Raw genomic sequence first — 55,069 nt, 5'->3', positions numbered from 1 at the left:
CTCGTGCGCTACCGCGAGGTACGGGAGAGGTACGCGGCGGTGACGGAGATTTCCACAACCGGCGGGTAGTCCACAGGCCCCGGCAGGATTTCCGCGCGCGTCCTCCTCCGGAGGAACGACGCACGATCCTACGGATCGTCAAGACAATAAAGCCCTACGGGCTTTATGCAATTCCTCCGGAATTGCATGGTGAATTTCCTCCGGAAATTCACGGGCCGCGTAGCCGGGCGCGTCCTCCGCTCCGCTCACGGACACACCCTCACCTGTCGGTGCGTCGCCTCCTACCGCGTTGTGGGGGCTTGGGTGTGCCCGCTATCGCGGGCTGCTGGCTACGGAAGGGTGGGGTCGGGTGCGATCTGCCGGAGCGTGGGGGTCAGGTCACCGAACCCGTGCATCACATCCGACTGTATCGGGGTAGAGATCGAGAATTCATCCCGCCCTCTGACGGACTGAATCAAGACTGTGCATCACGAAGCATTGAACGGGGTAGAGACTGGGATTTTACGGCACCACCGTCATTCCGATTCAGGGCAGGAGAAAGCGCCCAGGAAGGTGGCGCTCAAATTGACGGGAAACACATCCCACAGGAGCCGGATACCCCGAGCCGCTTACCATTTCCTGCCCCTCTAAAACACTCCGGAAATTTCGAGCATAAGCGGCGGAAATTGAATTCACTTACAGGCGATCAGAACCGCCGTACCACCGTCAGTGATGCCCGGCGCGCGGAGGCCCTGCCGACGCGCGAGAGGAACGTGAGAGGCCGCCAGCCTGCGGGGCCGGAACGGCGGCGCGCCCCCGCGACGGGGGTTTGCCCAGTTCGGCACCACCGTGGGCAGCCGGAGGAGGCCAGCACGCGGTTGACGCAGCCACGGCCGCGCCCCGAGCGGAATGGGTGACGGCGGAACCGCCCGGGCGGGCCGGAGCAACGGAGGCTGTCCGCAGGCGGTCCCGCTCCGTTCCTAGAAGAGCGTCAGGCAGCTGGCCTTATCGTTGATCCCTGTCGGGACGTTGATCGTGGGACCGTAGGCGCCGAACTGCCCGAGGAGGTTGGAACAACCACCAAAGACGCTGTAGGTGTCGAACAGCTGCATGGTGGCGCCGCTCCTGTTCCAGAGTGAGCTGATCTTGTTGTTCATGTCGTAGTTGGCGAGGTTGAAGGTGCCGACCGAGGGCACCACCCACAGATTCGGTGTGCCATTCGTGCTCTGGAACACGCATGCCTGGCCGTGCAGGCAGTTGTCCCACGCCTCCGTCCCGGTCGTACCGGTGATCTTGATCGGCTGGATCGACACCACAGCGTCGGCCGTCTTGCTCTCGGAGGGCGTTTCGGCTGCTGCAGCCGTGCCGGTCGCAGACGCGAGAACCATCGCGACCGCTGCCAGAGCAATACGCTTACGCATCAGATGAGCCTCCTGTCAGCACGTGCGGTGTGCACGCGAGTCCTCGTATCGTGATGCTCCGCGAGTTTGTGAGGTTGGGTGCCAGCGCACGGCAGGTAGGCAATCAGCGCGGAGACTACGCCTCCGGAGTTTGGTTGCGAAACTGCCCGAAAGTCGCGTCGTGGGCTCTCTTGAACACGCGGCGGAGCTCTGGCGGGCTGAAGGATCCGTTCCCGTGACGGAGCCGAGGGCGTCGGCTTCTCGTGTTCTGGTCGGGCCCTCGCCGCCCGTGGTAGCCGTGCAGCTGGTATTCGGACCGGTTCACCCCGGCAACGCCAGTGCCGGCGTGGACGGCGCCTTAATCCGCCCGAGGTCCATGGCCGCGAGCTTCGCGAGCGGGCCGTCGAGAGGGCGAGACCGCGCTGCACGGCGACGTGGTGACGGTCCAGCTGCTTGTAGAGGGTGTGCGAGCTCTCGAGGACGGCCGCAGCACGGAAGAGGCGGACGGCCTCCAGCAGTTCGGGCACCGGATCGATGGGAGGGGCCGTCTACCGGGACGCGGCACGGCGGCGGTACGCCTTCTGCCGACAGGCGGGGCGGCAGTACCGGGAATCGGCACGCCCAGCCGTAACGGGGCTGCCCGCACTTCTCGCACGGGCGGCCCGACCCGCGGTTGCCGTTACGGGTACGCGTGAGGAACGTCCGGCACGCCCGGGAGCACGTCACCCCCCGCAGCAGCGCCTCCGCCCCGCGGACCACGACCAGGCCGCATCCGGCGACGCACGCCTGGGGCGGGAGGGCCTCCCCGCGGCCGGCCAGGCCCCACCACTCCGAAGACGCCGCAGGCGGCTTCCCAAGCCCTCGTGGAACCTCAGCCCGACCTGGTAATTACTCCGCAGCGTTGATGCTGTTCGGGGGATTGAATACGCAGAACTCGTTGCCTTCCGGGTCGGCAACGACGATCCAGCGAAAGCCGTGTTCGCTGAGTTCTTCGGAGAGCCTCGCAGCGCCGAGCCGTTCAAGGCGACTGACCTCGGACACCAGGTCTGCGGTGCCAAAGTCGAGGTCAAGGTGCATGCGGTTCTTGCCCTGCTTGGGTTCTGGGACGTGCTGCAGGAGAAGGGTTGGTGCAGGAGCGGGACCGACCAGGCTCAGGTAGGGGGATCCCTGGAAGCCGCGCCGGTAGTCCAGCGGGGCGAGCGCGGCGAGCCAGAAGTTCGCTTGCGCTTCGGTGTCGACACAGTCCAGCGTCACAACGATCTGCATGGCGGAACGGTAGGAGGCTTGGTGCGTCCTGACGACCCATTTTCCCGGGGACCTGCGACGGGGCCATCTCCGCGCGCAGCGAGTGGCACAGGGCTTCCACGCCCGCCTTGGAGGCGCAGTACGCGCTCATCATCGGCGCGGCCCCGATGGAGGCCGGGGACGCGATCTGGAGGTAGTGCCCGTGGGCGTCCAGCAGGTGCGGCAGGAACACCCGGGCGGTGACCGCGCTGCCGACGAGGTTAACCTCGATCACGCCTCGCCATCTCTCGGGGACGGAGTCCGCGAACGGCCCGCCCTCGGCCACGCCCTCGTCGGCGACGACGATCGACGCGGGGCCCAGACGGCGGCGCACCTCGTCGGCGGCGCGCGCCATCGCCGCGTCGTCGGTGACGTCCACGTGCCAGTGCCCGGTGGGTGCGGGGAGCGTGCCAGCCACCCGGGCGAGCGCCTCCTCCTCCAGGCCGAGCAGTGCCACTCGGGCGCCCCGGGCGGCCAACTCCCGGGCGACGGCCTTGCCGAGGCCGCGTGCCCCGCCCGTCACCACGGCCGTACGGCCGCTCAGCGGGTGCTTCCGGTCGGTCACGGGACCCGGGGGTGGCGGATGTGCGCGGCGGGAGTGGCGGGAGGTGCGGCCGCGGGCAGGAGACCGGAGACCGCCGTTCGAGTCACCGCAGTCGCCGCGATCCGTGCCTGGGCCGGCCGCCCCGAACACACCCCCATTCCCACTCGCGGCGCCCTCGTCTCGGCAACCGGGTCGGGCAAGACCATCACCGCCGCCTGGGCAGCCCGAGACTGCTTCCCAACGGCCGGATCCTCGACCTCACAGCGGACAGCCCCCTCACCCAAAGTTCCCGGGTGGCCATCGGAGGGTGACGGCCCATCGTCGTACGCTGTCGCCCATGAGCACCTCCCTCTACTACAGTGCGCACCGCGCGACACCGCTGACCAACACCGAGCTGGCCTCCGTCGCGCAGATCGTCGCCGCGCACATGGCGTTGTTCCCCTACGAGGACGAGGAAAGCCTGTGCCTGTACGACGGGGACGTGGTCGGAGCGGGAGAAGTCCTTTCCGGGTCCACCAAAATGCCACACGACCCCGGTCGCCTGATGCCGGTGATCGCCCATGTGCTGGATTCCGTCACGGAGCTGCGCCGGGCCGTGCCGGGTGCCGAATGGCGCGTCCACATGGACGATCTCGACGTTCCGTGGGACGAAGCCGAAGGGTACGTTCTTCCCGGGATGCGTGACGCGGACCTGATCGCGGAACTCGCTGCGATCATGAACGAAGCGACGGAGTGAAATCTCTCAGAGTAGCCACTGCACCGAACCCGTGATCACGGGGTGGGACGCTCGCTCGCGGGTTCACCACCACGCTGCACCTGGCCGTCGAGCAGGGGCAGAAGCCCATGTCGGTCGTGGCGACGTCCCCGACCCGGACGGCGGTGTCGTCGTCCAGACCCTCGATCGCCTTGCGCACGTCGCCGACCGTCAGCGCCCAGTGCAGCAGGCCCTGCCGGTCACTCCATGCCGAACTCGAAGGTGTGGCGGCCGTCGTGGTCGTCGAACAGCAGGCACGGCGTCGGGTCGTCCGGGGGCGTGCTTGGTGTCGCGGGCGATGCAGGGCGGAAGATTGAACAGCTCACGGGCCCGGGGCCGCCAGTGCAACCACCAGTTGCCGTCGCTGACGGTCTGTCCGAGGGCGTAGTGCCACTCGCCCCGTGACCGGACTCCACCTAGCACCAGGTGAAGTCCTCCAGCGCGTTCGCGCCGAAGCGCAGGTTGGCAAGCTCGCGGTGTTCCTCCCAGTGGGCTCAGCCCGGCCCGGTTCATGTCACGGTGGATCAGCGAGCTCAGACCGGCGGACGCGTCGTGACGCCACCGCACCGCAAGGAGATGCATGAGCGCCAGTGCAAGACTCACGCCTCCCGCCGCTTCCGGTCGAGCACGGCATCGCCCACTTCAAGAACTGGCGGGCCCTGTCCCGACGCCTCGGCCGACGCGAGTACATAAGCGACGTGGCCCAGGCCGCCGACTTGCTCTCCCACAGCAGACCGCAGACCTGGGCCATCGACGGGGGCGTGAGCACCGGTGCCACAAAGCCCTCGGAGTCTCGTCGCTAACCGTGCACGAGCTCGCTCGCTAGAGGCGCCGCCGCCGTGCCGTCAGGGCGTAGCAGGCGAGGAGGGCGAGGGTGAAGGCGATGCCGATGACGGCCGCCTGCCGCATGTCCGGTACCTTCACCGCCGTCGCCGCGACCGCGAGGACGCCGAGCCCCGCGACGACCGCGAGCTTGTCGCCGCCCCGGACGGAGAAGCCGGTGAACTCCCCTGGGTGCGCCGCGCGGTGGCGCCGGAAGGCGACGTACGAGGCCAGGATCAGCAGCCATACCAGCATCACTGCGAAGATCGCGATCGACATCATGATGCCGAAGAGGCCGCTGACGTCGTAGAAGGCGAGCAGGGCCGCGGCCGCTATGCCCAGGGTGGATGAGGCGATCGCGACCGCTGGGACACCCCGGCGGTTGAGGCGTGCCAGCGGCTTCGGCGCGAGGCCGTCGTCGCCGAGCGAGTGGAGCAGCCGGGAGGCGCCGTAGAGGTGGGCGTTGGCGGCGGACATGGCGGCGATGAGCACGACCGCGTTGGTGACGGTCGCGGCGGCGGGCACGCCGATCTCGGAGAAGACGCGGACGAAGGGGCTCGCCTCGACGCTGCCGTCGCCGTCCGCCATCCGGCGCCATGGGATCAGGGCCAGCACCAGGGTGATGGAGAGCAGGTAGAAGAAGCTGAGTCGCCAGGCCAGTTGGCGCATCGCGGTGCGTATGGTGCGCTGCGGGTCGGCGGCCTCGGCGGAGGCGATGGCGACGACTTCGAAGCCGGCGTACGCGAACATCACCACGGACATCGCCAGCCAGATCGAGCTCATGCCGTGAGGGAGGAAGCCTCCGTCGTCGGTGAGGTGCGCGAAGCCGGTGGCCTCGGTGTCCGGTAGCCCGAAGAGGACCAGCAGGGCTGCACAGAGGATGAAGGCGCACAGGGCTGTCACCTTGACGCTGGAGAGCCAGAACTCGGTGGTGCCGAAGGACTTCACGCTGATCACGTTGACCGCGAGGACGATCGCCGCGACGGCGAGGATCGCCACCGACATCGGCACCGCCGGCCACCACCAGCGGATGTAGAGCGCGGAGGCGACGACCTCGGTGCCGATGACGACGACGGCGCTGAACCAGTACAGCCAGCTGCTGAGGAAGCCAGCCCAGGGGCCCAGGTAGCGGCGGGCGATGGTGCCGAACGAGCCCTGGACGGGGTGGGCGGCGGACATCTCGCCGAGCAGCACGGCGATGATCGCGACAAGGACCGCCCCGATCACGTACGAGACGATCACGGCGGGCCCGGCGACGGACATCGCAGAGCCGGAGCCAAGGAAGAGGCCGGTGCCGAGCGCGGAGCCCAGCCCGATCATGGTGGTCTGCCGGTGGGTGAGCGAGCGGACCAGCCCCTTACCGGAGCCGGAGTCGGGAGCGGGTCTGGCTCCGTCGGCGGCCGCCGGGGCGGGGGGTGCGGAGTCGCTGGGTGAGGCCATGGCGGTAGGGCCCTTCTGCACGGGGGTGGACAACGGGGGGAGGGTCAGAACTCGCTGTTGCGGAACGGCTTGACGGGGGCGTCGAGGTGGGGCTTGCCCAGGACCTTCGACGACAGGGCGTAGATGCCGTGGTTGGTCAGGACCCAGGCGATGTTCCGGTCCCACTCCACGTAGACCCCGTGGGTCTGGTTGCCGTACGCGTAGTCCGCCGTGTCGCGGCCGTACGCCTTCGGCACGAAGTACGCGGAGATCTTCGGATCGGCCGGGTTGGACACGTTGAAGAACTGCACGCCCGCGTTGTAGAAGCCATAGCCGAGGACGTCGGCATCGTGCTTGCCCGGGTTGGTGTAGTAGCCGGTCCGCTTGGGGCCGAAGCTGCCGCGCCGCTGGCAGTAATCCGTGATACCGGCCGACTTGGGCGGCACCGGGCGGGGGAGGGCGCCGACAACGCGGGGGTTCTTCGGGTTCTTGGCGTCGATCTGGTAGACGTCCTTGTAGGGCTCGTAGCAGTCCTCGGTGAGCGGGTAGCCGGAGTAGTAGATCATTCCGGTCTTCTCGTACTGGGAGACGTCGATGTTGTCACCCTCGGTGCCCGAGACCGACGCCGGGAGATCGAGGTGGCTCACGGTCCGCAGGTTCGACGGGTCGGAGACGTCGAGGACCGTCAGGCCGTAACCGCCCATCGCGGCGAAGGCGTAGCGCCCGCCCTTCTCCACGGGTTTGGGGAGGAAGAGCGGCATCCGGGCGCCCATCCAGCTGGTGCGGTTGCCGCAGCGGGGATTCTTTTGATAGGCCGTGTCCTCCCCGGTGCGCTGCCCCAGCAGGTGCCAGGTGTCGAGGAGTTTCGGGTGCGCCGGGTCGGTCATGTCCCAGGACTGGTAGCCGGCCGAGTGCAGGTTGGTGGGGTACTCGGTGCCGGAGTAGGTGTCGTCCGGCGCCGTGGCGATGAACATGTACTTCTCGCCCGTCCAGTACGGCACGTCGATCGAGCCGGAGCCCTGCTGCGCCGACGCCGGGTCGCTGCGCAGCGGGTCGGCCTGGGTGGAGTCGGTGGAGACGGTCGCCAGGAGCTTCCAGTCCTTCTTGCGCGGGCCGTCCAGGCGGTACACCTTGAAGCCCTTGAGCCCCGGCTTTTCCCGCAGCTTCCGAACGCCCTCGGGGTTGTTGTACTTGTCGAGCGGCGGGTGGTCGGAGAGTTCGGAGATCTGCCGCTTGCTCTCGAAGCTCTGCACCATGACGTACGCGTTCAGCTTCTTGTTCCACTGGATGGTGGAGGCGCCCCAGTAGTCGTGTGCCGCCCAGTCGCCGTTGGGCCGGCTCTCGTCGCCGCCGATGTCCTCGCGGCTCAGCTTCTCGACGACCCTCACCTTCCGCACGTCGGTGATGTCGTAGACGCGGCCCTCGGAGCGGTCGTACTGGAAGAGGTAGCGGCGGCCGTCGAAATCGACGACGTTCTGCCAGGTGTGGAAGTAGTCGGGGGTGAAGGCAGCTCCCTCGTAGGCCGCTTCGACTTTCATGTTCTTGATGTACGAGCGGGTGTCGTACTCTGCCCTGCGCCCTGGGAAGGGGTGCTCGGACTCCTCGTCGACTGGTGTGAGGGCGGGGTGCCGGAAGGTGCCGTCGAGCTGCATCCCGTACGCGCCGGGGTCGGCCTGCCCGGGTCGGCGGTCGGCGCACACCGCGAGGACGTTCGGGTCGGTGGCGGCGGTGGTCGCGCCGGACGCGCCGGGGACGAGCAGGCCGGCGGTGACGGCGGCCGCGGCGACGGTGGCGAGAGCCGTGTTCCTGCGGGTGAAGCGCATCGGACGGTCCTTTCGGGGGCGGGGAGGGAGGGAGGAGCAGGCGGCGAGGGCTTCAGGTGACGGTGGGCCGCTGCTGGAACGCGGGGGCGAGATGGGCCCCGGAGGTGACGATGTCGCGCAGCTCGACCACCGCGCGCAGGACGTCGGCGTGCGAGACGTACAGGGCGTTGAAGCCGAAGCGGAGCAGGTCGGGGGCGCGCATGTCGCCGATCACACCCCGCGCGGTGAGCGCGGCGACCAGTGGGTACGCCTCCGGGTGGCGCAGCGCGACCTGGCTCCCGCGGCACTCCGGCTCGCGCGGGGTGGCCGGGGCGAAGCCGAGGCCGTCCAGGAGGGCGTCGGCGCATTCCTGGAAGAAGCCGGTCAGGGAGAGGCTCTTCTTCCGTACGGCGGCCATCTCGACCCCGTCGAATGCGGTGAGCGCGGCCTCCAGGGCGATCAGGGAGAGCAGCGCGGGCGTGCCGATCCGGGCTCGGGTGATGTCCGTCGCCGGGGTGTACGTGCCTGCCATGGCGAACGGTTCGGCGTGTCCGTGCCAGCCGGTCAGCGGGTGGTCGAACGTCTCCTGGTGGCGGTGGGCGACGTATGCGAACGCCGGGGCGCCCGGCCCGCCCGACAGGTACTTGTAGCCGCAGCCGACCGCGAAGTCCGCGTTCACCGCGTCGAGTGCGACCGGTAGGGCGCCCGCCGCGTGGCACAGGTCCCAGTGCACCAGGGCCCCGGCGGCGTGCGTGGCGGCGGTGAGTGCGGCCATGTCGTACAGTTCGCCGGTGCGGTAGTCGACCGGCGCGTACGCGGCGACGGCGACGTTCCCCGCCTCGGTGGCGAGCACGGCGGCGGCGTCCCGGGCCGGCACCCGGCGGACGTCGAGACCGAGGAGCCGGCCCACCGAGTCGGCGATGTACTGGTCGGTGGGGAAGTGGTCCGGGTCGGTCAGCAGCAGTCGGCGGCCGGGGCGCAGCCGGGCGGCGGCCAGCAGGGTGTTGAAGAGCTGGACGCTGGTCGAGTCCCCGGCGACGACTTGCCCGGGGGCCGCGCCGACCAGCCGCCCGACGGCGTCGCCGGTCCGCACCGGCGCCTCCCACCAGCCGTTGGCGTTCCAGGAGCGGATCAGGTCGGTGCCCCACTGGCGGTGTACGGCGTCTTCGAGGGCGGCCGGGACGGCGGCGGGCAGGGCGCCGAGGGAGTTGCCATCGAGGTAGACGATGCCCTCGGGGAGGAGGAAGCGGTCCCGGACGGCGGCGAGCGGGTCGGCGGCGTCCAGTGCGGCGGCGCGGGTGGTGAGGTCGGTCAGCATGAGTGGGCTCCGTGGTCGGGACTGGCGGGGGTGGCGGGCCGGGTGAGGTCGAGGGCGATGTCGGTGAGCAGGTCCTCCTGCCCGCCGACCAGTTGTCGTCGGCCCGCCTCGACGAGCAGGTCCCGGGTGTCCAGGCCGTGGCGGGCGGCCGTCGTCTCCGCGTGCCGCAGGAAGCTGGAGTACACCTCCGCGTGGCCGAGCGTCAGCGCACGGGTCGGTCCTGGCTCGGCCGGACCAGCTCCTCGGCGGCGTCCATCAGGGGGAAGAGCGCGCAGCCGTGCTCCGGGCCCATTGATCATGGCGGCGGCGGTCACGAGCTCCGAGCCGCGGATCATCTTGATGAGGAGATCGGTGCCGATGTTGCCCGATCCGATGACGGCGGCCTTCACCGCACGGCTTCCTTCAGCAGGGGGGCAGTCCGAAGAAGCGGACGGCGTTGCCGCCGAGGATGGCCTCCCGCTCGGCGGGGGCCAGGCCGCTCTCCCGCACCAGTCGGCCGATGGACTCCTCGCCCAGGGGGAACGGGTGGTCGGAGCCGAGCAGCACCCGTTCCGCGCCCATCACGTCCACCAGGAGCCGCAGCGCCCCGGGGTCGAAGACGGCCGAGTCCACGGCGAAGCGCTCGGTGTAGTGCGACGGCGGGTGCGGGCTGTCGGCGCGCACGATGTCCCGCCGGTACCAGGCGTTGTCCGCCCGGCCCAGCAGATACGGGAAGCTGCCGCCACCGTGGGCGAATAGGAGCCGCAGCGACGCCGGGAGCCGCTCGAAAGCGCCGGAGAGGATCAGCGACAGGATCGTCAGGTGCGTCTCGCCTGCCATCCCCGCCAGCCAGGCCAGCATGTAGCGGGAGTGACGCGGTCCGGCCGGCAGGTCCCATGGATGGACCAGGACGGCCGCGTCCTCGTGCGCGCAGTGCGCGAGGAATTCGAGGAGGGCGCTGTCGTCGAGGTCGCGGTTGCCGAGGTGGTTGCCGATGTGGACGCCGTGGAAGCCCTCCCGCATCGCCTCGGTGACCATCGCGCAGGCCGCCTCGGTGTCCTGGAGCGGGACCTGGCACAGCGGGGCCAGTCGGTCGGGGGCGTGCGCGGCGTACCGCAGGAGGTGCCCGTTGACGGTCCGGCACCAGTCGGCGGCCCTTGCCGCCTCGAGGCCGTAGCCGAACAGCAGCGGCGTGCTGGACAGCACCTGCACGTCTACCCCGAGCCGGTCGAGGTCGGCGACGCGGGCGGCCGGGTCCCACAGGGTACGGCGCACCGGACGGTAGTCGGCGGCCCCGGCCATCATCATGCCGGCGTCGGGGCCGTCCGTGGTGCGCAGCCACGGGCCGTCCTCGGAGCCGGTGATCCGGCGCGACTCGGTGCGGCCGATCTCGGGGAAGACGTGTGCGTGGACGTCGACGGTGGTCATGCGCCGCCCGCCTCGTCGCGCCGGGTGCGGGGCCGCAGCTCCTCGGGCCAGTCCTTGCCCGGGTGGAGGGCGCCGCAGTGCCCGCAGGTGCGGGCGGCATCGTCGGCGTAGAAGGCGGAGAAGACCGGCGGCAGGTCGTCCACGATCGAGGTGAGCTGCATCTCGCTGCGGTGCACCAGGTGGTGGCACTCGACGCAGTACCACTCGAAGGCGTCGCGGTGGCCTTGCGGCCGCGCGAACTCGACGACCAGGCCGATGCTGTCCTCCTCCGGCCGCTGCGGGGAGTGCCGCAGGTGCGCCGGGGCGAGGAAGACGTCGCCCTCGCGGATGTGGAGGTCGCGCGGCGGCCTGCCCTCCTCTTCCACGACGCGGAGCACCATGTCGCCCTTGAGCTGGTAGAAGAACTCCTCGATGGGGTCGTCGTGGAAGTCGGTGCGGCGGTTGGGTCCGCCGACGACCGTCACCATCAGGTCGGCGTCCTGCCAGATCTGCACGTTGCCGACCGGTGGCTTCAGCAGGTGACGGTGCTCCTCGATCCACGTCTGGAGGTTGAACGGTCTCATCGTCATCGCTGCTGTTCCTTGCTGGGGTGCCGGGGGATGTGGGCCACCGCGCTGATCTCGATCAGCAGGTGGGGGTGGGGGAGCTGGTGGACGGCGACGGTGGTCCGGGTCGGCCCGGTCTCGTCGAAGTACTCGGCGTAGATCTCGTTGTAGCCGCCGAAGTCGTTCATGCTGACCAGGTACGCGGTCACCGACACCAGGTCGTCCAGACCGCCGCCGGCCGCGGCCAGGATGGCCGCGATGTTGTCGAGGACTGCCCGGGTCTGTGCCCGGATGTCGAGGTCGGTGACGCCCATCGGGTCGGCGCTCGCCCCGGTGAAGCCTCCGTCCGGGCGGCGGGAGCTTGTACCGGAGACGAAGACCAGGTCTCCTGCGCGCCGCAGGTGCGGGAAGCGGCCGCGCGGCGGGGCCGCGCCGGGGACGATCACGTCGCCTCCCCGGTGGTGAGGCCGATGGAGCCGAGCCGGGCCACTACGGCCCGCACGTGCGTGCCTGGCGGCAGCGGTACGGCGGCGGTCGCCGCCCCGGCGAGGACGACCGTCCCCGGGGCGAGAGGGCCGGCCAGCCGGGCGGCGGCGGCCAGCGCGCGCAGGGGGTCGCCGAGGATCGCGGCCGTCGAACCGGTCTCGATCGGGTGGCCGTCGACCTCCAGCACCACGCCCAGGTTGGCCAGGGTCCGCAGTCCGCCCAGCCCGGCCGCCGGGGTCCAGGGGCCGAGCGCGTACCCGGCGGCGGAGGTGTTGTCCGCGATCACCTCCGGCAGCGAGAAGCGGAAGCCGTCGTAGCGGGAGTCGATGACTTCCAGGGCCGGCGCCACCGCCGCGACCGCCGCCGCCGGATCGCCGCCGGGGGCGAGGACCGCGCCGAGCAGGAAGGCGATCTCGGGCTCCACCCGGGGGTGGATCAGGCCGGAGACGTCGCAGTGCCCCCCGTCCGGGATCTCCATCCGGTCCGTCAGCCGCCCGTGGATCAGGTCGGAGACGCCCATCTGCCGCATCTTCGCAGCGCTGGTGAAGCCCAGTTTCACCCCGGTGGGCCGCTCGCCCCGGGCGAACCGCCGTGCCAGCAGCGCTCCCTGCACGGCGTAGGCCTCCGCGGTGGTGGTGAGCCCGCTGCCGCCGCCGGGCAGCGGGCGCGCCTCCCGGGCGGCCTCGTCCAGCGCCTCCGCCAGCGCGACCGGGTCCACCTCTGCAGTCGGGTCTGTCAGGGTCATCGGGGGTCTCCTTCCTCGGGGGCGCGTCCGAAGGCCGCGCGCACCGAACCGAGCCCGTCGATACGGGCCTCCAGCACGTCGCCCGGCGCCACGGCCGTCATCGGCCCGAGCGCCCCCGTGAGCACGGTGTCCCCGGCCTGCAGCGGCCGGCCGAGCCGGACGAGGGTGTCGGCCAGCCAGACGGCGGCGTGCAGCGGGTGACCGAGGCAGGCGACTCCCGCGCCGGTGGAGACGGGCTCGCCCCGTCGCTCCAGGACCATCCCCGCGGTCCGCAGGTCCACGTCCCGCAGGAGCACCGGACGGGTGCCGAGGACGTACGCCCCGCTGGAGGCGTTGTCGGCGATCGTGTCCACGGCCGTGATGTCCCAGTCCCGGATCCGGCTGCCGGCCACCTCGACGGCGGGCAGCGCGAAGGCGGTTGCCCGGATCACGTCGGCCACCGTGTGCCGCTCGTGCCCGAGGTCCTGCTCCAGGACGAGCGCCACCTCGGCTTCGGCCTTCGGTTGGAGCACCGCCCCCCAGGGCAGCTCCGCGCCGTCCGGCACGGCGGTGTCGTCGAGGAGGGCGCCGAAGTCCGGGGTCTCGACGCCGAGCTGCTGCTGCACGGCGGGCGAGGTCAGACCGACCTTCCAACCGGTGATCCGGCGGCCCCCGGCCAGCCGACGCTCGGTCAGCAGGGACTGCACGGCGTAGGCCGCGTCCAGGTCGCCTGTCGGCAGCAGGTCCCGCACCGGGGCGCACGGCACGCCGGTGCGCCGGGCCCGGTCCAGTCGCTCGACGGCGGCCTCCACGACCGTGTTCTCGGGGCTCGTCACAGCTTCACGCACACATTCATCGGCTCGGAGAAGAAGTCCAGGGAGTGGTCGCCGCCCTCACGCCCGATGCCGGACGCCTTCACCCCGCCGAACGGGGTGCGCAAATCGCGCAGGTTCCAGGTGTTGACCCAGGCGATGCCCACGTCGAGCGCCGGGGCGATGCGATGGGCGCGGCGCACGTCGCCGGTCCACACGGTGCCGGCCAGGCCGTACGGACCGGCGTTGGCGAGGGCGAGCGCCTCCTCCTCGGTGTCGAACGGCGCCAGGTGCACGACCGGGCCGAAGATCTCGTTCCGCACCGCCAGGTGGTCCTCGGGCAGGCCGGTCAGCACGGTCGGCTCCACCCAGAAGCCGCCATCCCGCTCGTCGCCGAAGCACGGCACCCCGCCGCCCGCCAGCACCTCGCCGCCGTCGGCGGCGGCCCGCTCCAGGTGGCGCAGGACCTTGTCGCGGTGGGCGGCCGACACCATCGGCCCGTAGCCGGACAGCTCTTTCGCCCCGGCGGCCAGCGCCGCCGCGAACGCGTCGAACACCGACCGCTCCACGTACATCCGTTCGGTGCACAGGCAGACCTGACCACTGTGGGTGAAGGACGACCGCAGTGTGCCCGCCACCGCCTCCTCCAGGTCCGTGTCGGCGAAGACGAGGCCGGCGTTCTTGCCGCCGAGCTCGAAGGAGACCGGCGCGAGCCGGGCCGCCGCAGCCCGCATGATCGTGGAGCCGGTGCGGGACTCGCCGGTGAAGGCGATGGCGTCCACCCCGGGGTGCTCGGTCAGCCACTGACCGGCCGCGTCCGCGCCGCAGCCGTGCACCAGGTTGAACACGCCCGCCGGGACGCCCGCCTCGGCCATCACCTCAGCCAGCAGGCAGGCTGTGCCGGGGGTGAGTTCGGACGGCTTGGCGATGACCGTGTTGCCGGTGGCGAGGGCCGGCGCGACCTTCCAGGTGAGCAGCAACAGCGGCAGGTTCCACGGCGAGATCACCGCCACGACGCCGAGCGGCTTGTGCACCGTGTAGTTCAGCGCACCCCGCCCGTCGGGCGTCGAGGTGTGCCAGGACCGCTCGCTCCGCCCGGCCAGCAGATCCGCGTAGGAGCGGAAATTGGCCACCGCGCGCGGGATGTCCACCGTCGAGGCCAGCTCCCGGGGCTTGCCCGTGTCGGCGCACTCAGCGGCGGTGAACTCCTCGAAGCGCGCCTCGACCCCGTCGGCGATCCGGTGCAGAAGCCGCGAGCGCTCCGCCGGGCTCCACGCGGCCCACGGCCCGCGCAGTGCCTCGCGGGCCGCCTCCACCGCTCGGTCGACCAGCTCCCGCGACGCCTCCGGCACCGCGCCGACGATGCGCCCGGTGACCGGGTCGACGAGCGGGTACGGCACGCCGGACGCGTCGAACCCGCCTCCTACGTAATGGCGCACGGGTGAACTCACCTTGCAGACCTCCGTTGCTGAGCCGGGGACTGTCCGAAACTCACCCCCGGGGCGTGCCGGTATAGTGCGCCCACTCAGCTATGCCGATCCAATGCCAATTGGTAAGCAGGACATAGCAATCCTGGTATGTCGCGGTACGGCCCCGCCCCGGGGCAGCCCACCGCCTCCCCGGAAGGAGCCCGGCGATGGACCTCCTGGACGGCCGACTGAAGTTCCGGCACCTGACCCTGCTCATCGCGGTGCACGACCACGGAAGCGTCATACGGGCAGCTGAAAGCCTCCACCTCACCCAGCCCGCCGCCACCCGCACCCTGCGTGAACTGGAGGCCATCGCCGAACTCCCGCTCTTCGTCCGCGTCCCGCGCGGCATGCGGCCCACCGTCTACGGCGAGGCACTCGTCGGCCACGCACGCACGGCGATCGCCGAGATCCGACGGGCCAAGGAACACCTCACCGGACTGCGCGAGGGCCAGGACGGCACGGTCACCGTGGGCACCCTGCTCGCCGGCGCCAACGTCTTGCTACCGCGAGCCGTAGCCCGCCTCAAGAAGGAGCGCCCCCGGCTCACCGTCGTGGTCCGGGAAGGCACCCCCGACGTCCTCCACCCAGCGCTGCTCGGCGGCGAACTCGATCTCATCGTCGGCCGGGTGGGACCCGCTCCCGCCGACGGCGACGATGCACTGCGTCAGCGGATGCTCTACCGCGAGCCCATCCGACTCGCCGTCCGCGCTGGACACCCGCTCCTGGCGGAAAGGCCGGCCGGTGACGCCGTCGCGCTCACCGACGCACTCGCCCACCCGTGGATCCTGCCGGTCGAACAGACCGCCCTGCGCCAGGAACTGAGCGCTCTCCTCATCGACCGGGGGCTGCCCCTCCCAGCCGACCGGGTGGAGTGCACCTCCATCCTCACCATGCGAGCACTGCTCCTCCAGACCGACATGGTGGCACTCCTCCCCGAACTGGTCCTACACGACGACGAGCACCTCGCCGCGCTGCCGGTCGAACTTCCCTCAGTGGGCCGCACGGTGGGCGTCACCGAGGCCGCCCACCGCACCCGCACCCCCGCCCTCGAAGCCCTCCTGCACCACCTCTACGAGGAGGCGGCGCTGCTCCGCTCGAGCCTCGGCGCAGGCGCGCAGGGGTGACGAAGCGACGGGCCCGAGGCGGGGCAGTCGGAACGGTTCAATCCCGTCAACGTCAGCAAAGGCCAGGAACCGATGAGTGACCCGAAGGCAGTCGGCGTGACCTTGCTGGTGCTGTACTCGCCGCAGCTTGAGGAATGCCGGCGCTTCTACCAGGGCCTTGGCCTGGACTTCGCCGCAGAGCGGCACGGCCAGGGCCCCGAGCACTACGCCGCGGTCCTTCCAAACGGCATGGTGTTCGAGCTCTACCCGGGCTGCCCTGAACGTCAGACAGACGCACTGCGTCTGGGCCTGGCCGTCGACGGCGGCACGGCTGCTCCGCCACTCACGCCAGGACGCCACATCCTCACCGACCCCGACGGCCGCACGGTCGAAGTCCACTCAACCTGAGCACCGTCAATCGCTCCCCAGGTCGTTGACCGTGTCGGACAGCAGCCCATCCGAGGCCGCTCGTAGGAGTGCTCTTCTTCCCCTGCCGTATCGAGCGCTATGGCACTCGGGGTACCTCAAGCTCAGGTAAGGCGTTGCGCCATTTCCATGGCCTCCGCGATCACCCCACCGGAGAAGAGCACGAGAAGGCAACTGCTTCGTCGTCCTCTCGAAGGCGCCGGTATCGATGATCCCGAGCGTGTTCGGCCAGGAAGGGCTCGGGGATGTGCTCAGGGTTCGAGCAGGAGCCCGAGGGCATGAGCGAACTCTGCCGGCTCGGCGCTTGCGCCGAGATGATTGCCGGGCATGTCGATCAGAGGTAGGTCTAGAAGTTCAGCGAGTGCTTGGGTCGCCCGACGTGCCATCTGGTGATGGCTCAGCGCGCCAGCGCACAGCGTCACCGGAACGTGACGGATGGCCTCGATGTCGGGGACGTAGAAGACCGTGGGGCCGGCCATCCGCCCCAGGAAGTAGCGGTTCTTGTCGAGTTCCTCGGCCGGTAGCTCGGGTAGCGCCATATGGGCGGGAGGCGTCTGATCTGGTCCTGTGTGGTGGGCAGCGCCGCTGAGGTCGAGGAACTCTTGCGCTGCCCGCTGAGGGTCAGCCTCTGCAGCCTTGAACGCTGCGGCGGCTCGGCCAGTCAGGTCTGTGTCATCCAAGAGGGACACAAGGGGCGGCTCATGCAAGACGGCCCGGCCGATCACGTCAGGATGCTGCTTGCCCAGCTCCAGCAGCGTCACGGCACCACCACTGGTACCGACGAACAGGGCGGGCCCTCCGGTGAACCTGTCGACAAGTGCAGCAAGGTCCTCGGCAAGGACCTGGGGCGTGGGCGCGGCCATCCCTGGGACCGCACGGCTGGCACCGATACCACGCGGATCGTGGGTGACGACGGTGAACCGGCCTGCAAGCTCATGAGCCAGCGCCGCGAAACCGGCCCGCCCAGCCGGCGCCCCGACGAGGAACAGCAGTGGCCCCTCACCCTGGACACCGAAGGCAATCGTGCAGTCCGGTCGGTCGAGAAAGTCCACCGAACTCGTAATCCGATCACTGAAGTCCGCGATCTTCCGAGTGATCACATCGAGCGCACGGTCCAACTCCTCGCGTCTGTCGCGCACGCGCCGGCGATGAGCCGTCAGCAACTCCACTCGGAGCCTTGCCGGATCAGCCACCTTGTCGTCAGCGCCTGTGAACTGCGCGATATCGGCCAGTGGCATCCCCGTCTCACGGAGATGAACCAGCATGCGGATCAGCTCCACATCGGCCGTCGTGTATTGGCGACGCCCCGCACTGTCGCGCCGTGGAGACGGCACCACCCCCTGACGTTCGAAGTACCGCAACGTGTCGGGCTCCAGACCGATCCACGCCGAGACCTCCGCGATACCAAACAGCTCATGTGCCTCACTCATGCCTCAAGCCTCGCCCTTGAACCTCGGTTCAGGTCAAGCGATCGTCAGCCGACCGCGGCTTCGACAAACCCAATTGACCGATGCCGGGCCGATCGGCGAGCCAGGCCGCCAGGCTCGATGCCTCCCGGTCGGGCAGCAGGTCGACAGGACGGCGGGTCTCGACGTCGACGAGTACGGTGCCGTAGTGGCGACCCTTGCGGGTGGCGTACTCGTCAACGCCGACCACACGCGGGGCGGGTATCTCCGGCTCGGGAAGGGTGTCGACCAGGCGCAGGACGGTGGACCGGCTGACGCAGCCCCCGAGCGCGGAGCTCAGGCGGGCGTCGGCGCGGCCCGCCAGGGCGAGACCGATCGCGGCCAGCGTCGCGCGCAGCCGCTCGGTCCGCTGACCGTGTCGACAGGTCAGGCCGGGTATCTGCTCGACGAAGGTGCGGCGGATGCACCTCGCCGCACGCGAACCGGCGGACCCTCAGCTGAAGAACGTCACTGCCCGGCCGGTGCTCGGGTGAGTCCGGTTCCGACCTTGGTCAGCATCTGGCCGAGGAGGTGGAGGGCTCGTGCCCGCGTCGGCACTCCGCGCGCTGTTCCCGCCCAGTAGGCGTCGGTGAGCTTCTCGGTCGCCGCGAGGATCCGGTCGTCGTCCCGGGTGGCCAGCACGAGGACGAACCGCACGCAGTCGCCGATGTCGGTGTCCTGGGGGTGCTGGAGGAGGAGAGTCTGCAGCCGCGATGTCAAGGCGGGCAGGGTGCGGTCCGTCGGGAAGACGACGGCGAGGCCGGCGAGGGCGAGGCAAACCGCAGGGCTGACGCCCGGTGGCGGCGTGTGTGTCGCCGGCGACGGGCCGGGCGTTCCCATCGACGAGACGGAGGGCGCCAGCGTGCCCGGGCTCGAAGCCCTGCTCACTCAAATGCAGACCAGAGTGGATACCGGAGGCCACCGCGACGTGCCGCTCGGGCGCGGGCGCAGTCTTAACGGTGCGCGCCCAACTTGCGCTCTTTCAATGGGTATTGACAGCTTTTCATGTGTTCTGTCATGTTCTGCTAGCTTCTTCCGGCGAACGAGCGAGAGGTGATCTCATGCGACGAACCGAGTACGACACGGGCCAGGCGGCCAAGCGCGCTTGAAGGTGCCCGTGACGGCCTTCCGGTGGGCCGGCACATCGGGCTCGTCCCTGCCCCCGCCGCGTCCCCTTCCCGGTGGTCCCGGGCCGCCGTGGAAGCGATGGATGCCGCCGCAATCCACGCCGCAATGCCCGCCCGGCCGCTCCTCGGCAGCACCACGGCCGACCGCATCGCCGCCGACACCCCGCTCGGGCCGGAGCAGGCCGCCACCCGCCTGAAGGTGCGCCGTGCCGACTTCGACCGCATGGTCCGGCTCGGATGGATCCGCTCCCCGCAGTCGATCGAGGTCCGCCTCGGCACCAGCCGGGCCGGGGCCGTCGACGTCGCCCTCTGCACCACGGCCTCCGTCGACGCGAGTCCCGGCCCACCCTGAAGTCGACTGGGAGCACGCACGGTGGAGAAGAGCCGACGCTCTCCGCTCGCCTTCCCCGAATCGGCACCCGCGTGGGCCTGCGGATCCGGCTTTGATCAGGGATCTCTGTTCCGTACAGCTCTTCAAGCGCCATCACCATCTCCCCCATATCGCTGTACCTCGCTCCTTGGGCACCGTTTTGCCGGATCGGCAACAGGAGTGGCATAACCGGGCCGCGATGAGTGACGTTGGGCCCATGACCGACAACATCACAGCAAGATCACCCGCGTCCGACACTTCCTTGCCTGGCGACGGATACGTCGGAGACCCCGCAGTGCGGGCGGAGTGGGACAACCGGTACGCCGACCGGCAGCAGCTGTGGAGCGGCCGGCCCAACGGTGCGCTCGTGGCCGAGGTCGCCGAGCTCGCGCCCGGGCGGGTCCTCGATGTCGGCTGCGGCGAGGGCGCGGATGCCGTCTGGCTCGCGCGCGGCGGCTGGGAAGTGACCGCGCTCGAGGTCTCGGGCGTGGCGCTGGAGCGGGCGGCCGGGCACGCGCGGGACGCAGGCGTCGCCGTTCGCTGGGTACATGCCGCGCTGACGGAAGCGGCGCTCCCGCCGGCCTCCTTCGACCTGGTCTCCGCGCAGTATCCAGCGCTGCTCGCGGCCGTCGCGCCCGGTGGCGTGCTGCTGCTCGTACACCACGCGGGGATGGACACCCAGCAGCCGCACGACAGCGGCTTCGACCCGACTGACTACGTCTGGCCCTCGATGGTCGCCGCCCTGCTCACCGATGACTGGAAGGTGGAAGTGAACGAGCAGCGGCCACGTGTGGCACCTGACGGCGGCGCCGGTGCGCACCATACCGACGACTTGGTGCTGCGTGCGCGACGGATGCGCTGAGCCCCCCGACTGCCAGGACGGATGTTCACCGCGTGCGATCCGGTGTCCCCCGGCAGACCGAGGGCCCCGGCCGGGCTACGGACGGCACGATTCACGGTGACGTCGGGTATGGGAACCGTCCGAATGCCAGCGGTCCTGAGTCATTGTGCCGCTCCGGACCTGAGTCAGCCGTCGTGTTCATGTTGACGTTCCTCATTCGTGGATCCGATGTTGCGGCCCTTGATGAAGCAGTCGCGGGGCTGAGCGACTGCGAAGAGGGGCGCACTCCGCGAGCGACTGCACCATGAAGGCATCCCTGGCCTCACGCGGTGTGGTCTCCCACTCTTCGGAGAGCGGATCAGCGTGAAGTGCGGCGGCTGGCGAGCGAGACGGTGTGAGTGGCGAGATGGAGGATGTGGGGCGGTACGGGGACGTGCTCCGAGAGCGCCGGGTCCGGTTCCGGTTCGCCCCATTCCGTACGCATGGGGAGAACGCCTGCCCATAGGCCCAGTTCGGTATCGGGTCCGTCGCCGTCGTCCGGCGGGCCGGTGCGCACCTTGACGGAGGCCTCGTCGAGAGGGAGTGCCAGCAGTGCAGTCGCCGCGAGTTCCTTGCGGTTGGGGAGGCGTGCGTAGCCCCACTGGCCCGCGGCGACGTGCTCGGTGAGGCACCGCAAGCCGTAAAGCTTCTCCTCAGGGTCGGTCACGGCTCGCGGTATGCCGTAGATCATCGCGCTGCGATAGTTGACCCCGTGCTCGAACACCGAGCGTGCCAGGACGAGGCCGTCGACGTGCGTGACGGTCAGGCACACCGACGCGTTCGGCGCGGCGAGCAGGCTCCGGCTTGCCACCGAGCCATGAAAATAGACCGTGCTCTCATCCACTCCGTACACGGTCGGGACCACCATCGGGGCGCTGTCGACGACCACGCCGAGATGGCACAGAAACCCCGTGTCCAGGATGACGTCGAGATCTGCCCGGCTCCGGCTGCCCTGCTCCCGCAGGCGTCGATGGCGGGTACGCTCCGTGACGGGCAGGGGGGTGTCTAGTGTCTCCTCAGTCATGCTGGCAGAAGCTATCGATGTTGGCGATTTCAAGCTACTGATCTGACGATATCCGTTGGAAGTAAGGCGTTTCACGACGGATACTGTTGCCCGGGTCTGGCATCGAACCCCTGGCCGCGGGGTGCTCGCTGTTCACGCTGCAGCCACTCCTCCCCGGCCAACTCTCCCGGTCCTGCGCAGGGTCGGCCCATGAGTTGGCCAAAAACCCACGGGTCTGTCCGCCAGAAGAAGAGCCTTCAGTTTCCGCGAGCTCGCGGGCTCTCTGTAGTGGATCTGGCCCGGGGCGGACGGACAGCCGCCGCGGACCACGCATGCGAACCTGCCGGTCGCGGCGGCACCGTACGTCAGCGCCGTGCGTCCTCCGGGGCGTCCAGGAGTGGCAGGCCGGCCGCGTACCGGCGCAGGTATCGCGCAGTGGGAGTGTCCGCTCCGGCGACGGTGTCGGGGGTGCCTTGCGCGATCACTGCGCCTCCGTTGGGGCCGGCTCCCGGTCCGAGGTCGATCACCCAGTCCGCGGACGCGGCGACGGGGATGTCGTGTTCGGCCACGACGACGGTGTTGCCGGAGTCGAGCAGCATGTCGAGCGCGTCGACGACCCGCTGGATGTCGGACGGGTGCAGGCCCGAGACGGGTTCATCGAGGATGACGAGGCCGGCCTTGCGGCTCGTCGCGCCGCGCTGGATCGCGGACGCAAGTTTGAGGCGCTGGGCCTCGCCGCCGGACAGTTCGGTGGCGCTCTGGCCGAGTCGGAGGTAGCCGAGCCCGACCCGGTCGAGCGCAGTGAGGGTCTCCGTGAGCTGCCGGGGTTCGGTGAAGACCTCCCCGGCCTCGGCGACGGTCAGGTCCAGCACCTGGTCGATGGACAGCCCCCGGTAGGTGACCTCGAGGGCCTCGGGTCCGTAACGTCGGCCGTCGCAGGTATCGCACACCACCCACATGTCGGGGAGAAAGTGCATGTCGACGAGTCTGCGGCCGTAGCCGGTGCAGGTCTCGCAGCGGCCGCCGGTGGTGTTGAAACTGAACCAGGAGGCGTCTATGCCGCGCGCGCGTGCCGTATCGGTGGCGGCGAACAGTTTGCGGACGATGTCGAACGCCTTGCTGTACGTGGCCGGGTTGGACCGTGGCGTGCGTCCGAGAGGTTCCTGGTCGACCACGGCGACCCAGCCGAATCCGTCGAGTCCGGTCACCTCGCGCACGCTATTGGCGGCCGTGCCTTTGAGGGCGGCCGCCGCGCCCCCGGCAAGTGCGCCCAGGACGCTGCTCTTGCCGCTGCCGCTGACCCCGGTCAGGCAGGTGAGCCGCCCGGCAGGGAGGCGCAGCAGGTCCGCGGCCGCGTTGTGAGCGCGCAGGTCGTGCAGTTCCACCCAGTCGGCGTCGTCGCGGACCGGGCGGAGGGTGCGGCGCAGCCGCGGCCCGTTGCCGGCCAGGTAGTGGCCGGTGACCGAGGCGGGGTCGGTGGCGGCCAGGGCGGGTGGGCCGGAGACCAGGACCTCGCCGCCGAGGCGGCCTGCGCCGGGTCCCATATCGATGATCCAGTCGGCGCGGGCGATCAGTTCGGGGTCGTGTTCGACGAGGAGGACGGTGTTGCCGGTTTCGCGCAGCTCCAGGGCGATGGCGAGAAGGTTTTTCTTGTCTGCCGGGTGCAGCCCGACGCCGGGTTCGTCCAGGACGAAGATGACGTCGCTCAGCTCGGTGCCGAGCTGAGCGACGAGCCGGGTGCGCTGCGACTCGCCGCCGGACAGTGTGGCGGCGCTGCGGGACAGCTGCAGGTGGGCCAGGCCGAGCCGGTCCAGGAGGCGGAGTCGGCGTCCGAGGTCCTGCAGCAGGGGCTCGCCGACGGTGCGTTGCCGGGTGTCGAGGGAGTCGGCGAGGTGCCCGGCCCAGCGGCGGACCTCGTGTACATCCACGTCCAGCAGGTCGGGGTAGGTCTGGCCGCCGAGGCGTACGGACCGGGCGACCCGATCGAATCCGCTGCCGTGGCAGGTGCTGCAGGGCTGTTTGCGCATGTACGGCAGGTAGCGCTGTTTGGCTTCGGCCGTCCGGGCGTTGACGAACACCCGTTCCACCTCGGCAAGTGCGCCGCGCAGCGGTTGGCTGGAGGTGTAGGTCATTCGAGCCGTCTCGTTCTTGTTCGGGATGTCGACGGTGGCCTCGACCGCCTCGTCGCCTGTGCCGTGCAGGACGTTGTGCCGGAATGCCTCGGGCAGCGACTTCCAGGGGCGGCTGAGGTCCACGCCGCGTCTGGCGGCGAGTGCGGGGACGAACACGTGCTCTCCGGAACGCCATTTGGCGTACCAGGGGGAGGCGCCTTCGAAGAGGGGGAGGTCCGGGCGGGTGACGATGAGGTCTTCCTGGGGCTGCCAGTGTCCACCGGCGCCGTGGCAGTCCGGGCAGCTGCCTTCGGGGGTGTGGCGGTCGAAGTGCGCGGTGGTCAGGGGGTCGGCGCCGGTGTCCGCGGCCGGGTCCGTGTCCGGGCCGATCCGTGGGAGGCGCGAGTAGAGCATGCTGAGGTGCCCGTCGATCCCTGTGATGGTGGCGACAGTGGAGCGGGGGTTGCGGTTCAGGCGGCGTTGGTCGACCGCGAGCGTGGCGCCGAGGCCGAGGATGCGGTCGACCTTGGGGCGGTTGCGCTGGGTGATGTACTGGCGTACGAAGGGCGAAAGGCCCTCCAGGTAGCGCAGTTGGGCCTCGCTGTGCAGGGTGTCGATGGCGAGCGAGGTTTTGCCGCTGCCGCTGACGCCGGTGAAGGCGACGAGCCGGCCTTTGGGGATGCTGACGGTCACGTCGCGCAGGTTGTTGGTACGGGCGCCGACGACGTGGATGGTGTCGCGCGTCTTGTCGGTTCCGGCAGGGGGGGTCGGCATGTGCGGGTCCGGTAGGGGCGGGTTCACGCCTCGTCCGCCTTCCCGCCGAGCTTGGCGAGGTCGGGGGCGAACACGGCCATCCACTGCGGGTGCAGTCGGTAGAAGGCCACGTCATTGTCCCAGTCGAAGGCGTCGTCGCCGTAGAAGTCCTGGAAGTACGTGAGCAGGTCCGGCCAGTCGGCGGCCGGCTCGCCGTCTCGGGGGTTGAGGAGCTCCGCGGTGCCGTGTGTGAACACGCCCAGGTCCCCGCGCATGTGCGCGGCGCTGACGGTGGGCCGGGCGGCGAGGTGCCGGGCCTTGGCGGCGCCGCGCGCGGTGCCGAAGTGCCATGTGCCGTGCAGGAAGTGCCCGTCCACGCCGCTGACCCGCGGCTCGCCCTTTGCCGTCACGGTGGACAGCGCAAGCGTGCACATGCCAGTGAGTACACCGGTGAGGTGCTCGGCGGTGAGCGTGCGCTCGCTGCTGATGATCGACCGCAGGTGCGCCGTGGAGCGGGCGAGCGAGGCGTCGAGGAGGGCTTGGAGCCGGTGGAGTTCGTCGGGTGTCTCACGCATGAGGGTCCTTGTCTGTCCGTCGTTCCGGCCCGCGCCACCACGACGCCGACCGGCGCCCACACTGTCTCCACGAAACTGGACACCTTGTGTCGTATTTCTTGTGGTGTTTTCTGCACCCTGCTGCGCCCGGAGCCGGGCGGGCATCAGAACGGCGGATCCTCCGACCTCGGGTGTGTCGTCGGTATGGCGGGCGGCCCGGGCGGAGCGGATGCCGGGCGTGGGGGCCGGGGCGAGGGCGCGCCCGGGTCACGTCGGTCGTCGCGCGGGCGGTCGGCGACGGCGGTGCTGGTCCGACCCGCCGTGGACGGGGTCGTGGTCGGGCCGATCCCGGTTACGGCGACGGCAGTTGCTGCTCGTCGCGGAGGCGGCGGTCCAGGACGGTCACGAGGGCGCCGTTGGTTGCGGGACGGTCGGCCGCGGGGCGGGCGAGGGTGCGCGGGGATTCCGTGCAGGTGTGCCTTTCACCGCCCGTGCGAAGGCGAGGGCGGTCGGGGGGACACGGGAGCGGTGCCAGATCAGCCCCAGTTCGGGGGGGCAGTCCGTCGACCGGGACGAAGGTGACAGAGCTGCGCCGCCCGTGGTAGTCGGCCGTGGATCGGCACAGCAGCATTGTGCCCCGGTTCGCCGCTGCCAGACTCAGTCCCTCCTGAAGGGTGTTGACCAGCGGGCCTGCCGGGATCGGCCGCAGCTTCGGAGTGTGGTCCGGGGCCTGTGTCAGGCGCCAGTACGCGGGGGCGGGGCCGGGCTTGTCGCCCGCGCCCACACTGATGAGCCGGCAGTCGGCCAGCTCCTCCGCCGACACCGACTCCCGGGCCGCGAACGGGTGCCGGGCGGACACGGCGAGGGTCTGCGGCTGACGGGAGAAGACCGGCCCGAGCACCAGGTCCTCCTCCTGTACCGGCAGGAGGACCACCGCGCAGTCCACCTCCTGGCGGCGCACCGGTCCGAACGGGTCCGACAGCGGGATCTCCGTCAGTTCCAGGGCGCATCCCGGGTGTTCTTCCTCGAACAGGGCTATCGCCTGGGCGAGGTAGTCGTCGACGGTGCCCTGGAAGCCGATCCGCAGTACCCCGCCCGCCTCTGTCCGGGCGGCTGCCAGGGCGGTTCGCGGGACGCGGGGGCTGGCCCGCGGTCGCCGCCGTCTCCGGGGCGACCTTCACGGTGGTCACCTCCGAGATGCTGCCGGTGGGGCTGCTCACTCCCCTCGGCAACGCGCTTCGTGTGAGCGAGGGGACCGCCGGTCTGACCCTCACCCTCACGGGTCTGGTCGGTGCGGTCTCCGCGCCGCTGCTGACGCCGCTGCTCGGCCGGCTGGACCGGCGGGCGCTGCTGTGTTCCATGATGGCGCTGCTCGCGCTGGGCAACCTGCTGGCGGCGCGGGCTCCCGGCTTCGGGGTGATGGTGGTCGCCCGCGTTCTTGTCGGTGTCGGCATGGGTGTGGTCTGGGCGGTCGCCGCCGGTATCGCCGTACGGCCTGTGCCGGGCGACGGCGTCGGGCCGGCCACCTCGCTCGTCTTCAGCGGGATCGCGGTGGCCTCGGTGCTGGGCGTTCCGGCCGGTACGTACATCGGTGAACTGGCGGGCTGGAAAGCTGCGTTCGCCGTTGTCGCGGCTCTTTCCGTGGTGGCTCTGATCGCGCTCGCGGCGCTGCTGCCGCCGCTCCCGGCCGAGCAGGTCGTCCGGTTCGGCGGCGTGCTGAAGCTGGGCGGCAATGCGCGGGTGGCGACCGGGCTGGGCGTGGTGGCCCTGCTGGTGACCGGGCACTTCGCTGCGTATACGTACGTACGGCCCGTGCTGGAGGAGATCTCGCGGGTCGGCCCCACGATGATCGGCACTTTGCTTCTCGTCTACGGCGTCGCCGGTGTTCTCGGGAACTTTGTGGCCGGTGCGGGGGCGGGCCGCTTCCCGCGCGGCACGCTCCTGGTGATCGCCTTCGTCCTGGCGTCCACGGTGGGACTGCTGCCGCTGCTCGGCGGCTCGGTGCCGGCAGCCGGGGTGCTGCTCGCGGTGTGGGGCGTCTCGTACGGGGGCGTGTCAGTGAGTGTCCAGGCCTGGCTGCTGGCTGCCGCGCCGCAGGCCCGCGAGGCGGTGTCCTCTCTCTTCGTGGGTGTCTTCAACGGGGCGATCGCGTTGGGCGCGCTGGTCGGCGGTGTCGCCGCGGACGGTGCCGGGGTCGAGGAGGTGATGTGGCTGGGCGGTGGTCTGGCGCTCGCCGCCCTGTCGGTGGGTGCCCTGGGCCGGGCCCCGGAGGGCGGCCGGCCCGGTTAGACCGCTGCGGGTTTCCGGGGCGGGGGCTGGACCGCCGGGGGCGCAGCGTGCCGTACGCGGTCCGGGGGTTCCTTGGCCGAGGGGCAGGAAGTCCCGGGTCGGGCGGTGTGGGCGGGCGCGGCGCCTCGCCCGCGGTCATGGCCGCGGGTAGCCCTCCGGCCCCGGGGGTCCTCGATCTCGTCCGGCAGCTGGTTTCCGTTCAGGGTGTGCATGGTGCGGGGCCGGCGGTGGCCGTGTTCGGGCGCGTCGAGGGCCCGGGTGAGGAGCACCTCGGCCTCGCCGTGGAAGCCGATGCGGTGCAGGCGCGAGGACCGGGCATGCGGCGTCCGGGTCCCGGTGTAGCGGTGGTCCCGGTTCTGGATTCCTGCGAAAGGCGTGGGCGGGGAGAGGTTAGGAGGGGTGGCAAGCGCTCCGTTCGCCCAGTCGTCGCACGTCTTCAGTGTGGTCGCGGGGCGCCGGACGAGTGCGTGCTCGCGGGCATGTGACGTACCGTCCGCCGCCGGATGGGGGCAGCGGAGAAGTGGTTGACGTGATCCGCACAAACCCCCTTTCGCGAGCGATCTTGCGAATGACACGATCGGGGCGGAGTACGCGTCTTGTACCCATCTCCCGACCGAAAGTGTGACTGTCAACAGATGCCCATATCCCTCGGTGCGGCGCGCCGTACGGCAGGTGCGGCTGTGCTCTCTTTGGCCATCGCCCTGACCGGAGTTGCCTTCCCCGCCACCGCTCAGGCGGCCGTGACCTGCTCGGCCGGTGTGTGGAAGGCCCAGTACTACGCCAACACCACGTTCACCGGCGCTCCGAAGGCCACTGTCTGCGATACCTCCATCGCCGAGAACTACGGCCTCGGCGACCCGGCGGGCGTCGCCCTGCCGCGGGACAACTTCGGCGTCCGCTGGTCCACCAGTCGCAACTTCGGCTCCGGCGGTCCCTTCGATCTCACCGTCGCCGTCCAGGACGCTGCGCGGGTCTACCTCGACGGTCACCGCAAGATCAGTCTGTGGCGCAATGTCAGCCGGACCCAGAAGAAGACTCTTCGTCTCACCATCCCGCGCGGGGTCCATACCTTGCGTGTGGACTTCGCCGCCTTCACCGGCACTGCCAACATCGCCTTCGCCTACAAGCCCGTCATCGGCGCCGCCTACGACAAGACCGCTCCGCTGGCCCCGGCGGGCCTGAAGGCCGGCTATGCGGCAGGCACTCTGAAGACGACCCTGTCATGGTCCCGCAACTACGAGCTGGACCTGGCCGGCTACCGCGTCTACCGCCGCACCGGCAGCACCGGCGCCTGGAGCCGGCTCAACAGCACGCCGATCACCGGCGCCGCCTTCACCGACACGCCCCCGGCCACCGGCGCCACCTACGAGTACGCCGTCCGTGCCGTCGACCGCTCCGGCAACCTCTCCCCGCTGTCCTCGCCGTCGCGCGTCGTCAGTGCCGACAGGACGGCGCCTGCCACCCCCGTCGGGCTCGCGGCCACGTACGACGGGTCCGGTGCCCGGCTCTCCTGGCCTCCGGTGAGCGGGGCGAGCTCCTATGAGGTGCAGCGGTCCCTCGCGTCCGAGGGGCCGTTCTCCTCCATCGCCGTCCCCGCTCGGAGCACCGTCCTGACCGACGTCGACGCCGCCGTGGGTACGACCTACTACTACCGTGTGCGGGCACTGGACGGCGCGGGCAACGCCTCCCCGTACTCCGTGCCCGTCCGGCTGGAGGTGACCGAGCCCAAGCCGCTGCCGCCGACGAGTGTCTCCGCCAACGGCCGGGTCGACCGCAGCACCGTCGGCTGGCGGTACGACGGTGACGCGTCGCACCGGTTCCATGTCTACGCCGCGGAGTCGGCCGCCGGCCCGTGGACCCGGCTGACCGGGACCCCGGTCGCCGGCCCGGGCTACGACGACTTCTCGGCGCCCATCGGGCAGGTGCGCCACTACCAGGTCAGGACGGTCACGGTGCACGGCACGGAGTCGAACCCGTCGGCGACGGCCTCGGCCACGCGCACCGGCGACGTCACTGCGCCGCACATGCCGTACGGGTTGAACGCGTGGAACGGCACTGATGGTGTGCACCTCGCCTGGACGGCCAACACCGACGACACGGACCACTACCTCGTCATGCGCAAGCCGATGTTCGGCGCGTGGGAGCAGGTCGCCGTGGTGCGGGACGCCGGGTATCTGGACGCCGGCGTGCCGGTCGGCGAGCAGTTCGGCTACACCGTCCGCGCCGTCGACACGTCCGGCAACGTCTCTCCCCTGCCCGAGCCCGGTTATGGAACCGTCTACGGCAAGCGCCTGCCGGTCTACGGGAAGCCGGCCGCGCCCGCCTCGGTGACCGCGACGGCCGAGAACGGCAACGTCACGGTGGGGTGGACCGCGAGCACGTCGACCGATGTGGCCGGCTACTACGTCTACCGCACCACCTCTTCGGACCCCGCGTCGGCCTACGCTGTCTCCCCGCTCGTCACCGGGACCACGTTCACGAACGAGAACGTGCCGGCCGGCCAGACGTGGCGCTATGTGGTGCGCGCCGTCAGCACGCACAGCATGTGGTCCGACTTCTCGCCGACGGCCGAGGCCGCCGTGCCCTGCCCGGTCATGACCGCACCGGCCACTCCCCCGGTCACCGGCGGCAGGGGCGCGGACTACGTCCGGCTCAGCTGGGAGGTCGGAGCGTGCGACCAGGGCGCCACCGTCTCGTACAACGTCTACCGGTCCACGTCCGACTCGAATGTCTTCGCTCCTGAGCACCGCATCGCTTCGGGCGTGACGGAACGGACGTACACGGACCCCGGCCTGGCTCCGGCGTACTACTACTACGTCGTCACCGCCGTGGCCGCCGACGGCACCGAATCGGCTCCGCAGGCGCGGCCGTTCGGCATCTCGACCCAGAGTCCCTGACGCCCCGTCCGGCCTCCCCGGACCCGGTCCGGGCTGGTGAACCTCACCTCGGCGATCTCCGCCACCGGCATGCGCTGCGCGGACAGCAGCGCCATCGGGGCCGGGGGGTGGTATCAGGGGGTGGTCGGCGTGCCGATGCCGTGCAGCAGGGTGTCGACCACGCGTGTGGCGAGGGTGTCCACGGCGGCGTCGGTGTCCGGTGCTTCGGCTGCTGCTTCGTGGATGAGTGCGTAGTACACGCGCCGCGCCCAGTCCAGATCGGTGTCGGGCCGCAGGAGTCCGGCGTCGCGAAGCCGGGTGAACAGCCGCTCGCACTGGGCCAGGACCGCGGCGTGCATGCGTGCGACTTCGGGGGCGTCGGTGGGGAGGGCGCTCATGGCGAAGCCCCATCCGATCTTCACGTGCAGCACGTTCGCGGTGGCCTGGTAGAGCGCTACGGCAGGTGGGGTGGTGTCCGGCCGGGCAGCTTCGACGGCGTCGTGGAACTGTTGTGTTGCCCATGCGGCCAGTGCTGCGATCAGGGCCTCCCGTGAGGCGAACCGCCGGTGCACGGTGGTCCGGGCGACCCCGGCAGCCTCGGCGATCTGTTCCATCGACGCCGCTGGGTTTGCGGACAGTACTCGCTCCGCGGCTTCGAGGATCGCGCGGACCGTGCGTTCGGCGTCGGCGCGGAGCGGTTTGGCGGAGGCTGGCAGCGCCATGGGAGTACGGGCCCCTTCTGGTTCGGCGGACGACCTGACGATGGTACATCTATGTGTCGACTCTCCAAGTAGTTGCAACAACCGTGTTGCATGTTCTACGTTCTCTGCGACAGACAAGATGCTCTTATTCGTGGGGGGACACCATGGATCTGCAACTGAACGGCAAAACCGCCCTGGTCACGGGTGCCAGTCGCGGCATCGGGCTGGCCGTCGTCCGGGCCCTGACCGCCGAGGGCGTCAGGGTCGTCGCGGCAGCCCGCACTCCCGCCCCGGAACTGGAGGCGGTCGGCGCGACGCTGGTCGCGGTGGACCTGTCCGACCCCGCCGGAGCCGAGAGCCTCGTCACCCGGGCCACGGCCGAGTTGGGCGGCATCGACATCCTGGTCAACAACATCGGCGGTGGTGACGGCGGTCTGAGCGGCGGCTTCCTGGACCTGACGGACGCACAGTGGGCACAGGTGGTGGACCTGAACTTCTTCGCGACCGTCCGTGTGACCCGCGCGGCCATGCCCGCCCTGCTGTCCGCCCGCGGCGCGATCGTCAACGTGTCCTCCATGGGCGCCCGCGTGCCGCACGGCGGCCCTGTCGCCTACACGACGGCCAAGGCCGCACTGACCGCGTTCAGCAAGGCCCTCGTCCACGAGTTCGGCCCGAAGGGGGTACGGGTGAACACCGTCTCGCCCGGTCCGGTCCGCACCGACATGTGGGAGAGCCCGACCGGCTACGGCGCCGAGCTCGCCGCGTCCATGGGCATCCAGCAATCCGACCTCCTGGCCGGCCTGCCTACGGCGATGGGCATGCTCATCGACCGGCTCGTCGAACCGGACGAGGTCGCGGCCCTCGTCACATACCTCGTTTCACCGCTCGCCGCCGCGACCACCGGCGCCGACCATGTCATCGACGGCGGAGCGATCAAGACCGCCTGAACACCTTCCCTGTCTCTCCAGTCGCGATCGGGGAGACAGGGCCCTGGGTCTTGGGCCTTGGGCCGTAGGTCATGCCGGTGACGTCCCCTTGCCGCGGTCGCGGATCATCTGGCGGAGGCTGCGGTGAACCCGGGCGCAGGTCGGGCAGTTGCCGGCGCGCTCTCGCGACCAGGTCGCCGGACCGGGACGTCTTGCGTTGGAGCACACTCCAACTCCTAGGTTCGGCAGCATGCGATACATCAGACTCGGGACGACCGGACTGGAAGTCTCCGCCATCGCCCTCGGCTGCATGAGCTTCGGCGAGCCGGACCGGGGCGGCGAGCCCTGGTCGCTGGGCGCGGACGCCAGCCGGGACATCATCAAGCAGGCCCTTGAGAGCGGTGTCAACTTCCTCGACACGGCCAACGGGTACAGCGCCGGAAGCAGCGAGGAGATCGTCGGCCAGGCGGTCAAGGACTTCGCCCGGCGCGAGGAGGTCGTTCTCTCCACCAAGGTTTGGATGCGGATGCGCCCCGGTCCGAACGGTGCCGGGCTGTCCCGCAAGGCGATCTTCGCCGAGCTCGACGCTTCCCTGAAGCGGCTGGGGACCGACTACATCGACCTGTACCAGATCCACCGCTGGGACTGGGACACCCCGATCGAGGAAACCCTCGAGGCGCTGCACGACGCGGTCAAGTCCGGGAAGGTCCGCTACATCGGAGCCTCTTCCATGTACGCCTGGCAGTTCGCCAAGGCCCTGTACCTGGCTGACCTGAACGGCTGGACCCGGTTCGTGTCGATGCAGGACCACTACAACCTCATCCATCGGGAAGCGGAGCGGGAGATGCTCCCGCTCTGCGCCGACCAGGGCATCGGCGTGATCCCGTGGAGCCCGCTGGCGCGGGGCAGGCTGACGCGGGCCCGGGACACTGCTACGGCGCGCGCTGAGACCGACGAGGGCGGCAGGATCCTCTCCCGCGACGGGGACCGGGCAGTGGCCGAGCGCGTCCACGAGATCGCGGGCAGGCGGGGTCTGTCGCCGGCCCAGATCGCCCTGGCCTGGGTCATGCGCAACCCGGTGGTGACCTCGCCCATCGTCGGGGTCACCAAGCCTGCCCATCTGGCCGACGCCGTCGCGGCGGTGGACGTCGAACTCGACCACGACGAGGCCGCCTGCCTGGAGGACCCCTACCAGCCGCACGAGGCCGCCTACCTGGAGGAGTCCTTCTACAAGCAGCGGTCCGTGGCGGGCTCTCGGTAGTCCGCGCTACAGGGGCCTTCGACGAGACTTCAGTTCGCCGACGTGCGTGTCAGGGACCAGACGGACCGGTGCGGCGAGCAGCGCGGCGTGCGCGAGGACCGGCAGGTCGAGGGGGTGAGAAGGCCTGCGGCTTCTTCGCGGGCGGCCAGGCGTCGACATCGGTCTGGACGTACCGCCGGCTCGCCGGGTGAGCTGTCGCGTACGGCTTCGTCGCCCTCGTGGTGGGGATTCGGGAGCGGTCGCTGTCAGAGGGCTGTACGACGGCCGACCGCACTGGAGAGGGCGGCTCCGGTTCTGAGCCCGGGGAGGCAGATCGTTCGCCGCGCGCTGTGGGGCGGCCGCCCCTGATGTGTGCACGCTTCCCCGGAACGCCTGTCTATTTCAAGTCCTTGAGCAGATCGATGAGTGCGTCACCGTGGGTCAGCTGAGGGTGGTGTCCGGCACCCGGTACCGAGACGAGGTCGACATTCGGGAGCGCGGCAAGCTCGTTCGCAGCGCTTCGGTCGAGCGGGTCATCGCTTCCCGTGATGATATGGACGGGGCCGTCGAACCGCCTGAGCGCTTCCCGCAGCTCGGCGCGCCAGCGCTTCGATCCTGAGCGTACGAGCTGGCTGGCCACGTGCGCGGCACGGCCACGTCTGAGGTCGTCGACCGTGGTCGCGAGCGCCGCCGCGCTCGTATCCGACCCAGTAAGTCGACGTGACAGCTGGTGTGGATCCGCGTGTCGCAGGTAACTGCGTACGAACGGCCGCAACCTAGTCCCCCCGTCTGCAGGGGGTTGCAGGAAGAACGGTGCGATCAGCGTGAGGGATGAGACTCGAGCCGGAAGCCGGCCTGCCGCGAGCACGGCCGCGGCCGCACCGATGGAATGGCCGATGAGTTCGACAGGTTCCTCGCCCAGTACCGCTGGCAGCCAGCGTTCCCAGTCCCGAATGCCCGATCCGCCGCTCAGGCCGAGGCCGGGCAGATCGACCGCTCGCGCGCCGATGCTCGCGGCGACGTCGGCCCAGGTATCGGCGTTGACCGGCAGGCCCGGCAGGATCAACCTGCTGGATCCAGGTGCGCCGAGTTCGAATGTCCGCACACCTCCTGCATCGATGAACCGCCGGTCGTCGCCCTTCGCCGCCCCGAACCGGTGCGCGGCCATGTAATCCGCCCAGCGTTCGAGCGAGATCCGTACGTCGGGCATTGGAATGCCATGCCTTGCGGCGAGTTCGATGGCGGGCCCCGTCGGGTATCGATCGGAGGACAGGAAGCCAAGGGTCTCCGGATCCGCTTTGGTGACCCGTTGGGGAAGGTGCTTGATGACACCGACCGGGATCCTCAAGCTCGGGACCTTCGCGCCGAGGTGCTGACCAACCTGGGTGAACAGGTCCGCGAGCGGCGGGGTCGCATCGTCAAGGATCCAGAACGCTTTGCCCGCAGCATGGGGATCGACCGCTGCCGCGGCCATGAAGTTCGCCATGTAGTCGACCGTCAGGACCGGGACGAACGTGGACTTCCCGGCGGGGAGTGCTGACGCGGTGCCGCGCCACATCTGCTCGACAGTGGTGGCGATCCCAATGTGTTGATCTGACTCACCGGTTGTGCTGTCGCCAATCACGGTGGCCGGATTGATGATGGTCCAGGGAACCCCACGCTCGGCGGCCCGGGCTTGGAAGATGGCATCGGACTCGACCTTTGACGCCTCGTAGCCACCCAGCTCCGCATACACCGCCGCGCGGTGCTCGTCCGACCAAGGCACGGCAGCGGGATCCTGGCCACCGACGCGGTAGCCGGAAATGTGCACCAGGCGCTGCAACTGCGTGAGATCCGAAGCGAAATCGATCAGCTTCTCGACGATGCCGACGTTCGCGCTGCGCGCCTCCTCAGCCGGCATTCCGAACCGGAAGGAGCCGGCGCAGTTATGGATCTCGGTCACGTCCGCGAAGGCCGCCGTGCCGCCCACCAGGATCTCAGGTGCGTCGAAGTCGACGATTGCCACGTTGACGGGTTGTGTCAGGCCGTGCGTGCGGAGCCATCGCATGACGCGAGTTCCTGATTCGGCAGTGCGCACCGCCGCGGTCACGTTCGCGCCTGCTTCGGCCAGGGTCATGACGAGGTGTCGTCCGATGAGCCCGGATGCTCCGAAGACCAGTGCGTGTCGTGACGTTCCATGGGTTCTCATCGGGTCTCTTCCGTGTTGTTGACGCGATGTGCGATGAGTTCGGACACAACTTCGGCGGCCGTGTGCAGCGGCTGGGTGCTACGCGTCGCGCGGGAGACAATGACCGCGCCCTCGATCGTCGAGACAATGACGGTCGCCAGGCTGCGGGCGTTCTCGGTAGCGATCCCGTTCGCTTCGAGGAACCTCGCGGTCAGGGCGATCCATGATTCAAAGGCCGTTGCGCAGGCGTGGCGCAGCCGTTCGCTCTCCGCACCCATTTCGAGCGTGACGACGGATACCGGGCAGCCGAGCCGGAAGTCGCTCTCGCCCACGATGGTGGCCAGAGTCTCGACGACGGTGCGTACCGCTGCGGCAGCGCCCCCCGACGAGGCCACGGATTCGGCGATCAGAGCCTCGAACTGCTGAGTGGCGATTTCGATCGCGGCGGCCCCCAATCCCTCCTTCCCGTCGGGAAAGTGGAAGTAGATCGATCCCTTGGGGGCCGCGGCGTGCTCGATCACTGCGTTCAGGCCGGTGCCGCTGTAGCCGCTGGTTTGGATGAGTTCGAGCATCGATTCGGCGAGCCGGGCCCGGGTCCTGTCTCCCTTGGATGTCATACCCAAAGAATAGACCGGTCTATATATTTTCTGCAAATGATCCGCCTCGGCCCGGGGTCTGGAAGCACTCCTCGACGCTCCAGCGGGCACCGGCGACGCGGACCGGTTCGGACAGAGGTACGTCGGTGGGTGACCAGCACCGGTAGCAGGCACGGGCAGTTCGGCGGTGGACCGGTTGCGTCGGATGAGCAGGTGGTGACGGCTGCTGGTGCCGATGTGGATCCAGGCCCAGTCGTAGTACGCGGAAGCGCTGATTGCGGTTTCGGCCGACGCCGGCGTGCCCCGCACCAGTGTCCGGGACACGCCGCTGAACAGCCCGGGCTGCCGCCGGGTGTCCGGGACGGCCGTTCACTGTTGTCTCGTCCGTCCTCACCAAGCACCGTGCTTCGGGAAGCAGGTAGCCGGCCGAGGTCGGCAGGACCTCGCCGTGCAACGTCATGTTCCGTGAAAGGAATCAGTGGTGAGAAGACACCATCGGGGCTTAGGAATCGCGGCGGCATGCATGGCCGCGCTCTTGGCGTTGGCCACTCCCGGCGCCGCCGATCCAGGACCGACTCCCCCACCGCGGGACGACAGCGCCACCGAGACCGTGTACATGGTCAAGGGGTACGACGACACCGGGGACGTCCCCGGTGTCAGCTGTGCCTACCGCTGGAATACGGCGATCAAGGCCCTCAAGCAGTGGGGCTGGAAGAAGAACAAGGGGACCTTTGTCCGGGTCGGCTTCTACGCCAAAGACACCGGCAGCTGTGACATCAACCTGGCCAAGAAAGACGGCACCCGGGATCTGGGCATCAAGGAGCTGGGCCGCCGACTCGCCTGGAACATCTACCTCAACCACTCCCAGTGGGGCCGTACCGTCGACGTGATCGGCCACTCCATGGGCAGCCTGATCATCAGGGCGGCTCTCGCAGGCACCGAGCGCCACGAGAAGAACTGGCCGCCCTACGTCTATATCGAGGACGCCGTCACCCTCGGTGGTCCCCACCACGGAGCATGGGTCGCAGAGTTCTGCGGCATCGTGGACAACAACCGGCAGTGCAAGGACATGGCCGCGACGTCCGACTTCATGGCCTGGTTGCGCAGAACTGACGCCGCGCAGGGAAACGGCGGCACCGACTGGACGGCGATTGGGTCTGAAGCGGACGACGCGGTCCTGCCGGGAAGTTCGACTCCGCGCGGTGTCGGCATCCGCCACCTCGTGCTCTACCGCGAGGAGGCGGGCATCGAGCACAGTGACCTGCGCGTCCTCACCAAGGGCAGGTACCCGATGAGGTACTCCAATGACGCCGGCTCCACCTGGACGGACATGCGCGCGGGAGCCGCACCGCTGCGCGCCGCCTTCCACGCCCTGTACTTCCACTCCCGCTGGTGAGCCTCGCTCAGGGCGGACGGTAGCCGCCGCGGCTCAAGGTCTCGCGCCTGGAGCGTGCGAGGCCTTGAGTGCCACATCTCATGCGGCCGTTCACCGCCGCAGGATATGGGCGTCGTCTGATGTCCACGTGAGTCGGCCCGTGAGGGACCCTGGTCCGGCCCGGCGTCCCGTCAGGGCGGACCCGCCCCGCGTGCCCGCTCCTGCTCCAGGAGGCCGGGCAGATCCCGCAGCCGGTCGAGGCCCCGTACCGGCTGCGCCATGCGGTGGTTCCGGGCGAGACGGCCGCGGTGCCTGTGGAGGAAGGCCCAGTACCCGGCCGTGAACGGGCAGGCGTCCTCGCCGACCCGGCGGTCCGGGCGGTAGGGGCAGGGGCCGCAGAGGTCGCTCATGCGGTCGATGTAGGCGCCGCCCGAGGTGTACGGCTTGGTCGTCATCCGGCCCCCGTCGGCGTACTGCGACATGCCGACCACGTTCGGCAGCATGACCCAGTCGTAGCCGTCGACGAAGCTGCGGTGGAACCAGTCGGTGACGGCGGCCGGGTCCCAGCCGCGCTGGAGCGCGTAACTGCCCAGGACCATCAGGCGCGGGATGTGGTGGGTCCAGCCCGTGTCCCGGACCTGGCGCAGGGCCGTAGCCAGGCACCGGGCCGATACCGCGTCCGCGTCCAGCTCCTGCCACCAGGAAGGGAGTGCGCCGGTGTGCCCGAGGGCGTTGTTCGTGCGGTACTCCTCGCCGAAGTACCAGTAGAGGTGCCACACGTATTCGCGCCAGCCGGCGACCTGCCGGACGAAGCCCTCCACCGAGTTCAGCGGTGCGCCCCCCGCCCGCCAGACGGCCTCCGCCCCCTCGACGCACTCGGCCGGGTCGAGCAGGCCCAGGTTGAGGGAGGCCGACAGGAGACTGTGGCTCATGGTGCCGTCGGCGGCGAGCACGGCGTCCTCGTACGCGCCGAAGCCGGCGAGTCGGTGGTCCAGGAAGCGCCGCAGGGCGGCGAGCGCCTGCCGGCGGTCGGCGGGAAACGTCCGGGGGCCGTCGCGGCCCACGAAGGAGACGTCCCCGTCGCGTTCCCAGCGGTCGAGGTCGTGCCGGACCTCCCCGTCGATCGCGTCCTCACGGGGCCGGTACGGCGCGGGGGCGCCCAGGGTGGGGGCTCCGCGCGGTGGTGGGCGGCGGTTCTCGTGGTCGAGGTTCCAGGTACCGCCGACCGGTTCGCCGCCCTCCATCAGGATGTCGTGGTCCCGCCGGACGTGCCGGTAGAAGCTCTCCATGCGGAGCGTGCGCTGCCCGTCCGCCCACGCGGCGAACCGCTCGGGGCTGACCAGGAAACCGCGCGGCGGCAGCACGGTGACGTTGTCGAGTGACCGGACGAGAAGCAGCGCGGCCCGCGAGGTCGGGTGGCGCACCGTCACCCGGCCGTCGCCCACGGCCTTCCGCAGTCCTTCCGCGTAGGTGTCCGCCCGCACGTACGTCACCCGGTCACCGAGTTCGGCGGCGCGGTGCCGCATGGCCGAGAGGACCAGGTGGGCCTTGGCCCGGTGGAAGCGGCGGCGCTGGAAGACGGACCGGGCCTCGATCATCACCACGGGTGCGTCCCGGGCCGGACCGCGGTCGCCGGGTTCCAGGAAGGAGGGCCCGAGCTGGTCCCCGAAGAGCCAGTGCGTGTCGGTCATCGGTGGTCCGTCCTCATCCGTGGTCCGTCCTCATCCCCCGGCCCGCCGTCGGGCGCGGGGCCGCGCGGTCGCCCGGAGCTCCGCGCCCAACCGGGATTCGATCCCGGTGCCACGGCCGGATGCGGTCCGATCGGGTGATACGGCCGCGAGGCCACTGCCACCCGCATCCGGCGTGCGGGGGTCCCGCGAAGTAGTCACGGCACGCGGCGAGACGTTCGGTCCCGTCACCGCCCTCTCCCCGTCGGAGGCCCTCATGCCCCGTTCCCCGGAACTCCGAGGCCGTGTCGCGGTCGTCACCGGCGCCGCCCGAGGGCTCGGCGCCGCCCTGGCGCGGCTGCTGGCCGCGCGCGGCATGCGCGTGGCCCTCCTGGGGCGGGAGCACGCCAGGCTCGCCGCCGTGGCGGTGACGCTCGGCACCGAGAGCCACTGCGTGGAGGTCGACGTCACCGACGACTCCGGCATGGCGAGGGCCGCCGAGGAGGTGGCGCGGATCCTCGGTCCCCCGTCGGTCGTCATCGCCAACGCGGGCGTCGCGGAGGGCGGCCCCTTCGAGAGCTCCGACCCCGCCACCTGGCGCCGGGTCGTGGAGGTCAACCTGGTCGGCAGCGCGGTCACCGCGCGCGCCTTCCTGCCGGGGCTGCGGGCCACCCGGGGCTACTTCCTCCAGGTCGCCTCCACCGCCGCCTTCGGCGCCGCCCCGATGATGAGCGCGTACTGCGCGTCCAAGGCGGGTGCCGAGGCCTTCGCCCGCTCCCTGCGGGCCGAGGTGGCGTACCTGGGCGTCGGTGTGGGCGTGGCCTACCTGCACTGGACCGATACGGACATGGTCCGCGACGTCGACCGCCACACGGTCCTGCGCGAACTGCGCGGGCACATGCCCGCCCCCGCCCGCCGCGTGTACCCGGTGGAGCAGGTCGCGTCCTGGCTGGTCCGGGGGATCGAGGGGCGCCGCCCCTCCGTCTACGCCCCTCCCTGGCTCCGGCTCGCCCAGGCCGGGCGGCCGTTCTTCCCCGTCGCGGTGGACCTGCTCTCCCGCCGCGCGATTCCCCTGCTCCTGAGGGAGAACTCGTTCGAGCAGACCGGACTGCTCGGCACGGGCGGCCGCATCGAGGAGAAGTTGATCGACCGCTCCGCCCCCCGGGCGACGCGCCCCGACCGGGGCGAGTGACCCGGACCGGGGCGACCGGCCCGGCTCCCGCGGCGATGTCAGCCCTCGTGGCGAGGGCCTGCGGCGCCGGGATCCCCGAGTCCGGCCGGATCCTGCCGGAGCAGGCCGTCCGACCGGCGCTCCCCCTCGGCCCGAGCAGGCCGAGGGGGAGCGCCGGTGCGTGCGTCCTCGGGGCGGAGGCCCGGGCGGTCGACCCGGCGGGGAGAGCCGGCGGGCGGGCGCTGAGGTCACGATGCCGTCGCGGTGCGGTTTCCCACCTGACCTGCGGCGTTTCTCGCCTGCATCGATACGCAGGGAAATTTCGATGCGCAAACGATTCAAGTTGCGGGCGGGGTGCTGCCGGACGGAGCGTGAGGCCCACGGGGTCATCGAGGTCCCGGCCGCGCCGCTCGCGGCACATCCGGTGGACGCCCGCCGCCACCTGGAGGAGGAAGCGCCATGACCGCACCACGTCCGACCGGAGCCCCCGCCCCTTCACCGGCAGTCACGACCGGGGACGCCACCGGCGTGGACACCGATACCGACGACCGGCTCGCCCGGGGCCTGGCCGACGGCGACGAACAGTGCCTCGCCGCCGCCTACCGGCGCTGGGGGCCCCTGGTCCAGACCCTCGCGGCCCGCACCCTCGGTGACCCCCGCGAGGCGGAGGACGTGACCCAGCAGGTGTTCGTCGCCGCCTGGCGGGGCCGGGCCAACTTCCGCCCCGAGCGGGGCAGCCTGCCCGCCTGGCTCACCGGCATCACCCGACGCAAGATCGCCGACGCTCTGAGCGCCCGCACACGGCGGATCGAACTCGCGGCGAGCCTCGGTGCGTCCCTGAAGGGCGAGAGCCCGGTGCACGACGAGCCCGAGCGGATCCTGGACCGGGTGGTCCTCACCGAGGAGCTTTCCCGGCTTCCCCACGTCCAGCGGGACGTCCTCGAACTCGCCTTCTTCGCGGACCTGACCCAGACCCAGATCGCCGACCGGACCGGCATGCCGCTCGGCACGGTCAAGAGCCACGCCCGCCGAGGCCTCCAGCGCATGCGGCGCAGCCTCGTCGAACTGGCCGGCGCCGCCGGGGGCCGCTGACCGGCCCGTCCCGGAGGATCTGCGACGACCGGCAGCCGGGCGCCCGGCGAGCGTCCGGTCGATCCGGCCCCGGATCCGGTCCTGGGCCGCCCGCGGGCCGACCTGTCCGGTCGACCGACGGTTCCGAACCGGTTCACGGCCCGACCGCCCGGCAGACGGCTCCCGCAGGCCCGCCCCCGGGAGTGGCCGGGGCACGCGGGGTACCGGGCCCGGACGAGCGGTTCCGTCCCCCTGTCCCCCGCCCGCGCCGAGCGGGCGGCGCCCCGGCCCCTGAGCCGCCCGGGGCCGATGTCAGCGCCCGGCCCCGAAGGCCCCGGCGTCCCCGCCCTCCCGCTCGGTCGCATCCGCGAGGCCCTCGCCCTCCCCGTACAGCCGGGAGATCAGTGCGAGGGCCTCGCGCAGGCCGACGGGACGCACGGTGCCGGGCGCGGGCGTCCGGCCGAGCCAGCCGGGGCCCGCGAGGAGGACCTGGGGCGAGATGCGCGCTCCCCGCATCCCCAACGCCGTCCGCGCGACGCGTTCGGCCAGGGCGGGGTCGGCGGTGGACCGGGACTGGGACCAGAGGACGACGGCGGCTGGTCCTGACCGCCTGACCGCCGACTCGAGAGCCTCGGCGGGCACGGCCGCGCCGAGCATCATGGTCGGCACTCCGCGTTCGGCCAGGCCCGCGGCGAGCGCCTCCAGGGGCAGCGTGTGCTGCTCCGCGGGGACGCACGTCAGCAGGACCGGAGCCGCCGGGGAGGCGACCGCGGGCCCGGAGACGGCGGCCCGCCGCAGCGTCGTGGAGACGTGCCAGGAGAGCAGGTGCTCCACCTCGACGTACCGGTCGTCCGACGACTCCCACTTCCGGCCCACCGCACGCAGTGTCGGCGCCATGATCTCCTCCCAGGAGGTGACCAGGCCGTACTCCGCCAGCGCCGCCCGGAGCAGCTCTTCCATGGCGGGCGCGTCGAGCCGCACGGCGGCGCGGGCCAGCCCCCGGCACTCCTGCCGGACGTCTCCGAGCGGCAGACCGCTGCCGGCCGCCGGCCGCCGGGAGGGTGCGGCCGGCCCGGTGACGGCGGTCCGGACCGGAGCGGCGGCGGTCACGCCGGGGGCGTCCGGCGTGACCGCCGCCGCTGCGGAGCGCTTCCGCCGGGCGGCCCGGGCCGCCTCGGCGGGCGGGATCCCGGCGGCCGTGAGACGGCACATCTCCTCCAGCATCGCCACGTCCGCGGGGCCCCACCGGCGGTGGCGGCCGTCGCCGCGCTCGGCCGGCCCGATCCCGTACCGGCGGTCCCAGGACCGCACGGTGGTCGGGGAGACGCCGAGACGCCGGGCCAGGGCGCCCGTGGTGATGCCGGGACCGGTGTCGTGCACGGTCACCACCGGGGGGTGCGGAAGCGGTGCGGGCAGGTGCGTGCGGAGCCGGGGCGCGCGGTCAGGAGGGCCGTGCCTGGGCCGCCGTGGGAAGGCGGTGGGCGACGCCGTCGGCCAGCCGCTCGAACTCCCCGCGCAGGAAGGGCGCGGCCAGCCGTGCGAGGCCCTTGGAGATGAGCGGCGCACGGTACGTCAGCCGTGTCGCCTGGCCCTTGTCGGCGAACCGCAGGTCGTCCAGCGCCGTGACGGTCTTGTTCTCGCCGCGGAACACCAGGCGGAAGGGCTCCCGGACGAGGAGTTCGTACCGGAGCCCGGTCGTGCGGAACCGGGACGTGTTGCGCCACCAGGTGCCCCGCCGCACGGGCCCGTCGTCGAGCCGGACGCAGCGCACGGTGCCGGGGTCCCGCTCCCTGGGCACGGGCGAAGTCCTCCAGGTGGGTGATGGCCTGCGCCCCGGGTCGTCGCACCACGAGCACCCGCTCCACGCTGATCACCATACGGCCTCCTCCGCCTCCTGCCGGTCCGCGCGCCGGGACCGGTCATCCGGGGTTTTCGGCCCGGCACCCGGACCGGATGCACCCCAGGGCGCGGGCCGTGCTCGTCCCGGTGTGCCGGCGGCCGGCTCACCAGCCCCACGTGCCCGGACCGCCCTTGAAGGGGCCCTTGATCCCCCGGGTGATCCACCCGCCGTAGAAGTCGCCTTCCTGGGCGGTCACCGGCTCCCCGTCGACCGTGCATCCCACCGCGGACGGATAGAAGGCGAGGTGGCCGCGGAGCGCCTCGTACGGGTGGAGGGGGTCCTCGTAGCTCCACGCGGCGCGGGGGACGACGAGCCCTGCGACGACGACGTCCCAGTAGGACGCGGTGCCCTTCCACTCGCAGTGGGTGCGGTCGGGCCGGGGGCGCAGGAACTCCGCGTGCACGTCGCGGCGGGGCAGGTAGTACGTCGGAGGGTGGCTGGTCTCCAGGACCCGCAGGCCCGCGCGCGTATCCGCGACGATCCGGCCGTCCACCGCCACCGTCACGCGGCGGTCGTCGCCGACCAGCCGGGGCGGGCGCGGGTAGTCCCACACGCTCTCCGTCGGCCGGTCACCGGGCCGGGCCGGTGACCGGCCGACGTCCGCTTCTCCTGCGTCGTCCATGGTGCTCTCCTCGGCTCTCGTCATGGCTGCGTTGCCCGTCCTTCCGCTGCGCACCGGTCGGCGGATGCGGCGGGGCCGCCCGGCGGGTGCGGACGGGTGAACGGTTCGCGGGTGGCCGGTTCGGTGCATCCGGGCGCTCTCCGGGCGAGAAAAGGCATGGAAGCATCACAAAAGGTGCTTCGGGACATGTCCGTTCGCGTGCGGCCCGATCCGGTCGGGATCGGCCCCGGGCGACGGACGGAACCGCGGACAGGCAGGGAACCAGCTGTGCGACTCAAAGACGAACTTCCGGTGGACCACCATCTGGCCACCGTGTACCGCTGGGGCGCCGCCCTCTGCGGCTGCGTCCTGCTCGTGTTCGGCTGCCTCGGCTTCGCCGACGCGCTGAGCTCCTTCGACACCTCCGGCACGCGGATCGCCGGGATGACCACCAACACCGCGCTGAGCTGGATCTCGGTGCTGACAGGACTCCTCCTCCTGGCCGGCGCGGTCGTGGGCGGGAACATCGCCTCCACCGTGAACATGTTCGTGGGCGGCGCGTTCCTGCTCAGCGGCTTCTATCACCTGTTCGTGCTCGACCGGCCCGCCAACTTCCTCGGTTTCGGCATGACCAACGTGATGTTCAGCTTCCTCATGGGGCTGTTGATCCTCACGTTCGGCATGTACGGGCGGGTGTCCAGCAAGCTGTCGCACGACAACCCCTACTGGCGCAGGCGCCACCCGCGCGAGGCCGCCGCGGAGTCGCTCGCGCGCCGACGCCGCCTGGCCGCCGCGGCCCTCCCGTCCGGGGCCGCGCGCACCACGACGCCGACGCACCCCGGACCGGCCGGTCCGGGGGTCGTCGAAAGTCCCCCGAGGTGACCGCGGTCCTGGTCGTGGGGGCGACGGGGACGGTCGGCGGGCTCGCCGCGCGGGCCCTGCACCGGCGGGGCGCGTCGGTGGCCCTGGCCGGCAGGAACGCGGAGCGGCTCGCCGACCGGTCGCGGCTGCCCGGAGACTGCCCCCGGCGCGTTTTCGACGCCTACGATCTCGACGGCTGCGCGGCCCTCGCGCCCTGGGCGGCCCGCTCCCTGGGTCGCCTGGACCGGGTCGTGGTGGCCGTCGGAGTGGCGGGCTTCGGACGGGCCGAGAGCGTCGACGAGGCCGCCGCCGAGCACCTCATGACCGTGAACGCCCTGGCGCCGATGGCGGTGGTCCGGGGCGCCCTGCCGGTCCTGGAAGCCGGAGGCGCGATCGGCGTCGTGACCGGCGCGGTCGTCGACGTGCCCCCGCAGGGCATGGCCGACTACGCTGCGGCCAAGACGGCGCTCGCCACCTGGCTCGCCGTCGTCGGCAGGGAACAGCGGGCCCGGGGCGTCCGGATCGTCGACGTGCGCCTGCCGCACCTGGAGGGCGGGTTCGCCGCCCGGGCGGTGACCGGGGAGCCGCCCGCGCTCCCGCCCGGGGCCGACCCGGCGGAGGCGGTCGAACGGCATCTGCTCGCGCCCCTGACCGGGGCCCCGGACCGCCCGCGCTGAGCGTCCCCCGGGCTCCGACGCGCCCTCGGAGGACCGGGTGCGGAGCGCGCATCCGCCGGAGCACTCCGTACGGAAGAGCTTGCCACCGACACCTTCGAGGAGCGTCCAGCCCATGCGACGACGTCCGTCCGCCGCGGAGCGCGTCTCTGCCGTCCTGCTCACCACGGCCCTCGCCTCTCTCGCGCTCGTGCCCACGGCCACCGCGCGCCCGGACGGCCCGCCCCGCGCCGCCGGTACCGTCGGCCTCGGCCGCTACACCGGAACCTGGTTCCAGCTCGCGGCCCGTGCCGCAGTTGTTCGAGCTCCCAGTGCGCCAAGAACGTCAAGGCCGTCCACGGCGCGACCGGCCGTGGCGGGGTCGCGGTGACCAACAGCTGCGCGACCTGGCTGGGGGCCTCCAGCCGGATCACCGGTGAGGCGCTTCCCCTCGACGCGAGGACGGCTACCGGCACGGCACCGGGGCGAACTACGTCGTCGCCGGCCTGGGACCCGCGTACGGGTGGGCCGTGGTGACCAACGAGAACCGCATCTCCGGCTTCGTCCTGTCCCGCACCCCGCGGCTCGATCCGGCGCGGACGGCCGACGTCCTGCGCGCGGTCCGGGGAGCCGGACTCGAGCCCCGGGCCTTCCGCACGACCCGTCAGGACGGCGGGGACCCCGCCTGGCGGCTCGCCCCCTGACGGCCGGCCGGCGCGGCGGGCGGGCCGGCGCGTTGCTCCCACCGGAGCATCGGCGGATAGCCCGCCCCCGCCCGGGGGTAGCCCTCACCCCGGCCTACGCGCCCCGGCGCGCCGCCCCTTCTTCCCCGACGACCAGAGGAGACGTACCCCGTGCGCTGCGACGTCGCCATCATCGGGGCCGGGGCGGCCGGGCTGTCCCTGGCCTGGCGGCTCCTGTGCCCGCCGCGCGGAGCCGCCGTCCCCTCCGTCGTCCTCGTCGACGCGCCCCCCGGCCCGCTCCGGCCGCCGCCGCGCACCTGGTGCTACTGGGAGCGGGGAGCCGGCGAGTACGACGCCCTGCTCACGGCCTCCTGGTCCCGGGTACGGCTCCATGGCGGCGACGGGCGGCCGGTCCCGTGCGACCTGGGCGCACTGCGTTACAAGATGCTCGCCTCCGAGTCGTTCACCCGGGGCATCCGGCCGCGGCTCGCCGGACTGGTCCGCGTCGAGGCCGTCGCGGAGCACGTCGCCGACGGCCCCGGCGGCGCCTCCGTCTCCTGCCGCACCGCCGACGGCCGCGAGCGGCACGTCCACGCGCGCTGGCTCTTCGACACCAGGCCGCCCTCTCCCCTCCCGCCCAGCCGGGTGAGCCTCCTCCAGCACTTCAAGGGATGGTTCCTGCGCTCCGAGCGCCCCGTCTTCGCCCCCGACACCGTCGACCTGATGGACTTCCGCACCCCCCAGCCGCCGCAGGGGCTCTCCTTCGGCTACGTCCTGCCGCTGTCCCGGACCGAAGCCCTCGTGGAGTACACCGAGTTCAGCCGGGAGCCGCTGTCCGACGAGGCGTACGAGCGGGCCCTGCGGCACTACACCGCCACCCTCCTGCGGATCGGCGCGTGCGAGGTGCACGGCGTGGAACGGGGACGCATCCCGATGACGGACGCCCGCTACGAGCGCCGCACCGGCCGGAGCACCTTCCGCATCGGCGCCGCGGGGGGCGCGGTCCGGCCCTCCACCGGCTACGCCTTCGCGGCCGTCCAGCGCCAGACGCGCGCCGTCGCGGCCCTCCTGCACGCCGGCCGCGACCCCCTTCCGCCGCCCGCCTACCCCAGGCGGTCGCTCCTCATGGACGCGGTCCTGCTGCGCGGCATCGACACCGGCAGGGTCTCCGGGCCCGACTTCTTCACGCGGCTCTTCGAGAAGGTCCCTCCCGAGCGGCTCCTGCGGTTCCTCGACGGGGACACCCGGCCGTCCGAGGAGGTGCGCATCGGCCTGCGCACCCCCGTCCTCCCCATGCTCCGCACCACCGCGGAGCTGCCCTTCCTCGCCCGCCGGGCCTGAAGCGGCCCCTTCGTCACGAGAGCGGATCCCTGCCATGCGCGACAGCCGGAACGGCATCCCCGCACGAGGCCGCGACCGGAGGGCGGTCGTCCTGCCCGCCGCCGACGGACGGCTCAGGCCCCCGGACGGCCACCGGCCGACCTGCGCCGTCGTCGGCGGCGGGATCGCGGGGATCGCGGCGGCCACGATCCTCGCCGAACGCGGCGTCGCCGTCACCCTCTACGAACGGCAGCCCACCCTCGGCGGGCGCCTCGCGGGCTGGGCCGACCGGCTGGGCGACGGATCGGAGGTGACCATGAGCCGTGGCTTCCACGCCTTCTTCCGCCAGTACTACAACCTGCGCGGTCTGCTGCGCAGGATCGACCCGGGCCTCGACCGGCTCACCGGTCTGCCGGACTATCCGCTGCGGCACGGCTCCGGGCTGTACGACAGCTTCGCCCGTGTCCCCCGTACGCCGCCCTGGAGCGCGCTCGGCTTCGTCGCCCTCAGCCCCAGTTTCGGGTGGCGCGATCTCGGCCGCATGAACGCCCGGGCCGCGCTGCCGCTGCTCGACGTCCGCGTGCCCGACGTCTACCGGCGCTTCGACGGCATCAGCGCGCGCGCCTTCCTCCACGGCATCGGCTTCCCCCCGGCGGCCCAGCACCTCGCGTTCGAGGTGTTCTCGCGGAGCTTCTTCGCCGACCCCGACGAACTGTCCGCCGCCGAACTGGTGCTGATGTTCCACGTCTACTTCCTCGGTTCCTCCGAAGGACTCCTCTTCGACGTGCCGGACGAGCCCTACCCGCAAGCCCTCTGGGACCCCCTCGGCGCCTACCTGCGCGGCCACGGCGCCCGGGTCCTCACCGGCACCGGCGTCCGGGAACTGACACCGGCACCCGGCGGCGGGCACACCGTGCTGTCCGACGAAGGGCCCCGGCATGCCGACGCCGTCGTCCTCGCCACCGACACCGGCGGGCTGCGGGCGATCGCCGGGGCGTCCCCGGGGCTCTGCGACGCCCCCTGGCGTGCCCGCATCGGCGTGCTCCGCACCGCGCCGCCCTTCCTCGTCTCCCGGCTCTGGCTCGACCGGCCCGTCGCCCCGCACCGCCCTGGTTTTCTCGGGACCAGCGGATTCGGCCCCCTCGACAACATCAGCGTCCTCGACCGCTGGGAGGGCGAGGCCGCCCGCTGGGCCGCCCGCACCGGCGGCGCGGTGGTGGAACTGCACGCCTACGCCGTGGATCCCGCCGCCCGCCCCCGGGAGCTCTCCCGGGAACTGGTCGGGCAGCTGCACCGCGCCTGGCCCGAGACCCGGGACGCCGCGGTCCTCGACGAACGGCACGAACTCCGCTCCGACTGCCCGCTCTTCGAGGTCGGCGGGCACCGGAACCGTCCGACGGTCCACACCCCGGACCCCACCGTCACCGTCGCCGGGGACCTGGTCCGCACGGAACACCCCGTGGCCCTCATGGAGCGCGCCGCCACCACGGGTTTCCTTGCGGCCAACGCCCACCTGCGCAGGTGGGGGCTGCGCGGACAAACGCTGTGGACCGTACCCCCGGCCGGCCGCTCGGCCGCCCTCCGGTTCCTCGCCCGGGCGGCCGGCGAAACCCGGTCGCCCCGCTGAGCACCGGGCGGTCCCCGGTGCCCCCTACCCCGGGAACCGCCCCGTGCTCCGCAGCCGCCAGCGGCGCTCCGCGTACGCCAGGTCGTCGCGCCAGAGGCGGGCCGACGCCGACCGCATCGCGGGGCGCAGCAGGGGGGCCAGGGCCCGGGCCGCCGCGAAGCCCGTGCGGTCCGAGGCCGCCATGACGGCCTCCACCACGGCGGTCCGGGGGCGGGCGGCCCCCGGGGCGGTCAGCGGAGTGGCGTGGGTCTCGACGACGGAACCCATGCCCTCGCCCCCGGTGATGCGCATGGTGACGGTCCGCGGCTCCGGCGCCGTGAAGGCCGCTGTCACCGGCACCACCACGCGGCCCGCCACCTTGAACGACACCCGGACGACCAGGGCGTCCTCCTCGTCGCCGGTCCCGTCCGGCGGTACGGACAGGACCTCCAGGTCGACGAACGAGTACGGGTGCAGCCACGCGCCGTGCCACGGGTCCAGCCGGTTGGCGACGATGTCCTCGGCCTCGCAGACGCCCACGCCGGTGTGGACGGCCGTCACCGCCTCCGCGACGGGCGGCCTCGGCGGCACCATCGGGCGGTCCGTCGGCTCCTCGCCGCCGACCTCGTCGAGGCGCACCCAGACCAGTACCCCGTCGTCGTACGCGGGCCACGGCGCCCAGCCCGCGGCCGGGGAGCCGTCCAGGGCCAGGCCGTGCCAGCGGCAGATGAGCGTCCCGCACCGCACCACGCCGTCCTTCAGGGCAGCCCCGAGGTGGGGGCAGGCGCCCGGTCCGGCGCGCACGACGCCGTCGGCGTCGCGCCAGAGCACGACCTCCGTCCCCGCGACGGTCCGGCCCGTCGGCCGGTCGGCGCGGACGTCCCGGCCGGCCCCCACGACATACCAGTTGCCGGACGGGCGGGCCGTCGCCCGCTTCAGCGCCGCGGCGATCCCCGTCGGACGCGCCTGTCGCCAGGTCGCCCGCTGCTTCTCCCAGGGCAGCGGCGCGCGGCGCAGGCTCAGGGGCAGACGGTGCCGGTCGTCCCGGCGGCTCGGTTCGCTCACCGGGCGTCCCTCCTGGTCCGTTCGTGCGGCCCCGCGGCCCCGCTCCGGCCCACGGCCTCCTCCGGCCGGCCGTCGGGGCGGCCGGGGCCGTCCGTGCGGCCCGCCCGGCGTCCGCGGCCCGCGCCGCGCGCGGCCAGTGCCCGCGTGAGGCCCGGCAGCGCGATCGAGGCCCGCCGTCGTGTGCCGACCACCGCCCGTCGGTGCAGCACCGCGTACCCCTCCTTCTCGATGACCGTCAGGATCTCCTGGTACAGGACGAAGGCCGTGCGCACGCACGGCGCCGACACCGGGTCGAGCAGGTCGATGCCCGGTTCCGCCTCGCGGTACACGTCCCGGGTGAGGGCCGCGGCGGCGCGCATCGCGTCGGTGATGCGCGGGTCGCGGCAGCCGGTCAGTCTGCTCCACCGCAGCAGGTCCCGGTCCACCCCGGACGCGGCGAGCAGGTCCGCCGGCAGGTACACCCGGCCCCGGTCCAGGTCCTCCCCGACGTCGCGGAGGAAGTTCGTCAGCTGGAAGGCGGTGCCGAGCGATGCCGCGTACGGCTCGGCCTCCTCCCGCGCGCAGACGGTGCCCAGGACCGGCACCATCTGCAGTCCGATCACGGCCGCCGAGCCGTGCATGTAGCCGCACAGGTCCGCGTAGGTCGCGTACTCCCGCACGAAGAGGTCGCTGCGCATCGACCCGAGGAAGTCCTCGAAGTGGACCGCCGGGATCCGCAGGCGCGCGCGGGTGTCCGAGGCCGCTGCCACGGCCGGGTCGGTGACGGGTTCACCTCGCAGTGCCGCCTGCCACTGGGTCTCCAGCGCGTCGAGCGAGGCCGCCCGCTCCCGAGGCGTCGTGCCGGCCGTCTCGTCCACGATGTCGTCCGCGCGCCGGGCGAAGCCGTACAGGGCGTGGACCGCGCTGCGGCGGGCCAGCGGCAGGAGGCGCGTGGCCAGGAAGTAGGTCCTGCCGTGGCGGGCGTTGAGCCGGCGGCACTGCGCGTAGGCCGCCCGCAGCGCCGGATCGCGCACCCCGGCGGCGTCGAGCTCCCGGGCCGTCACGAGCCCTCCAGCCGGACGGCGGCGTCGGAAGCCGTGCGTCGGGCCGTTGTCCGTGGGGTCCCGGTGATCCGCTGGGCGGCCAGCTTGCCCGAGACGATGACCGGGGGCACCCCGACACCCGGGGTCGTCCCGCAGCCCGCGAGCACGACGTTCTCCGTGCCCCTGACGAGGTTCCTCGGCCGGAACGGCCCGGTCTGGGCGAAGGTGTGCGAGAGCGAGAACGGGGTGCCCGCGCTGTGCCCCTGGCCTGCCCAGTCGGCGGGCGTCACCAGGGACTCCTCCTCGATCGACGCGCCGAAGCCGGTCAGCCCCCGCCGCTCCAGTTCGGCGACCAGGGAGTCCCGGTAGGCCGGGGCGAGCTCGGCCCAGTGCGCCGGCCCCGGGCCGATCTCCGTGTTCGGGCAGGGCGCCAGGACGTAGTGCAGATGACGGCCGGGAGGCGCGAGCGTGGGATCCGTGGCCGTCGGGCGGGTGACAAGGAGGGAAGGGTCGGTCATCAGCTCTCCTGTTCTGGTGAGTTCGTCGAAGGTGCGGGACCAGGCGGAGCCGAAGAGCAGGGTGTGGTGGGCGAGTTCGGGCCAGGTGCGGTCCGTCCCCGCGTGCAGGATCACCGCGCTCGGGGAGTGCCGGGTCCGCAGCGGACGGCGGGGCGCGCGCCCCAGGAGCCGGTACGAGAAGGGGAGTTCCGTGGTGAGCACGACCGCGTCGCACGCGATCCGGGCCTGCTCCGTCACGACCGCCGTCACCCGTTCCCCCGCCCGTTCGAGGGTCGTGACCCGCTCCCCGAACCGCAGGGCGGCGCCGGCGCGGCGGGCCGCGTCCGCCATGGCCGTGGGCACGGTGTGCATACCGCCGCGCGGGAAGAACACCCCGGCGACGGTGTCCATGTAGGCGATCACCGCGTAGGCGGCCAGTGCCCGCGACGGGGGGACTCCCGCGTAGAGGGCCTGGAAGGAGAAGACGCGCCGGAGCCGTTCGTCCGACAGGAAGGACCCGATCGCCCGGTCCAGGCGTCCGAGCCCGCCGAGGGCGGCCAGCCGGGCCAGGTCGGGATGGAGCAGCTGTGTCGGCGAGTCGAAGTTCGCGTCGATGAAGCGGCGCTCCTGCACCGCGTACAGCCTGCCCAGCCAGGCGCGCAGGCGCAGATAGGCGTCGGCCTCGCGGGCCGAGGCGAAGCGTTCCACCTCGGCGGCCATGACGTCCGCCTCCGTGTGGACGTCGACGCGGCTGCCGTCCCAGAACCGCGCCCGGTACGCCGGGTGCAGCGGTACCAGTTCCACCCGGTCGTACAGCGAGTCCCCGACGGCCGCGAACGCCTGGTCCAGCAGGGCGGGCATCGTCAGGACGGTGGGCCCCGTGTCCATCCGGAAGCCGCCGAGCTCCATCCGGCCGGCCCGCCCGCCCGGCACCGGCTCACGCTCGACCAGCGTCACCTTCCGTCCGGCGCCCAGCAGGTGGAGCGCGGCCGACAGGCCCGCGAAGCCGGCTCCCACGACGACGACATGGTCCGTCCCGCCCCGCAGCCGCCTCATCGGCCCGCTCCCGACGCGGCCACCGCACGCCCGGTCGCCGCTCCGGTGCGCTCGCCGGCCCCCGCGTCGTCCCCGTCGGGGCCGCCCGCCGGGAGCGCGACGCCGCCGGCGTCCAGGAGGAGCCGCGCCAGGTGCTCGGCCGGTCCCGGCACCAGCTCCGTCTGCCGGAGGGTCCGCAGCGTACGCGCGCAGAGCCGGTCCGCCCGCTCGGCGACGTGGGCCCGGGCTCCGCAGGACTCCAGGAGCCCGATCACACGGCGCAGCTCCCGCTCGGTGGCGGCGGGGGAGCCGACCACGGCGTCGAGGAGACGGAGCCCTCCGGCGTCGCCGTCGCGGACGCACAGCGCCCGCGCCACGGCCATGAGATAGGTCGCCTTGCCCGCCCTGAGGTCCTCGCCGGGTGGTTTGCCGGTGCGCCGCGGATCGCCGAACACCCCTTGAAGGTCGTTCTGGAGTTGGAAGGCGATGCCCGCGCACAGCCCCGCCCGGTTCAGGCCCCGGAGCGTCCGGCTGTCGGCCCCCGCCAGGAGGGCTCCCAGCAGCAGTGGATGCACCGCGGAGTACCGCGCCGTCTTCAGGACGGCCGTCCGCATCGCCCGTCCGGCGGATCGCGAGCCGGTGACCTGCGTCTGGAGGTCCAGGTACTGCCCGGCGACCATCTCGGTGCGCATCACCCGCCACCGGTCGCCGAGACCGGCGGAGTGCGGGGTCATCAGGAGCACCTCCGCGAACGCGTCGTCCGCCCAGGCGAGGGCCAGGTCACCCGCGAGGACGGCGCCGGAGCCCCCGAAGCCCGCGGACGGCCCGTCGAGGCCGTCCGTGCCGTACTGGCGCTCCAGCGAGGCGTGGACGGAGGGGCTTGCCCTGCGGGTCCGGGAGCCGTCCATGACGTCGTCGTGGATGAGCGCGCAGGTCTGGACGAGTTCAACGGAGGCCGCCATCCGCAAGGCCGCTTCGGCCTCGTCGTCGCCGCCCCCGGCGGCGCGCATGGCCCACCACAGCAACTGCGACCTGCGGTGTCCGCCACCGGCCGCGAAGGCGGCCACCCGGCCGGCGATGTCCGCGGCGAAGGTCCCGTCCACGGTCCGGGCCTCGGCGACCCGGCGCCGGAGGAGGTCGTCGATCACCAGGGTCAGGGCCTCGGGGACGTCCCTGTCGATGGAAGGGGGGTCGAGAGCGCGCATGTCGGTTCCCTTGCTGCCGTGCGTCGGGCAGTGCGGTGCGTCTGGATGTTCCGTACCGCGGTCGCGCGCGGATGCAGCAGATCATGGGCCGACCGGGGATTCGCACGTGCCGGTGCCGGCGCCCAAGGCGACCGTGGCCGGCGTCGACGCGTCGGCCGGAATGCTCGCGCGCGCCCGGGCCAAAGCGTGGCCGAAGCGCGTTTCCTTCGTCCACGCCCCGGTCGAGCGCATGGCCGAGGTCGAGGCCCAGGGACCGTACGACGCCGTCCTTGCCGCGTACCTGCTGCGCCTCGCCCGCCGCCTCCTGCGGCCCGGCGGTCGCCTCGCCGTGCACGAGTACGGCCTCGGCGGACGGCCCGCCGACCGGCTCGTGCGGAAGGCCGTTGTGAACGGTCTCGTGAGGCCCTGGGCCCGGCTGCACGGGGACGCGGAACTTCTACGAGCACCTCTACCGCAGCGTGCCGGCCTTCGGCACGGCCGATGCCTTCACCACCCGGCTCCGGAGTGCCGGGTTCACCCGGGTGCGCTGCCTTCCGCAGCCCGGCTGGCAGACGGGCATCACGCCCGGCTCGTCCAGGAGTCGTGGAAATTCCAGCCCCAGCGGGCGGACAACACGGCGCTGCCGCGCCGAGGGTCGGCCTACGGGGCCTCGACGATGTCGAATCTCAGCTGGAAGTTTTCGCCGACCCGTTTGAGGACGCCGCCCTTGATCCGGTATTACGGGCTTCCCGATTCCTTCTTGATCTCGTTGAATGTATGCACGATGTTGCGGGTGGATTTGCCGTTCACCGTGCTCATCACGCTGTCGAACACTGTGTCGCCTTCCTCAAAGGTCAATGTGTCCGCGCCCTCGGGCAGCGCCCCCAGCACCTTCTTGGCCGCTTTTCCTGAGATGTTCTGTCGGTAGATGGAGCTCGGGAGGCTGTCCGGCACGTCTGTAACCTTTGTGCGATTTTCGAGCGCGGCCGCCGCCTGCCGTTTCAGCTGGCTGCCCGAGACGCCGTCCTGGTTCAGAAGCTGTTGCACCTGTGACCACTGGTGGATGAACGCCTCACTGGCTGTGTACTTCTCATCCGTGGCCCGGTAGTTCTCCATCATCACGGCGACAGCGCGGCCTCTGTCCTGGTCCTTGAGGACGGAGGACAGGACGAGGGCCTGGCTCTGGAGGGCAATCGGCGTGGCCATCCGCCCGCTTCGCCCCGTTATGTTTTTCGCGGTCCTGCAAGAGGGCCGCTGGCCTCCGGGCCCGGCATGACTGTTACCCCCTGTCGAAGGGATGGCATCGGGCAAGTGGCCCAACAGCGAGCCGAAACTTCGGGCCGTCTCCGAGAAACTCGCCGCGAAGTTCGGCACCGTCCTGGTGATCGTGGACCAGCCCGCCTCCATCGGCGCCCTGCCGCTGACCGTCGCCCGCGGCGCGGGCTGCCAGGCCTTCCACCTTCCCGGACTGGCCATGCAACGGATCGCCGACCTCTACCCGGGCGAGGCAGTGGCTATCACGTTCCACCGGCCGCCTCAGCCACACGCGTCCCACAAGTCGCAGTGGGAGGCTGCGTAGCGGGAACACATGGCTTGCGTTGTTCAGTGTTACCGTGAACGGCATGTCGGCCCGCCGCGTGATCTGCGATTCCGGCCGTGCGGTGCGCACGGTCCGGTTCGGGGTGGCCACTTTCCGACGCGGTTCCAAAGCCATGGACCGACGCCCCACGGGCCTGGTCTGGATCGAGAAGGCCGCCGCAACAGCGGCATCCCTCTGACGCTCATCGCTGAGACCCCCTTCGCTTAGGCGCCCTCGACGCGTACCCCCTGCGCCCGTAGACGGAGAGCAGCTGGGCCCGTCGCCGCGCAGCCGCCGCTTCGCCCCACAGCCTCGTATTTCCCTGGACCGCGTCGTCTTCGCTGTCCGTACCGCCCTGGAGTATTACCGTGATCACCGCCTCCGGCATCGAGCTGCGTGCCGGCGCCCGCATCCTCATCGAGTCCGCCTCCTTCCGTATCTCCA

46 protein-coding genes and 7 pseudogenes are annotated in these 55,069 nt (G+C 71.5%); 20 read left to right on the top strand and 33 right to left on the bottom strand.

What is annotated here, in order from left to right; genetic code table 11:
• Positions 1-959: 959 nt before the first annotated feature.
• The 3 genes and pseudogenes from ACWC97_RS32680 to ACWC97_RS32670 form a co-directional block, all read right to left on the bottom strand.
• Complete coding sequence (locus ACWC97_RS32680) at positions 960-1,400, bottom strand: peptidase inhibitor family I36 protein (RefSeq protein WP_450653302.1); 441 nt, start codon at positions 1,398-1,400, stop codon at positions 960-962.
• An 867-nt stretch (positions 1,401-2,267) separates the two neighbouring features.
• Positions 2,268-2,645 carry a VOC family protein gene (locus ACWC97_RS32675; RefSeq protein ID WP_450653300.1) on the bottom strand — a complete coding sequence of 126 codons (378 nt, stop codon included), beginning with the start codon at positions 2,643-2,645 and terminating at the stop codon, positions 2,268-2,270.
• Positions 2,646-2,694: 49 nt separating this feature from the next.
• Positions 2,695-3,228: pseudogene (locus ACWC97_RS32670) on the bottom strand (SDR family NAD(P)-dependent oxidoreductase); the annotation flags it as partial.
• Positions 3,229-3,544: 316 nt separating this feature from the next.
• Between ACWC97_RS32670 and ACWC97_RS32665 the strand changes: the two are divergent.
• On the top strand, positions 3,545-3,943 hold the full coding sequence (locus ACWC97_RS32665) for a hypothetical protein (protein ID WP_450653298.1): 399 nt from the start codon (positions 3,545-3,547) through the stop codon (positions 3,941-3,943).
• A gap of 840 nt (positions 3,944-4,783) precedes the next feature.
• Here the strand turns inward: ACWC97_RS32665 and ACWC97_RS32660 are convergent.
• From ACWC97_RS32660 to ACWC97_RS32615, 10 genes and pseudogenes are all read right to left on the bottom strand, one after another.
• Entirely contained in the window at positions 4,784-6,223 is a 1,440-nt protein-coding gene (locus ACWC97_RS32660) for an amino acid permease (protein WP_450653297.1), read from the bottom strand.
• A gap of 44 nt (positions 6,224-6,267) precedes the next feature.
• Complete coding sequence (locus ACWC97_RS32655) at positions 6,268-8,025, bottom strand: hypothetical protein (protein ID WP_450653295.1); 1,758 nt, start codon at positions 8,023-8,025, stop codon at positions 6,268-6,270.
• A gap of 52 nt (positions 8,026-8,077) precedes the next feature.
• The gene (gene kynU, locus ACWC97_RS32650; protein ID WP_450653293.1) at positions 8,078-9,322 is read right to left on the bottom strand and encodes a kynureninase; all 1,245 of its coding nucleotides are present in this window, start codon (positions 9,320-9,322) and stop codon (positions 8,078-8,080) included.
• Positions 9,316-9,614: pseudogene (locus ACWC97_RS32645) on the bottom strand (4-hydroxy-2-oxovalerate aldolase); the annotation flags it as partial. The gene kynU and the pseudogene ACWC97_RS32645, both read right to left, overlap by 7 nt.
• A 110-nt stretch (positions 9,615-9,724) precedes the next feature.
• Entirely contained in the window at positions 9,725-10,729 is a 1,005-nt protein-coding gene (locus ACWC97_RS32640) for an amidohydrolase family protein (RefSeq protein ID WP_450653292.1), read from the bottom strand.
• Positions 10,726-11,298: a 3-hydroxyanthranilate 3,4-dioxygenase gene (locus tag ACWC97_RS32635; RefSeq protein ID WP_450653290.1), complete on the bottom strand. Its 573-nt coding sequence runs from the start codon at positions 11,296-11,298 to the stop codon at positions 10,726-10,728. Before ACWC97_RS32635 ends, ACWC97_RS32640 begins: the two co-directional genes overlap by 4 nt.
• On the bottom strand, positions 11,295-11,720 hold the full coding sequence (locus tag ACWC97_RS32630) for a RidA family protein (protein ID WP_450653288.1): 426 nt from the start codon (positions 11,718-11,720) through the stop codon (positions 11,295-11,297). The genes ACWC97_RS32635 and ACWC97_RS32630 overlap by 4 nt, the downstream gene beginning before the upstream one ends.
• Positions 11,717-12,505 (bottom strand): 2-keto-4-pentenoate hydratase, encoded by a 789-nt coding sequence (locus ACWC97_RS32625; RefSeq protein WP_450653286.1) that lies wholly within the window; start codon positions 12,503-12,505, stop codon positions 11,717-11,719. Before ACWC97_RS32625 ends, ACWC97_RS32630 begins: the two co-directional genes overlap by 4 nt.
• Positions 12,502-13,320 (bottom strand): 2-keto-4-pentenoate hydratase, encoded by an 819-nt coding sequence (locus ACWC97_RS32620; protein WP_450653284.1) that lies wholly within the window; start codon positions 13,318-13,320, stop codon positions 12,502-12,504. Before ACWC97_RS32620 ends, ACWC97_RS32625 begins: the two co-directional genes overlap by 4 nt.
• Positions 13,317-14,735, bottom strand: coding sequence for a 2-hydroxymuconic semialdehyde dehydrogenase (locus ACWC97_RS32615; protein WP_450653282.1), 1,419 nt, complete (start codon positions 14,733-14,735; stop codon positions 13,317-13,319). Before ACWC97_RS32615 ends, ACWC97_RS32620 begins: the two co-directional genes overlap by 4 nt.
• A gap of 197 nt (positions 14,736-14,932) precedes the next feature.
• Here ACWC97_RS32615 and ACWC97_RS32610 point away from each other — a divergent pair, with 197 nt between their 5' ends.
• Positions 14,933-15,892 carry a LysR substrate-binding domain-containing protein gene (locus ACWC97_RS32610; protein ID WP_450653281.1) on the top strand — a complete coding sequence of 320 codons (960 nt, stop codon included), beginning with the start codon at positions 14,933-14,935 and terminating at the stop codon, positions 15,890-15,892.
• 72 nt (positions 15,893-15,964) lie between these two features.
• Complete coding sequence (locus tag ACWC97_RS32605; RefSeq protein ID WP_450653279.1) at positions 15,965-16,279, top strand: glyoxalase/bleomycin resistance/dioxygenase family protein; 315 nt, start codon at positions 15,965-15,967, stop codon at positions 16,277-16,279.
• Between the two features lie 269 nt (positions 16,280-16,548).
• On the opposite strand, the gene ACWC97_RS32600 is transcribed toward ACWC97_RS32605, so the two are convergent.
• The 3 genes and pseudogenes from ACWC97_RS32600 to ACWC97_RS32590 all read right to left on the bottom strand — a co-directional run bounded on the left by ACWC97_RS32600 (position 16,549) and on the right by ACWC97_RS32590 (position 18,462).
• Positions 16,549-17,727: an alpha/beta fold hydrolase gene (locus ACWC97_RS32600; protein ID WP_450653278.1), complete on the bottom strand. Its 1,179-nt coding sequence runs from the start codon at positions 17,725-17,727 to the stop codon at positions 16,549-16,551.
• Positions 17,728-17,806: 79 nt separating this feature from the next.
• Positions 17,807-18,209, bottom strand: a pseudogene (locus ACWC97_RS32595) (transposase); the annotation flags it as partial.
• A gap of 1 nt (position 18,210) precedes the next feature.
• Positions 18,211-18,462, bottom strand: coding sequence for a hypothetical protein (locus ACWC97_RS32590; protein ID WP_450653276.1), 252 nt, complete (start codon positions 18,460-18,462; stop codon positions 18,211-18,213).
• Between the two features lie 341 nt (positions 18,463-18,803).
• On the opposite strand from ACWC97_RS32590, the pseudogene ACWC97_RS32585 reads away from it, so the two are divergent.
• Together ACWC97_RS32585 and ACWC97_RS32580 are read left to right on the top strand one after the other, a co-directional pair.
• Positions 18,804-19,293, top strand: a pseudogene (locus ACWC97_RS32585) (hypothetical protein); the annotation flags it as partial.
• Between the two features lie 163 nt (positions 19,294-19,456).
• Positions 19,457-20,101: a class I SAM-dependent methyltransferase gene (locus ACWC97_RS32580; RefSeq protein ID WP_450653274.1), complete on the top strand. Its 645-nt coding sequence runs from the start codon at positions 19,457-19,459 to the stop codon at positions 20,099-20,101.
• A 337-nt stretch (positions 20,102-20,438) separates the two neighbouring features.
• Here the strand turns inward: ACWC97_RS32580 and ACWC97_RS32575 are convergent, their stop codons facing one another.
• From ACWC97_RS32575 to ACWC97_RS32560, 4 genes are all read right to left on the bottom strand, one after another.
• Complete coding sequence (locus ACWC97_RS32575; RefSeq protein WP_450653272.1) at positions 20,439-21,143, bottom strand: pyridoxamine 5'-phosphate oxidase family protein; 705 nt, start codon at positions 21,141-21,143, stop codon at positions 20,439-20,441.
• A 344-nt stretch (positions 21,144-21,487) separates the two neighbouring features.
• Positions 21,488-24,007, bottom strand: a complete 2,520-nt coding sequence (locus tag ACWC97_RS32570) for an excinuclease ABC subunit UvrA (protein ID WP_450653270.1) — start codon at positions 24,005-24,007, stop codon at positions 21,488-21,490.
• Positions 24,008-24,030: 23 nt separating this feature from the next.
• Positions 24,031-24,561 (bottom strand): pyridoxamine 5'-phosphate oxidase family protein, encoded by a 531-nt coding sequence (locus ACWC97_RS32565; protein WP_450653268.1) that lies wholly within the window; start codon positions 24,559-24,561, stop codon positions 24,031-24,033.
• Positions 24,562-24,892: 331 nt separating this feature from the next.
• Positions 24,893-25,621 (bottom strand): LysR substrate-binding domain-containing protein, encoded by a 729-nt coding sequence (locus ACWC97_RS32560; protein ID WP_450653306.1) that lies wholly within the window; start codon positions 25,619-25,621, stop codon positions 24,893-24,895.
• A 20-nt stretch (positions 25,622-25,641) separates the two neighbouring features.
• Between ACWC97_RS32560 and ACWC97_RS32555 the strand changes: the two genes are divergently transcribed.
• Complete coding sequence (locus tag ACWC97_RS32555) at positions 25,642-26,829, top strand: MFS transporter (RefSeq protein ID WP_450653304.1); 1,188 nt, start codon at positions 25,642-25,644, stop codon at positions 26,827-26,829.
• Positions 26,830-27,509: 680 nt separating this feature from the next.
• A complete protein-coding gene (locus tag ACWC97_RS32550) occupies positions 27,510-29,726 on the top strand; it encodes a fibronectin type III domain-containing protein (protein ID WP_450653266.1) in 2,217 nt (738 codons plus the stop codon).
• 113 nt (positions 29,727-29,839) lie between these two features.
• Here the strand turns inward: ACWC97_RS32550 and ACWC97_RS32545 are convergent, their stop codons facing one another.
• Positions 29,840-30,427 carry a TetR/AcrR family transcriptional regulator gene (locus ACWC97_RS32545; RefSeq protein WP_352280459.1) on the bottom strand — a complete coding sequence of 196 codons (588 nt, stop codon included), beginning with the start codon at positions 30,425-30,427 and terminating at the stop codon, positions 29,840-29,842.
• Positions 30,428-30,570: 143 nt separating this feature from the next.
• Here ACWC97_RS32545 and ACWC97_RS32540 point away from each other — a divergent pair, with 143 nt between their 5' ends.
• Both ACWC97_RS32540 and ACWC97_RS32535 read left to right on the top strand, forming a co-directional pair.
• Positions 30,571-31,353 carry an SDR family NAD(P)-dependent oxidoreductase gene (locus ACWC97_RS32540; protein WP_385213274.1) on the top strand — a complete coding sequence of 261 codons (783 nt, stop codon included), beginning with the start codon at positions 30,571-30,573 and terminating at the stop codon, positions 31,351-31,353.
• A gap of 229 nt (positions 31,354-31,582) precedes the next feature.
• Positions 31,583-32,593, top strand: a complete 1,011-nt coding sequence (locus ACWC97_RS32535; RefSeq protein ID WP_450653264.1) for an aldo/keto reductase — start codon at positions 31,583-31,585, stop codon at positions 32,591-32,593.
• Positions 32,594-32,969: 376 nt separating this feature from the next.
• On the opposite strand, the gene ACWC97_RS32530 is transcribed toward ACWC97_RS32535, so the two are convergent.
• The 3 genes and pseudogenes from ACWC97_RS32530 to ACWC97_RS32520 form a co-directional block, all read right to left on the bottom strand.
• On the bottom strand, positions 32,970-34,760 hold the full coding sequence (locus ACWC97_RS32530; protein WP_450653262.1) for an alpha/beta fold hydrolase: 1,791 nt from the start codon (positions 34,758-34,760) through the stop codon (positions 32,970-32,972).
• A complete protein-coding gene (locus ACWC97_RS32525) occupies positions 34,757-35,356 on the bottom strand; it encodes a TetR/AcrR family transcriptional regulator (protein WP_352280456.1) in 600 nt (199 codons plus the stop codon). Before ACWC97_RS32525 ends, ACWC97_RS32530 begins: the two co-directional genes overlap by 4 nt.
• Before the next feature lie 58 nt (positions 35,357-35,414).
• Positions 35,415-35,599: pseudogene (locus ACWC97_RS32520) on the bottom strand (IS701 family transposase); the annotation flags it as partial.
• A gap of 259 nt (positions 35,600-35,858) precedes the next feature.
• Between ACWC97_RS32520 and ACWC97_RS32515 the strand changes: the two are divergent.
• A complete protein-coding gene (locus ACWC97_RS32515; RefSeq protein WP_450653260.1) occupies positions 35,859-36,731 on the top strand; it encodes an esterase/lipase family protein in 873 nt (290 codons plus the stop codon).
• A gap of 170 nt (positions 36,732-36,901) precedes the next feature.
• On the opposite strand, the gene ACWC97_RS32510 is transcribed toward ACWC97_RS32515, so the two are convergent.
• Positions 36,902-38,401 carry a cryptochrome/photolyase family protein gene (locus ACWC97_RS32510; protein ID WP_450653258.1) on the bottom strand — a complete coding sequence of 500 codons (1,500 nt, stop codon included), beginning with the start codon at positions 38,399-38,401 and terminating at the stop codon, positions 36,902-36,904.
• Positions 38,402-38,654: 253 nt separating this feature from the next.
• Between ACWC97_RS32510 and ACWC97_RS32505 the strand changes: the two genes are divergently transcribed.
• The 3 genes from ACWC97_RS32505 to ACWC97_RS32495 all read left to right on the top strand — a co-directional run bounded on the left by ACWC97_RS32505 (position 38,655) and on the right by ACWC97_RS32495 (position 40,640).
• Positions 38,655-39,569, top strand: coding sequence for an SDR family oxidoreductase (locus ACWC97_RS32505; protein WP_450653256.1), 915 nt, complete (start codon positions 38,655-38,657; stop codon positions 39,567-39,569).
• A gap of 304 nt (positions 39,570-39,873) precedes the next feature.
• Positions 39,874-40,011, top strand: coding sequence for a hypothetical protein (locus ACWC97_RS32500; RefSeq protein ID WP_352280452.1), 138 nt, complete (start codon positions 39,874-39,876; stop codon positions 40,009-40,011).
• The gene (locus ACWC97_RS32495) at positions 40,008-40,640 is read left to right on the top strand and encodes a sigma-70 family RNA polymerase sigma factor (protein WP_352280451.1); all 633 of its coding nucleotides are present in this window, start codon (positions 40,008-40,010) and stop codon (positions 40,638-40,640) included. The genes ACWC97_RS32500 and ACWC97_RS32495 overlap by 4 nt, the downstream gene beginning before the upstream one ends.
• Positions 40,641-40,931: 291 nt before the next feature.
• Here ACWC97_RS32495 and ACWC97_RS32490 read toward each other — a convergent pair whose 3' ends face one another.
• From ACWC97_RS32490 to ACWC97_RS32480, 3 genes are all read right to left on the bottom strand, one after another.
• Positions 40,932-42,008: a MerR family transcriptional regulator gene (locus tag ACWC97_RS32490; protein WP_450653253.1), complete on the bottom strand. Its 1,077-nt coding sequence runs from the start codon at positions 42,006-42,008 to the stop codon at positions 40,932-40,934.
• A 52-nt stretch (positions 42,009-42,060) separates the two neighbouring features.
• On the bottom strand, positions 42,061-42,417 hold the full coding sequence (locus tag ACWC97_RS32485; protein ID WP_450653251.1) for an SRPBCC family protein: 357 nt from the start codon (positions 42,415-42,417) through the stop codon (positions 42,061-42,063).
• A gap of 205 nt (positions 42,418-42,622) precedes the next feature.
• Entirely contained in the window at positions 42,623-43,141 is a 519-nt protein-coding gene (locus ACWC97_RS32480) for a DUF427 domain-containing protein (RefSeq protein ID WP_352280448.1), read from the bottom strand.
• 267 nt (positions 43,142-43,408) lie between these two features.
• On the opposite strand from ACWC97_RS32480, the gene ACWC97_RS32475 reads away from it, so the two are divergent.
• The 5 genes from ACWC97_RS32475 (at position 43,409) to ACWC97_RS32455 (ending at position 48,264) form a co-directional block, all read left to right on the top strand.
• Positions 43,409-44,002 (top strand): DUF4383 domain-containing protein, encoded by a 594-nt coding sequence (locus tag ACWC97_RS32475; protein ID WP_352280447.1) that lies wholly within the window; start codon positions 43,409-43,411, stop codon positions 44,000-44,002.
• Positions 43,999-44,658 carry an SDR family NAD(P)-dependent oxidoreductase gene (locus tag ACWC97_RS32470; RefSeq protein WP_352280446.1) on the top strand — a complete coding sequence of 220 codons (660 nt, stop codon included), beginning with the start codon at positions 43,999-44,001 and terminating at the stop codon, positions 44,656-44,658. Before ACWC97_RS32475 ends, ACWC97_RS32470 begins: the two co-directional genes overlap by 4 nt.
• A 506-nt stretch (positions 44,659-45,164) precedes the next feature.
• On the top strand, positions 45,165-45,338 hold the full coding sequence (locus ACWC97_RS32465) for a lipocalin/fatty acid-binding family protein (RefSeq protein ID WP_385212970.1): 174 nt from the start codon (positions 45,165-45,167) through the stop codon (positions 45,336-45,338).
• Between the two features lie 150 nt (positions 45,339-45,488).
• Positions 45,489-46,658, top strand: a complete 1,170-nt coding sequence (locus ACWC97_RS32460; RefSeq protein WP_450653247.1) for a lycopene cyclase family protein — start codon at positions 45,489-45,491, stop codon at positions 46,656-46,658.
• A 34-nt stretch (positions 46,659-46,692) separates the two neighbouring features.
• Entirely contained in the window at positions 46,693-48,264 is a 1,572-nt protein-coding gene (locus tag ACWC97_RS32455; protein WP_450653245.1) for an FAD-dependent oxidoreductase, read from the top strand.
• A gap of 24 nt (positions 48,265-48,288) precedes the next feature.
• Here the strand turns inward: ACWC97_RS32455 and ACWC97_RS32450 are convergent, their stop codons facing one another.
• From ACWC97_RS32450 to ACWC97_RS32435, 4 genes are read right to left on the bottom strand one after another with little or no spacing between them, the layout of a single operon-like run.
• Positions 48,289-49,308 carry a DUF5914 domain-containing protein gene (locus ACWC97_RS32450; RefSeq protein ID WP_450653243.1) on the bottom strand — a complete coding sequence of 340 codons (1,020 nt, stop codon included), beginning with the start codon at positions 49,306-49,308 and terminating at the stop codon, positions 48,289-48,291.
• On the bottom strand, positions 49,305-50,351 hold the full coding sequence (locus ACWC97_RS32445) for a phytoene/squalene synthase family protein (protein ID WP_352280442.1): 1,047 nt from the start codon (positions 50,349-50,351) through the stop codon (positions 49,305-49,307). Before ACWC97_RS32445 ends, ACWC97_RS32450 begins: the two co-directional genes overlap by 4 nt.
• Positions 50,348-51,883 carry a phytoene desaturase family protein gene (gene crtI, locus ACWC97_RS32440; RefSeq protein ID WP_352280441.1) on the bottom strand — a complete coding sequence of 512 codons (1,536 nt, stop codon included), beginning with the start codon at positions 51,881-51,883 and terminating at the stop codon, positions 50,348-50,350. The genes ACWC97_RS32445 and crtI overlap by 4 nt, the downstream gene beginning before the upstream one ends.
• A complete protein-coding gene (locus ACWC97_RS32435) occupies positions 51,880-53,067 on the bottom strand; it encodes a polyprenyl synthetase family protein (RefSeq protein WP_450653241.1) in 1,188 nt (395 codons plus the stop codon). The genes crtI and ACWC97_RS32435 overlap by 4 nt, the downstream gene beginning before the upstream one ends.
• Here ACWC97_RS32435 and ACWC97_RS32430 point away from each other — a divergent pair.
• Positions 53,042-53,335 (top strand): annotated as a pseudogene (locus ACWC97_RS32430) (hypothetical protein); the annotation flags it as partial. The gene ACWC97_RS32435 and the pseudogene ACWC97_RS32430 overlap by 26 nt on opposite strands.
• A gap of 449 nt (positions 53,336-53,784) precedes the next feature.
• On the opposite strand, the gene ACWC97_RS32425 reads toward ACWC97_RS32430, so the two are convergent.
• Positions 53,785-54,252, bottom strand: a complete 468-nt coding sequence (locus ACWC97_RS32425) for a hypothetical protein (protein ID WP_450653308.1) — start codon at positions 54,250-54,252, stop codon at positions 53,785-53,787.
• Positions 54,253-54,358: 106 nt separating this feature from the next.
• Here ACWC97_RS32425 and ACWC97_RS32420 point away from each other — a divergent pair.
• Positions 54,359-54,556: pseudogene (locus ACWC97_RS32420) on the top strand (IS110 family transposase); the annotation flags it as partial.
• Between the last annotated feature and the right edge of the window lie 513 nt (positions 54,557-55,069).

Source organism: Streptomyces sp. NPDC001108, from assembly GCF_053598535.1.
This window is presented reverse-complemented; position numbering and strand designations above follow the sequence as displayed.

Bases quoted from the DNA above. Each gene is read 5' to 3' on its own strand.
- ACWC97_RS32680 (WP_450653302.1), bottom strand. From the start codon at position 1,400: ATGCGTAAGCGTATTGCTCTGGCAGCGGTCGCGATGGTTCTCGCGTCT.
- ACWC97_RS32675 (WP_450653300.1), bottom strand. From the start codon at position 2,645: ATGCAGATCGTTGTGACGCTGGACTGTGTCGACACCGAAGCGCAAGCG.
- ACWC97_RS32665 (WP_450653298.1), top strand. From the start codon at position 3,545: ATGAGCACCTCCCTCTACTACAGTGCGCACCGCGCGACACCGCTGACC.
- ACWC97_RS32660 (WP_450653297.1), bottom strand. From the start codon at position 6,223: ATGGCCTCACCCAGCGACTCCGCACCCCCCGCCCCGGCGGCCGCCGAC.
- ACWC97_RS32655 (WP_450653295.1), bottom strand. From the start codon at position 8,025: ATGCGCTTCACCCGCAGGAACACGGCTCTCGCCACCGTCGCCGCGGCC.
- kynU (WP_450653293.1), bottom strand. From the start codon at position 9,322: ATGCTGACCGACCTCACCACCCGCGCCGCCGCACTGGACGCCGCCGAC.
- ACWC97_RS32640 (WP_450653292.1), bottom strand. From the start codon at position 10,729: ATGACCACCGTCGACGTCCACGCACACGTCTTCCCCGAGATCGGCCGC.
- ACWC97_RS32635 (WP_450653290.1), bottom strand. From the start codon at position 11,298: ATGACGATGAGACCGTTCAACCTCCAGACGTGGATCGAGGAGCACCGT.
- ACWC97_RS32625 (WP_450653286.1), bottom strand. From the start codon at position 12,505: ATGACCCTGACAGACCCGACTGCAGAGGTGGACCCGGTCGCGCTGGCG.
- ACWC97_RS32610 (WP_450653281.1), top strand. From the start codon at position 14,933: ATGGACCTCCTGGACGGCCGACTGAAGTTCCGGCACCTGACCCTGCTC.
- ACWC97_RS32605 (WP_450653279.1), top strand. From the start codon at position 15,965: ATGAGTGACCCGAAGGCAGTCGGCGTGACCTTGCTGGTGCTGTACTCG.
- ACWC97_RS32600 (WP_450653278.1), bottom strand. From the start codon at position 17,727: ATGAGTGAGGCACATGAGCTGTTTGGTATCGCGGAGGTCTCGGCGTGG.
- ACWC97_RS32580 (WP_450653274.1), top strand. From the start codon at position 19,457: ATGACCGACAACATCACAGCAAGATCACCCGCGTCCGACACTTCCTTG.
- ACWC97_RS32575 (WP_450653272.1), bottom strand. From the start codon at position 21,143: ATGACTGAGGAGACACTAGACACCCCCCTGCCCGTCACGGAGCGTACC.
- ACWC97_RS32570 (WP_450653270.1), bottom strand. From the start codon at position 24,007: ATGCCGACCCCCCCTGCCGGAACCGACAAGACGCGCGACACCATCCAC.
- ACWC97_RS32565 (WP_450653268.1), bottom strand. From the start codon at position 24,561: ATGCGTGAGACACCCGACGAACTCCACCGGCTCCAAGCCCTCCTCGAC.
- ACWC97_RS32545 (WP_352280459.1), bottom strand. From the start codon at position 30,427: ATGGCGCTGCCAGCCTCCGCCAAACCGCTCCGCGCCGACGCCGAACGC.
- ACWC97_RS32540 (WP_385213274.1), top strand. From the start codon at position 30,571: ATGGATCTGCAACTGAACGGCAAAACCGCCCTGGTCACGGGTGCCAGT.
- ACWC97_RS32535 (WP_450653264.1), top strand. From the start codon at position 31,583: ATGCGATACATCAGACTCGGGACGACCGGACTGGAAGTCTCCGCCATC.
- ACWC97_RS32530 (WP_450653262.1), bottom strand. From the start codon at position 34,760: ATGAGAACCCATGGAACGTCACGACACGCACTGGTCTTCGGAGCATCC.
- ACWC97_RS32525 (WP_352280456.1), bottom strand. From the start codon at position 35,356: ATGACATCCAAGGGAGACAGGACCCGGGCCCGGCTCGCCGAATCGATG.
- ACWC97_RS32515 (WP_450653260.1), top strand. From the start codon at position 35,859: ATGGCCGCGCTCTTGGCGTTGGCCACTCCCGGCGCCGCCGATCCAGGA.
- ACWC97_RS32510 (WP_450653258.1), bottom strand. From the start codon at position 38,401: ATGACCGACACGCACTGGCTCTTCGGGGACCAGCTCGGGCCCTCCTTC.
- ACWC97_RS32505 (WP_450653256.1), top strand. From the start codon at position 38,655: ATGCCCCGTTCCCCGGAACTCCGAGGCCGTGTCGCGGTCGTCACCGGC.
- ACWC97_RS32500 (WP_352280452.1), top strand. From the start codon at position 39,874: ATGCGCAAACGATTCAAGTTGCGGGCGGGGTGCTGCCGGACGGAGCGT.
- ACWC97_RS32495 (WP_352280451.1), top strand. From the start codon at position 40,008: ATGACCGCACCACGTCCGACCGGAGCCCCCGCCCCTTCACCGGCAGTC.
- ACWC97_RS32480 (WP_352280448.1), bottom strand. From the start codon at position 43,141: ATGGACGACGCAGGAGAAGCGGACGTCGGCCGGTCACCGGCCCGGCCC.
- ACWC97_RS32455 (WP_450653245.1), top strand. From the start codon at position 46,693: ATGCGCGACAGCCGGAACGGCATCCCCGCACGAGGCCGCGACCGGAGG.
- crtI (WP_352280441.1), bottom strand. From the start codon at position 51,883: ATGAGGCGGCTGCGGGGCGGGACGGACCATGTCGTCGTCGTGGGAGCC.
- ACWC97_RS32435 (WP_450653241.1), bottom strand. From the start codon at position 53,067: ATGCGCGCTCTCGACCCCCCTTCCATCGACAGGGACGTCCCCGAGGCC.
- ACWC97_RS32425 (WP_450653308.1), bottom strand. From the start codon at position 54,252: ATGGCCACGCCGATTGCCCTCCAGAGCCAGGCCCTCGTCCTGTCCTCC.